Source organism: Parashewanella curva, assembly GCF_003675895.1.
GTDB lineage: Bacteria > Pseudomonadota > Gammaproteobacteria > Enterobacterales > Shewanellaceae > Parashewanella > Parashewanella curva.
Genome location: NZ_ML014768.1, coordinates 1 through 57,671 on the forward strand (window position 1 = coordinate 1; position 57,671 = coordinate 57,671).

General features: G+C 40.7%; 51 protein-coding genes (1 of these 51 running past the window's edge). 29 read left to right on the forward strand and 22 right to left on the reverse strand.

All coding sequences use genetic code 11. The features are described 5' to 3' along the window. Positions 1-208: 208 nt before the first annotated feature. The 7 genes from D5018_RS07895 to mdh all read right to left on the reverse strand — a co-directional run bounded on the left by D5018_RS07895 (position 209) and on the right by mdh (position 13,044). Complete coding sequence (locus D5018_RS07895; protein ID WP_121838468.1) at positions 209-5,350, reverse strand: SidE phosphodiesterase domain-containing protein; 5,142 nt, start codon at positions 5,348-5,350, stop codon at positions 209-211. A gap of 115 nt (positions 5,351-5,465) precedes the next feature. Next, complete coding sequence (gene carB, locus D5018_RS07900) at positions 5,466-8,681, reverse strand: carbamoyl-phosphate synthase large subunit (RefSeq protein WP_121838469.1); 3,216 nt, start codon at positions 8,679-8,681, stop codon at positions 5,466-5,468. An 18-nt stretch (positions 8,682-8,699) separates the two neighbouring features. Then, positions 8,700-9,842 carry a glutamine-hydrolyzing carbamoyl-phosphate synthase small subunit gene (carA, locus tag D5018_RS07905; RefSeq protein ID WP_121838531.1) on the reverse strand — a complete coding sequence of 381 codons (1,143 nt, stop codon included), beginning with the start codon at positions 9,840-9,842 and terminating at the stop codon, positions 8,700-8,702. Between the two features lie 264 nt (positions 9,843-10,106). Beyond that, on the reverse strand, positions 10,107-10,547 hold the full coding sequence (locus tag D5018_RS07910; RefSeq protein ID WP_121838470.1) for a hypothetical protein: 441 nt from the start codon (positions 10,545-10,547) through the stop codon (positions 10,107-10,109). Between the two features lie 255 nt (positions 10,548-10,802). Beyond that, on the reverse strand, positions 10,803-11,219 hold the full coding sequence (locus D5018_RS07915) for a hypothetical protein (protein WP_121838471.1): 417 nt from the start codon (positions 11,217-11,219) through the stop codon (positions 10,803-10,805). Between the two features lie 228 nt (positions 11,220-11,447). Next, positions 11,448-11,882: a hypothetical protein gene (locus D5018_RS07920; protein WP_121838472.1), complete on the reverse strand. Its 435-nt coding sequence runs from the start codon at positions 11,880-11,882 to the stop codon at positions 11,448-11,450. 226 nt (positions 11,883-12,108) lie between these two features. Beyond that, on the reverse strand, positions 12,109-13,044 hold the full coding sequence (gene mdh, locus D5018_RS07925; protein ID WP_121838473.1) for a malate dehydrogenase: 936 nt from the start codon (positions 13,042-13,044) through the stop codon (positions 12,109-12,111). 317 nt (positions 13,045-13,361) lie between these two features. On the opposite strand from mdh, the gene argR reads away from it, so the two are divergent. The 3 genes from argR (at position 13,362) to D5018_RS07940 (ending at position 16,135) form a co-directional block, all read left to right on the forward strand. Further along, positions 13,362-13,832 (forward strand): transcriptional regulator ArgR, encoded by a 471-nt coding sequence (gene argR / locus D5018_RS07930; protein WP_121838474.1) that lies wholly within the window; start codon positions 13,362-13,364, stop codon positions 13,830-13,832. Positions 13,833-13,981: 149 nt separating this feature from the next. Further along, entirely contained in the window at positions 13,982-14,527 is a 546-nt protein-coding gene (locus D5018_RS07935; protein WP_121838475.1) for a hypothetical protein, read from the forward strand. A 108-nt stretch (positions 14,528-14,635) separates the two neighbouring features. After that, positions 14,636-16,135, forward strand: coding sequence for a hypothetical protein (locus tag D5018_RS07940; RefSeq protein WP_121838476.1), 1,500 nt, complete (start codon positions 14,636-14,638; stop codon positions 16,133-16,135). Positions 16,136-16,152: 17 nt separating this feature from the next. Here the strand turns inward: D5018_RS07940 and D5018_RS07945 are convergent, their stop codons facing one another. Next, positions 16,153-17,094, reverse strand: coding sequence for a Dyp-type peroxidase (locus D5018_RS07945; RefSeq protein ID WP_121838477.1), 942 nt, complete (start codon positions 17,092-17,094; stop codon positions 16,153-16,155). Between the two features lie 150 nt (positions 17,095-17,244). Between D5018_RS07945 and D5018_RS07950 the strand changes: the two genes are divergently transcribed. Both D5018_RS07950 and D5018_RS07955 read left to right on the forward strand, forming a co-directional pair. Then, entirely contained in the window at positions 17,245-19,329 is a 2,085-nt protein-coding gene (locus D5018_RS07950; RefSeq protein WP_121838478.1) for a M13 family metallopeptidase, read from the forward strand. A gap of 119 nt (positions 19,330-19,448) precedes the next feature. Next, on the forward strand, positions 19,449-19,847 hold the full coding sequence (locus D5018_RS07955) for an SMI1/KNR4 family protein (RefSeq protein ID WP_121838479.1): 399 nt from the start codon (positions 19,449-19,451) through the stop codon (positions 19,845-19,847). Positions 19,848-19,889: 42 nt separating this feature from the next. Here the strand turns inward: D5018_RS07955 and D5018_RS07960 are convergent, their stop codons facing one another. From D5018_RS07960 to D5018_RS07970, 3 genes are all read right to left on the reverse strand, one after another. Continuing rightward, positions 19,890-20,555 (reverse strand): hypothetical protein, encoded by a 666-nt coding sequence (locus D5018_RS07960; RefSeq protein WP_121838480.1) that lies wholly within the window; start codon positions 20,553-20,555, stop codon positions 19,890-19,892. Between the two features lie 70 nt (positions 20,556-20,625). Beyond that, the gene (locus D5018_RS07965; RefSeq protein ID WP_121838481.1) at positions 20,626-22,446 is read right to left on the reverse strand and encodes an alkaline phosphatase; all 1,821 of its coding nucleotides are present in this window, start codon (positions 22,444-22,446) and stop codon (positions 20,626-20,628) included. A 14-nt stretch (positions 22,447-22,460) separates the two neighbouring features. Then, a complete protein-coding gene (locus D5018_RS07970; RefSeq protein WP_121838482.1) occupies positions 22,461-24,038 on the reverse strand; it encodes an alkaline phosphatase in 1,578 nt (525 codons plus the stop codon). A 269-nt stretch (positions 24,039-24,307) separates the two neighbouring features. Here D5018_RS07970 and D5018_RS07975 point away from each other — a divergent pair, with 269 nt between their 5' ends. From D5018_RS07975 to D5018_RS07990, 4 genes are all read left to right on the forward strand, one after another. Continuing rightward, positions 24,308-24,763 (forward strand): hypothetical protein, encoded by a 456-nt coding sequence (locus tag D5018_RS07975; protein WP_121838483.1) that lies wholly within the window; start codon positions 24,308-24,310, stop codon positions 24,761-24,763. 104 nt (positions 24,764-24,867) lie between these two features. Continuing rightward, entirely contained in the window at positions 24,868-25,332 is a 465-nt protein-coding gene (locus tag D5018_RS07980) for a hypothetical protein (RefSeq protein ID WP_121838484.1), read from the forward strand. Positions 25,333-25,703: 371 nt separating this feature from the next. Next, complete coding sequence (locus tag D5018_RS07985; RefSeq protein ID WP_121838485.1) at positions 25,704-26,201, forward strand: DUF4447 family protein; 498 nt, start codon at positions 25,704-25,706, stop codon at positions 26,199-26,201. A gap of 193 nt (positions 26,202-26,394) precedes the next feature. Then, positions 26,395-29,676, forward strand: a complete 3,282-nt coding sequence (locus D5018_RS07990; RefSeq protein ID WP_133309253.1) for an AAA family ATPase — start codon at positions 26,395-26,397, stop codon at positions 29,674-29,676. A gap of 95 nt (positions 29,677-29,771) precedes the next feature. On the opposite strand, the gene D5018_RS07995 is transcribed toward D5018_RS07990, so the two are convergent. After that, entirely contained in the window at positions 29,772-30,404 is a 633-nt protein-coding gene (locus D5018_RS07995) for a glutathione S-transferase family protein (RefSeq protein WP_121838532.1), read from the reverse strand. A gap of 10 nt (positions 30,405-30,414) precedes the next feature. Between D5018_RS07995 and rsuA the strand changes: the two genes are divergently transcribed. After that, a complete protein-coding gene (rsuA, locus tag D5018_RS08000; protein ID WP_121838487.1) occupies positions 30,415-31,149 on the forward strand; it encodes a 16S rRNA pseudouridine(516) synthase RsuA in 735 nt (244 codons plus the stop codon). 170 nt (positions 31,150-31,319) lie between these two features. Here the strand turns inward: rsuA and D5018_RS08005 are convergent, their stop codons facing one another. The 7 genes from D5018_RS08005 to D5018_RS08035 form a co-directional block, all read right to left on the reverse strand. Further along, entirely contained in the window at positions 31,320-32,264 is a 945-nt protein-coding gene (locus D5018_RS08005; protein WP_121838488.1) for a DUF4097 family beta strand repeat-containing protein, read from the reverse strand. 12 nt (positions 32,265-32,276) lie between these two features. Continuing rightward, on the reverse strand, positions 32,277-32,795 hold the full coding sequence (locus D5018_RS08010) for a hypothetical protein (RefSeq protein WP_121838489.1): 519 nt from the start codon (positions 32,793-32,795) through the stop codon (positions 32,277-32,279). Next, positions 32,792-33,325 carry an RNA polymerase sigma factor gene (locus D5018_RS08015; RefSeq protein ID WP_121838490.1) on the reverse strand — a complete coding sequence of 178 codons (534 nt, stop codon included), beginning with the start codon at positions 33,323-33,325 and terminating at the stop codon, positions 32,792-32,794. The genes D5018_RS08010 and D5018_RS08015 overlap by 4 nt, the downstream gene beginning before the upstream one ends. Before the next feature lie 81 nt (positions 33,326-33,406). Next, a complete protein-coding gene (gene lhpI / locus D5018_RS08020) occupies positions 33,407-34,339 on the reverse strand; it encodes a bifunctional Delta(1)-pyrroline-2-carboxylate/Delta(1)-piperideine-2-carboxylate reductase (RefSeq protein ID WP_121838491.1) in 933 nt (310 codons plus the stop codon). A gap of 94 nt (positions 34,340-34,433) precedes the next feature. Then, positions 34,434-34,652 (reverse strand): YgjV family protein, encoded by a 219-nt coding sequence (locus tag D5018_RS08025; protein ID WP_121838533.1) that lies wholly within the window; start codon positions 34,650-34,652, stop codon positions 34,434-34,436. A 46-nt stretch (positions 34,653-34,698) separates the two neighbouring features. Next, the gene (locus tag D5018_RS08030; RefSeq protein ID WP_121838492.1) at positions 34,699-35,301 is read right to left on the reverse strand and encodes a glutathione S-transferase N-terminal domain-containing protein; all 603 of its coding nucleotides are present in this window, start codon (positions 35,299-35,301) and stop codon (positions 34,699-34,701) included. A gap of 11 nt (positions 35,302-35,312) precedes the next feature. Next, a complete protein-coding gene (locus tag D5018_RS08035; RefSeq protein ID WP_121838493.1) occupies positions 35,313-36,062 on the reverse strand; it encodes a ferredoxin--NADP reductase in 750 nt (249 codons plus the stop codon). Positions 36,063-36,223: 161 nt separating this feature from the next. Here D5018_RS08035 and D5018_RS08040 point away from each other — a divergent pair, with 161 nt between their 5' ends. The 3 genes from D5018_RS08040 (at position 36,224) to D5018_RS08050 (ending at position 39,602) form a co-directional block, all read left to right on the forward strand. Then, the gene (locus tag D5018_RS08040; RefSeq protein WP_121838534.1) at positions 36,224-37,714 is read left to right on the forward strand and encodes an FMN-binding glutamate synthase family protein; all 1,491 of its coding nucleotides are present in this window, start codon (positions 36,224-36,226) and stop codon (positions 37,712-37,714) included. A 1,249-nt stretch (positions 37,715-38,963) separates the two neighbouring features. Next, a complete protein-coding gene (locus D5018_RS21660; RefSeq protein ID WP_165905019.1) occupies positions 38,964-39,116 on the forward strand; it encodes a hypothetical protein in 153 nt (50 codons plus the stop codon). A 228-nt stretch (positions 39,117-39,344) separates the two neighbouring features. Then, a complete protein-coding gene (locus tag D5018_RS08050; protein ID WP_121838495.1) occupies positions 39,345-39,602 on the forward strand; it encodes a hypothetical protein in 258 nt (85 codons plus the stop codon). A 48-nt stretch (positions 39,603-39,650) separates the two neighbouring features. Here D5018_RS08050 and D5018_RS08055 read toward each other — a convergent pair whose 3' ends face one another. Continuing rightward, positions 39,651-40,136: a YajQ family cyclic di-GMP-binding protein gene (locus D5018_RS08055; protein ID WP_121838496.1), complete on the reverse strand. Its 486-nt coding sequence runs from the start codon at positions 40,134-40,136 to the stop codon at positions 39,651-39,653. 182 nt (positions 40,137-40,318) lie between these two features. On the opposite strand from D5018_RS08055, the gene D5018_RS08060 reads away from it, so the two are divergent. From D5018_RS08060 to prmC, 5 genes are all read left to right on the forward strand, one after another. Next, positions 40,319-40,678, forward strand: a complete 360-nt coding sequence (locus D5018_RS08060; protein WP_165905020.1) for a VanZ family protein — start codon at positions 40,319-40,321, stop codon at positions 40,676-40,678. A 4-nt stretch (positions 40,679-40,682) separates the two neighbouring features. After that, positions 40,683-41,594 (forward strand): ketopantoate reductase family protein, encoded by a 912-nt coding sequence (locus tag D5018_RS08065; protein WP_165905021.1) that lies wholly within the window; start codon positions 40,683-40,685, stop codon positions 41,592-41,594. Between the two features lie 101 nt (positions 41,595-41,695). Further along, the gene (gene hemA, locus D5018_RS08070; RefSeq protein ID WP_121838498.1) at positions 41,696-42,946 is read left to right on the forward strand and encodes a glutamyl-tRNA reductase; all 1,251 of its coding nucleotides are present in this window, start codon (positions 41,696-41,698) and stop codon (positions 42,944-42,946) included. Positions 42,947-42,960: 14 nt separating this feature from the next. After that, positions 42,961-44,043 carry a peptide chain release factor 1 gene (prfA, locus tag D5018_RS08075; RefSeq protein ID WP_121838499.1) on the forward strand — a complete coding sequence of 361 codons (1,083 nt, stop codon included), beginning with the start codon at positions 42,961-42,963 and terminating at the stop codon, positions 44,041-44,043. 5 nt (positions 44,044-44,048) lie between these two features. Continuing rightward, entirely contained in the window at positions 44,049-44,888 is an 840-nt protein-coding gene (gene prmC, locus D5018_RS08080) for a peptide chain release factor N(5)-glutamine methyltransferase (protein ID WP_121838500.1), read from the forward strand. On the opposite strand, the gene D5018_RS08085 is transcribed toward prmC, so the two are convergent. After that, complete coding sequence (locus D5018_RS08085; RefSeq protein ID WP_121838501.1) at positions 44,881-46,704, reverse strand: ankyrin repeat domain-containing protein; 1,824 nt, start codon at positions 46,702-46,704, stop codon at positions 44,881-44,883. The genes prmC and D5018_RS08085 overlap by 8 nt on opposite strands. 171 nt (positions 46,705-46,875) lie before the next feature. On the opposite strand from D5018_RS08085, the gene D5018_RS08090 reads away from it, so the two are divergent. The 9 genes from D5018_RS08090 (at position 46,876) to D5018_RS08130 (ending at position 53,957) form a co-directional block, all read left to right on the forward strand. Then, a complete protein-coding gene (locus D5018_RS08090) occupies positions 46,876-47,892 on the forward strand; it encodes a hypothetical protein (RefSeq protein ID WP_121838502.1) in 1,017 nt (338 codons plus the stop codon). 60 nt (positions 47,893-47,952) lie between these two features. Further along, positions 47,953-48,198, forward strand: a complete 246-nt coding sequence (locus tag D5018_RS08095) for a hypothetical protein (protein ID WP_121838503.1) — start codon at positions 47,953-47,955, stop codon at positions 48,196-48,198. A 32-nt stretch (positions 48,199-48,230) separates the two neighbouring features. After that, positions 48,231-49,007, forward strand: a complete 777-nt coding sequence (locus tag D5018_RS08100; protein ID WP_121838504.1) for a hypothetical protein — start codon at positions 48,231-48,233, stop codon at positions 49,005-49,007. Between the two features lie 95 nt (positions 49,008-49,102). Continuing rightward, positions 49,103-49,501, forward strand: a complete 399-nt coding sequence (locus D5018_RS08105) for a SirB2 family protein (protein WP_121838505.1) — start codon at positions 49,103-49,105, stop codon at positions 49,499-49,501. Next, positions 49,498-50,286: a transglutaminase family protein gene (locus tag D5018_RS08110; protein ID WP_121838506.1), complete on the forward strand. Its 789-nt coding sequence runs from the start codon at positions 49,498-49,500 to the stop codon at positions 50,284-50,286. Before D5018_RS08105 ends, D5018_RS08110 begins: the two co-directional genes overlap by 4 nt. A 35-nt stretch (positions 50,287-50,321) precedes the next feature. After that, positions 50,322-51,170 (forward strand): 3-deoxy-8-phosphooctulonate synthase, encoded by an 849-nt coding sequence (gene kdsA / locus D5018_RS08115; RefSeq protein WP_121838507.1) that lies wholly within the window; start codon positions 50,322-50,324, stop codon positions 51,168-51,170. A gap of 308 nt (positions 51,171-51,478) precedes the next feature. Then, the gene (lolB, locus tag D5018_RS08120) at positions 51,479-52,081 is read left to right on the forward strand and encodes a lipoprotein insertase outer membrane protein LolB (RefSeq protein WP_243637401.1); all 603 of its coding nucleotides are present in this window, start codon (positions 51,479-51,481) and stop codon (positions 52,079-52,081) included. After that, positions 52,081-52,932, forward strand: a complete 852-nt coding sequence (gene ispE, locus D5018_RS08125) for a 4-(cytidine 5'-diphospho)-2-C-methyl-D-erythritol kinase (RefSeq protein WP_121838508.1) — start codon at positions 52,081-52,083, stop codon at positions 52,930-52,932. Before lolB ends, ispE begins: the two co-directional genes overlap by 1 nt. A 77-nt stretch (positions 52,933-53,009) precedes the next feature. Continuing rightward, positions 53,010-53,957 carry a ribose-phosphate pyrophosphokinase gene (locus tag D5018_RS08130; protein ID WP_121838509.1) on the forward strand — a complete coding sequence of 316 codons (948 nt, stop codon included), beginning with the start codon at positions 53,010-53,012 and terminating at the stop codon, positions 53,955-53,957. 71 nt (positions 53,958-54,028) lie between these two features. Here the strand turns inward: D5018_RS08130 and D5018_RS08135 are convergent, their stop codons facing one another. Further along, positions 54,029-55,480: a hypothetical protein gene (locus D5018_RS08135; RefSeq protein WP_133309254.1), complete on the reverse strand. Its 1,452-nt coding sequence runs from the start codon at positions 55,478-55,480 to the stop codon at positions 54,029-54,031. A 340-nt stretch (positions 55,481-55,820) separates the two neighbouring features. Here D5018_RS08135 and serA point away from each other — a divergent pair, with 340 nt between their 5' ends. Both serA and D5018_RS08145 read left to right on the forward strand, forming a co-directional pair. Continuing rightward, on the forward strand, positions 55,821-57,053 hold the full coding sequence (gene serA, locus D5018_RS08140; RefSeq protein ID WP_121838511.1) for a phosphoglycerate dehydrogenase: 1,233 nt from the start codon (positions 55,821-55,823) through the stop codon (positions 57,051-57,053). A 163-nt stretch (positions 57,054-57,216) separates the two neighbouring features. Continuing rightward, on the forward strand, positions 57,217-57,671 hold the 5' portion of the coding sequence (locus D5018_RS08145; RefSeq protein WP_121838512.1) for a hypothetical protein. 76 nt of this gene lie beyond the right edge of the window; only the first 455 of its 531 coding nucleotides appear in the window; the start codon lies at positions 57,217-57,219; the stop codon falls past the right edge of the window.

Below are 57,671 nucleotides of genomic sequence, written 5' to 3' on the forward strand. Positions count from 1 at the left end.
GCTCAAGCAACTGATGGTTTTCCGTCAAGACTCGTCCTTCTTTCTACGCCTGATACGCTTGTCACTCTTCATTCTTTTCAGTTCCACTTACGGCTTCACCGATTAGACGGAGCGATGAGTTTCATCAACTAAATTTCATTCTTCGTGTCTTAATTTTGCAAATTTTAAGCAGTAACAAATCAAAAATCCTTTAATCGGGAACGACCCACTATGAAGACAAAGAAAAAAATTCTAGCTCACTGTGAGGATAACTCTCTTTAAAAAGAGTCATCCATTCAAGTTTCTGTTGTTCACTTAAAGGCAACCCTTGATTACAAGCATTTATAAATTGCTGCTTATCTAATTCTTTGTTTACAAGTACTTTCGCTAAGAACGCGATACGTACATGCTCATCATATTTAATGGGTTCTGCAATGAATGTTTCAGCAAGCTGAAACCATATGGCATCACGAAAATTAAAGCGACTCATTTCATGTGTCATTTCAAAAAGTCGATCCAGCTTTTTCTTTTGGTTGCTTTCCTGAAATTCAAACTCCCTAGCCAAGTATCTAATAAATCGCTCATTATGCACCTTGTCATCAAAGTCGGCTTTAGGACTAAACCTATGAGCTTGTGAACAAGAAAAATTTAAAATTTCACTAAATGAATATTCGATATCGTCCCAACATACTTCCATTCCATCTTTTAATATCAATGGATTAGCGCGCAGAAATGATGTCCATGTAGACTCAGCGTTAACATTGTCAGCAAAAGCCCTCATCAAGAGTAAGTCATTTACATTTGCATTGAGATGTAGAGAGTATCCAGAAAAAGACCTTTTAAGCATACTGACTAATACTTTAGGCACCTGATAAGATCGGTTGACTCTTAATTCATGCATGATCGACGATACCAGTGCGCTATCTTTTATTACTGAAGGCCTTATCTCAAGCCCCCCAACTCTTTCTAACGCTTCTATTGTGTCGATGGTTAATCTAGCTTCTTCTAAACTTCCATTATCATTGCCGCTCTTTATAACGCCTTCAACATTTAGAGGGTCAAACGGAGCTCCTAACTTAAAAACGGATGATGGTACTGCTATGCCTTTATTGAATTTAGATATTATTAATGAAAGCAGCCAATATAGTGAATAGTAATATTCTTCAGAGTATTCATTTTCTATTCTATCAAATCTTGATTGACAGATTGCTTCATATTCAAACCCAACATTTCCCCCAATTTGATTCTTAGAAAATACGCAATCAATAAATTGAATATGTTTCATGCCACAGGGGTTAAATATACATTGTTCAAACCTGCAGTTAGTGATGGAAACTACTTGGGTTATTTTTTGTTCCGCGTTGGATTTTGTTGAAAAGAAAGTACACCTATGAAACCTGCACCCGACTGCAGCTCCCAAGGCTAAGAATTCATAAGAGACACTACATGAGGAAAAAGAGATATTACTAAGGGAAGACACATGACTTAGGTTATCTAAGCGTACTGATTTGACTTCAAAATTTGTGCTATTACTTTGCTTTGGGTTATTAAATATTGCTCGGCTTTCGTTACCGTCATACCAAACCGATAATGATTGCTGTAGTTTTTCCTTTCCCAATATAGGATCTAGAGAATTTTCGGTGATGTCTGCTCTAAGCTTTTCACCAATACCTTCAACTTCCATGAAGGGGATGCAAGGCAAGGTAAGCTCATTATTGTTATTACTCTGAAGTATTTCCCATGCCTTATCTCTAAACCACATAGCATAATATTCTTCATAAAATGGAGTGTTCTTATTTGTTAGTACATTGTGGAATAATCTTAAATCTGTTCGTCGCAACAATTCCGGTTTTAATTTTACCCCATAAGAGCCAAGCTCACTTTTTAGTGCAAAATATACTCGCCTCCCATCCTCAGATGTAGTACATGAAAGCCCTCTATCTTTTACTTCAGAAATCCCGCCTATTCTCAACTTTTCAATAAATGGCAACAAGAACCCACCAGAATGAAAAATATTTTGCAAAGCCGCTTCAGACAATAGACCGTTGTAATTTAGATCATGAGTCACTATCGATGATGCTGTTTCGACAGGATGTTTATCATCTGGTCGATAAAATACCAATTGTCCGTTTACAATTTGGTGATGTGAGCGCCAGCATGGATGCTCTTCCCACTCTAATCGTTTACGAAGAAAATCTTCTTTATCAGTTAATTTACCCTCCCGTTCCAAAGTAACTTTGAGCTCAGTTTGCAAACCGTAACAACCTAAAAGTGAGTCCACATATTGATTTTGTATGTCATTATATTGTGGCCTTTGAATGTTAACGCCTATTCTGCTTAACTCATCAAGTAAAACCTGCGTATGATGTCGACTCCCTCCTTCAACTCTTAAATGTACGACTCCACTTAACGATGAAAACTGGTTGGCATCGCCATCTAAAAATTTCCCCTCTATCCTAAAGGTGCTGTTATTTTTTCTATGCAGGCTCACCCAGAATTCATTAGGAACATCAGAACAGAAGTTATCTTTTTTCTGCATCGCCCGGCCATAGCGATAAGTGCATGTTGGAAAATCATTTTTTTCTGAACGCCCTATTTCATTTACGGTAGATGGAGACAGGGTGGGTAATTGAAGAAGTAACTTATCATTCACTCTATTTATTATTTGTTCTTCAACAGCAACAGAAGCTTGTTTTCTCAACACTGTTTGTATCGATTCAAGTAACTTAACGGCTTCAATTATTGTTAATTTATTAGCCCCAGAACACTCTACATAACGCTCATTCTCACAATAAGCTTGCTTTTGTCGCTCACATTTTTGATAAAGATCACTCTCAATATTAGAGAGCCTACTTTCGAGCGCGGATTGCTCACACTCAATATCATCGAGCCTACTTTCGAGAGCGGATTGCTCACACACAATATCAGTAATTCTCTCAATACCAATAGGCTCCAAAATATCGCTATATTCTCTTTCTGTTTTATTTTCTGAAAGCTGCTTTCGATACTTAAAATAGGCAATCAGTTGAAACCATAACTCATTCGTTTGACAAGTTAACCCCAAATTTTCAACAACTAATTCTTGAGCTTCAGGCGTTAATGTAATCCAGCATTCTGTATGAAGTCGATGGTTTTCATCATAGGTTTGATAAATACGTAAGTCAGCATCGGTAATTTGCTGGTGCTTGGCTGGCATGGCATAACCCATTACCCCGCTGGCTTCTATTGCCCCTTGCTCCGCTTCCGTCACTGTAGAAGAACAAGCCTTAGGAAAACGCCGAGCAATATAAGCTCGCCTTTGCTCGATAATCTTCATCAACCTCACTCGGTCAAACGGCTTATCTGGTCCATAGCATTCCACAAGATAAGCTATTTCGTGTCTTGGGATATCAAGCAGTTCTCTTGTGGCTTGATGAATTTGTGATTGTGTTAAATCACTAAACCATTGGGTATGTTGAGTTTGCAAAGCTTCCGTTGAAGCTTTACCTAACGGTGTTGCAGCGTTAGAATCTGGTGTTAGAAAAGCCTCTAATTCATAAACTGTGGCATCAAAAGCATCCACTTTTCGTTCTGTCTTAGTCAGAAAACCGTATTCGCCCGCATGCGCCCAATTGAGTGCCATTAACTTGCCTTCTTGGGTTTTGGTTAAATGGCAACCATCAACACCTATGCTGTTATTATTTCCTAATAAGGCAGTCACAACGTAGAACTTAGCCCTTTCTTCTGGTGAAAACTCTTTTACTTTGGGTGAAGGTTTAGGTTCAATAGTTTCAGTCGCAATAACAAAACCTTCATCAGTGGCAATCAGCTCACTCTCGGGTACCGATACTCCCATTAACTTGGCAAGTTTAGTCATTAACATTTGATTACGAGCAGAATCATAATGCAAAACGACTTGATGAGTTACAGCTTGGGATGTAGAGGCCACACTTGGTAAAGTTGTAGGTAAGGCACCCACTTCTTTTTCAAATAGTTGATATAACTCAGGAGAATGCTGCTTCAGCCAGTTAATCTGAAACCAAAGACAATTCGGCGCAAATTCAACGTCTTTATGTTTAAACGGTTCAGTGATTAGTATCAGCTTATGTGGCTGCGCCGGTATAGCGACACTGCCTGTATTAATAATAGGAATTGGTTTCTGACGCTGCTGTAAGGCAATGACGACATTGACCTGCTGCGTCATTTGATATATTAATTCAGTCCCTTGCTGTGTTCCTCCCAAATCTTGCACGATGTCTAGTCGGTCAAACTCAAAAGAGCCTCGACAACGCATCACATCAAGACAGTCTGCATCGTGTACCAATTTAGCAAACAATGATTTTGTTTTATCATTTTTGGCATCTTTATTAATAATCGCATCTTTGCAAACCGCAGCCAGTTGAGAGTCTCGCCCTAACATCAATAAATGTTGCTGGCAGTTTTCTCCGCTTTGGGCTTCCCATTCAGGCCGATCATCACCATCCCCCTTTCGCCCCGAGTCATGGAGTAATGCTGCTTTCATTAAATAAGGCAATTGTTCACTTGGAAAAGCCAAGGCTTCTTTGTCACGCAATTGCTTCCGAATCGAAAGTAAAACAACTACCCACAGCGCCACACGCGTTGCGTGCATAGCGCCATGGAAATCTCGTGCAATCTTATCTTTCGGAACACGTACACCAGAATAATCCGTCAATAAGTAACGTTCAGTAACAGCCTGACACTCTTCAAAAAAGCGTTCACTTAAAGGGCTAGTATTCTCCCCCCCAGCTTCATTTTTACTTATTTTTGTTACTGGTGAGCGTGAAGTTGCAGCATACCCTCTAACACTATGGGTTCGTTTCGGTGGATTATCTTGTTTAAGTGTTTTTGAGTGAAAAAATGCTGAATGTCGAAGTCGTTTTCGCACATCATTCTTAACTCTAAGAGGACCTAAACTAGAATGTTCACGCAGCCCGCTTCGCTCCATATTACTTAATGACACTAATTCTGAAATCAGTTCTTGATCTCTAACTGTTGGTAAGGCATTTACAAAATCATCTTTTATTGGAAATTCTTGCTCATCGTGACAAAATGTTATAGCTATCTTTTTACCACCATATGACAGGGTCTCATCACTCATAATGTCTGTCATTTTAACCTTAAACTTAGGCCTATCGGCAGGGGACACTCCCCAAAAAACACGTCGAAAATGCAATACTATACCTTCAATGCTTTCAGCCTGATTAAGCTTGAGTAAGCTATCTCTAAGTTTTGATTTGTCATTGCACGTCACGTGTTGGCATACCTGCGTGATCTCATCCAAATCATGGTCGGAAAGAATTGAAATATTAGTGAGTAATGAAGGAAGGCTAAACAAAGAAATACCATTAATCTGGTTTAGAGTAATTTGCATTTTATTTTATACGGTGTAATTGCCTCCAATTAATCATTGTTAATTTTCTCTCTTATAAAAAAACAAAAAAGCCGCATTTTTGCGACTTTTTTAACATTTGTTAGGTTTTTCTAATTTAGATATTTTTGTGAATTTCTTGTACCGAACGAACCGTCTCGCGCTCATTAACTGCATGTGAAATACATGCTGCAAACGCGGCATTCAGAGTTGTGGTGTAGTTCACTTTATGGCGAAGTGCTGCACGGCGTAACTGACGAGAATCTTCAATCGCTTGACGACCTTCTGTGGTGTTTACCATGTAGCTGTACTCACCATTCTTAATACGGTCAAGAATGTGCGGACGACCTTCATGTACTTTGTTCACTAGGCGAGGGTTAATACCAGCTTCACCCAGTACTACGGCTGTTCCGTGAGTCGCATCTAGCTCGTACCCCAGTTTAATAAGCTGAGCTGCAAGCTCAACGACACGCTCTTTATCACTGTTACGAACAGACAGCAGCGCACGACCAGACTTAGGGACATCAGACGTCGCCCCTAAACAGGCTTTTGCATAAGCTTCAGCAAAGGTTTCGCCCGTCCCCATCACTTCACCGGTTGAGCGCATCTCTGGCCCTAGCAGCGGGTCAACACCTGGGAACTTGTTAAATGGCAGCACGACTTCTTTCACCGAGTACATGCTTGGGATCACTTCCTTAGTAAAACCTTGCGATTCTAAAGATTGACCAGCCATCACTCGTGCAGCGATTTTCGCTAACGGAACACCCGTTGCTTTAGACACAAACGGCACAGTACGAGCAGCACGCGGGTTAACTTCAATCATGTAGATTTCGTTATCTTTAACCGCAAACTGTACGTTCATAAGACCCACTACGCCTAGTTCCAATGCAAGTTTACGAACATACTCGCGCATTTGCGCTTGGATTTCTTGACTCAAGCTGTACGGCGGTAATGAACAACCTGAGTCACCAGAGTGAACACCTGCTTGTTCGATGTGCTCCATTATAGCGCCAACAACCACATCTTTACCGTCTGATACAGCGTCGATATCCACTTCAATCGCGTTATCTAAGAAGTAATCTAACAGTACTGGCGAGTCATTGGATACACGCACCGCTTCGTTAAAATAACGAAGTAAATCGTCTTGGTCGTATACGATTTCCATTGCACGACCACCCAAAACATAAGATGGACGAACCACTAGCGGATAACCGATACGCTCAGCGGCATGAACTGCGGCTTCAACTGTGGTTACCGTGTCATTTTCAGGCTGCTTAAGACCTAGATTTTTAATGGTTTCTTGGAAACGCTCACGGTCTTCAGCGCGGTCAATCGCATCAGGGCTAGTACCAATGATGGGTACGCCTGCTTCTTCTAACGCTTTCGCCAATTTAAGTGGCGTTTGGCCACCGTACTGAACAATCACCCCTTTTGGATTTTCAACACGCACGATTTCCAATACGTCTTCCAGCGTTACTGGCTCGAAGTACAAACGATCAGATGTGTCATAGTCCGTTGATACGGTTTCAGGGTTACAGTTCACCATAATGGTTTCGTAACCGTCTTCGCGCATGGCAAGTGCTGCATGAACACAGCAGTAATCGAACTCGATACCTTGACCAATACGGTTCGGACCACCACCTAATACCATGATCTTTTCACGATCAGATGGATTCGCTTCACACTCTTCTTCATAGGTTGAGTACATGTAAGCGGTATCAGTTGCAAACTCAGCCGCACAAGTATCAACACGTTTGTAAACTGGCAGTACACCTAAACGATTACGTAGCACGCGAATATCGTTATCAGAAACTCTTAGCAACTCAGCAATGCGCGCATCAGCAAAACCTTTACGCTTTAATTTACGCAAGAAGGTTTCATCCAGCTCAGTCACTGACATGTCTTGAAGTTCAGATTCAAGCTTGATCAGTTCTTCAATTTGCACCAAGAACCAGTGGTCAATACCTGTAAGTTTATAGATAGCATCAACTGATAAACCAATACGGAACGCATCAGCCACATACCAGATACGCTCAGCGCCCGGCTCTTGCAATTCGTGACGAATTTTAGAAATGGCGTTTTTATCATCTAAATCAATAATTGGATCGAAGCCATTTTTACCCACTTCTAACCCACGTAGCGCTTTTTGCATCGACTCTTGCAGCGTACGACCAATCGCCATCACTTCACCGACAGACTTCATCTGAGTTGTAAGGCGGTCATTCGCTCCAGCAAATTTTTCAAAGTTGAAACGAGGGATCTTAGTCACAACGTAATCAATTGATGGCTCAAATGACGCTGGTGTGCGACCACCGGTAATGTCGTTTGAAAGCTCATCTAACGTAAAGCCTACGGCTAACTTAGCGGCGATTTTAGCAATCGGGAAACCTGTGGCTTTAGAGGCTAGCGCTGATGAACGAGATACACGAGGGTTCATCTCGATGATCACCATACGACCGTCTTTCGGATTGATACCAAACTGTACGTTTGAACCGCCGGTTTCAACGCCAATTTCACGAAGTACTGCAAGTGATGCATTACGCATCAATTGGTATTCTTTATCCGTCAGCGTTTGAGCTGGTGCAACCGTGATAGAATCACCCGTGTGAACCCCCATTGGATCGAAGTTTTCAATCGCACAAACGATAATACAGTTATCGTTGCGGTCACGAACCACTTCCATTTCGTACTCTTTCCAGCCGATGAGTGATTCATCGATCAGTAGTTCATTGGTTGGTGACAGTTCGAAACCTTTTGAGCAGATCTCTTCAAATTCTTCACGGTTATAAGCAATACCGCCACCCGTGCCGCCCATAGTAAATGAAGGACGGATGATACAAGGAAAGCCCACTTGCTCAAGCACTTGATAGGCTTCATCCATGGTATGAGCGATATCTGCACGAGGACATTCTAAACCAATGCTCTTCATGGCTTTGTCGAAACGGCTGCGATCTTCTGCCTTATCGATCGCATCAGCGGTAGCGCCGATCATTTCAACGTTAAATTCTTCAAGTACGCCCTTTGCTTCTAACTCAAGCGCACAGTTCAGAGCCGTTTGACCACCCATGGTTGGTAAAACGGCATCAGGTCTTTCTTTGGCAATAATATTGCGAACCACTTCCCAGTGGATTGGCTCGATGTACGTCGCATCGGCCATTTCAGGATCGGTCATAATGGTGGCTGGATTAGAGTTCACCAGAATGACTCGGTAGCCTTCTTCTCGTAATGCTTTACAAGCTTGTGCGCCTGAATAATCAAATTCACACGCCTGACCGATGACGATCGGTCCCGCACCCAAAATTAAGATACTTTTTATGTCTGTACGTTTTGGCATTTCTCGGCTACCCCAGAGTTACAGCTTTTGTTGAAGGTGGTTTTCAATCAGTTCGATAAAGTGATCGAACAAAGGTGCGCAATCATGCGGTCCTGGACTGGCTTCAGGGTGACCTTGGAAGCTAAATGCAGGTTTATCCGTTAAGTGAATGCCTTGCAGTGAACCATCAAATAATGATTTGTGAGTCACTTTAATATTGCTTGGCAAACTGGCTTCATCAGCAGCAAACCCGTGGTTTTGACTGGTGATCATTACTGTGCCTTTCTCGGTATCACCCACTGGATGGTTAGCACCGTGATGGCCAAACTTCATTTTTGAAGTTTTCGCGCCAGAGGCTAACGCCAATAATTGATGGCCTAAGCAAATTCCGAATACTGGGATTTCGGTTTTTAAGATTTCTTGAATCGCTTCAATGGCGTAATCGCATGGCTCAGGATCGCCCGGACCATTTGATAGGAACACACCATCAGGATTCATGGCTAATACTTCACTGGCCGGTGTTTTTGCAGGTACAACGGTTACATCACAGCCACGATCAACCAACATTCTCAAAATGTTGCGCTTTACACCGTAGTCGTAGGCAACGACTTTATATTTGAGATCTGATTCAGGGGTATCACTTGGTAATCCTCCCACCAAGCGCCAACTTCCACTGCGCCATTGATAAGTTGAATCAGTAGTTACTTCTTTGGCTAAATCCATGCCTTTTAACCCTGGGAACGCTTTCGCTTCCGCTAGAGCTTTTTCACTATCATCACCCACTAGAATACAACCTGCTTGTGAACCTTTTTTTCGAAGAATACGAGTTAGCTTGCGCGTATCAATATCGGCTATGCCTACGACGTTATTGCTTTTAAGGTAATCACTGAGAGATTGTTGGTTACGGAAGTTACTGGCTACAAGAGGAAGGTCACGAATGATTAGGCCAGTGGCGTGAATGCTATCGGATTCTGTATCTTCTGAATTAGTGCCGGTATTTCCAATGTGGGGGTAAGTAAGAGTGACGATTTGACGAGAATAAGAGGGGTCAGTTAATATTTCTTGGTATCCTGTCATCGAAGTATTAAAAACAACTTCTCCGACGGCTGAACCAGTGGCACCAATTGCGGTACCTTTAAAAACCGTCCCATCTTCGAGTACGAGTAAGGCAGACTGTGTCAACACGACCTCCGAAAGAGCCAAGCTATTGAAAGTTATGATTTTTTAATTATCAACTCCTTGCACAAAATTCACATTTCATGAAATTTTGGCAAATTGCGCAGATTTTACATGAGAAACGTGATCTCGTCTACAAAAATGGAATTAAAGGAAAGAACCTTGAAAAACAACAAAAGCTTTAATTATCATACAGATAAAAGCGAGAAGATATTTTACAAACGCTAGTTTCTTTTTAGAGAACAAAGAGTAACGACCTAGTTTAAAAAATTATTCCCGAGCTAACCTTAGCTGTGTTGGAGAACTAAAATAGTTACGACATCTATTACTTCGACATTTATCGTAAACCATCACACAAGTATATGCCCCCAACACTCCACCAAGAATGCCCCCTCCAACTCCACCACCACAGCTTAAACATAAGCCAGTTATTGACTGATGGCTTGAGAGAACGGCTAACGTAGCCGCCGCATCGCTCGGCAAACCAAAACATACCATTCCCGTAGCAGCTGCATAGCCTGTACGCTCATCACATTTAGGTATGAAAAAACGCCCCGCTTTTACTACTACTTCATATACACATTTACCGACTCTAAGTTGTCCTTGGCCATTTCCTTGAGCATCAAGCTTTCTAAGTAACAAAGATTGTTCTGTCGAAGTTCGGAATTCTCGACTGTCCGAACTTACTGAATTTATTGTCCCGCCAGCCATTCTACTACCTTAACTATCGATTAAATGAGAACAGTAATGTTAGTGATTGAAAGGTAAAAAAACTGCTAAAGATCATTAAACATTGATTAACAAAAGTTTAGTTTTGGAAAGATGAGATAAAATCCTAAACAGAGCTATGAGGCGCGAAACTAATCAATTATTTTCGACGATGAATGCAGTTGTAAGCTCAACCTATAAGGTAATGGGTATTTTGAACGGCATCCACGTGACGTAGAGAATCAAACCAAAAAGAAGTTATTTATGAAGCATTTTTTGTGGCTTAGGTGCTTGCCCTTCAGAATTTGCATTTTCAAAGTTTGGAACAATGCTAACAATATAACCAGCAAGGACACCTCCAGCCGCTCCAACAACTCCTCCTCCAGCAATCTCCGCAACAGCTTCAATAAGCGCAGGACAAACAGGATAACTGTTTGGCAACTGTGTTGCACATATTGGGGCAGCTATAGCCACAGTGCATACAAAAAAAGTGATAACTCCTGTGATACAAGCACACTTTCCAACGCCTTGCTTTTCACATCGAGGAGTTAACAAGTATGTGATTCCATTACAACTAAAAAGTTGACTTGGCGAAGAGGTTTGAGGTTTCTTTTCTTCTAGAGTTTGGTATGTTTTTTGTGGTGAACCAACGGTAATCGATTTATCAGCTCCCATACAACCTCTTCATCTTTATCATTACTTCAAATAATCCTAATAACTCTATAAATTGTTCAGAGTTAGTTTTGGAGTTTTATTTAAGCTATTAATTATAGATACTTAGCCTTTATAGTCATATCCTTATTCAATTAATATGACGTTAAACAAAGTTTACTTAACAAATTCCATCCACAAAAAACAAAGCTCTTGGCTTCGCTTTAAATAATTTTAACCAGAAGAGTAAAATTACTTTTTGATTAAACGCTGTGCTTCGACATCATCTGGTGCTTTAGTGCAACAGTTACCAGCAACGACCCCTGTGCCATAGCCTGTACCCGCACCTACTGCTGCACCACCTGCAGCACCTAGAGCGCCATAATATAATACAGCTCCAGTGGCCATAGTCGGAACCGCAGTCCACACTCCACTTACTACGGCAACCCCGCCAGCTATTGCTCCTAAAACAGCTCCACAACCAGCTCCGAACCCTTGAAAGTATTGGGCATTTTCATAGCACCTAGGAACAAAAAGGCAGGCTCCTTTTTTCACAAGGTAACAAAACGAGGTACCAAGATTTAACGTTTGAGGGGCATCTTTCTGATTCAAAGTGCTTTCATAAGTTCTAGATACTCGCTCATTCAATGGTGATAGATTGCTCTCTGCTGGGTTACCTACTGGCATAATGTTAAATTCCAGAAATGACTTTAATGACAGTTTAATTTTTGAACACAAAAAAACCAGCCTAACCCAATGAAAGTTAAATTAAAGTTACTTTAACCTCACAAAACACTTTAACCTTGTTTGCTTAGTAGCAGTGCAGTGACATGGGAATGACAAACAAAATTGTGAATTGTGGGATAAAAAAAGCGAAGCACTTGGCTTCGCTTTAGTAAATCCTAACAGGAAATTACTTTACGAATTCAACACCGATTTTGATGTCACCTTTTAAGGTTTCAAGCATAGAGTCACGAGCTTCTGCTTCAAATGCACTAACTTCACCATAAGGAAGCACTTCTTCTACACCATTCTTACCTAAACGAACGGGTTGAGCGAAGAACTCAGCATGTTCACTGCCACCGTCAACATAAGCACACTCGATAACGTTTTCTTCACCTTGAAGACCACGTACTAGAGATAGACCGAAACGACATGCCGCTTGACCCATAGATAGAGTCGCACTGCCACCACCTGCTTTTGCTTCTACAACTTCAGTACCTGCATTTTGGATACGCTTAGTTAGAGCTGCCACTTCTTCATCAGAAAAGCTTACACCTTCAATTTGAGAAAGTAGTGGAAGGATAGTCACACCACTATGGCCACCAATCACGTTGATGTATACATCTTCAGGCTTAAGACCTTTCGCTTCAGCAACAAAAGTTTCTGAACGGATAACATCAAGGGTAGTAACACCGAACAAACGGTTTTTATCGTATACACCAGCTTTCTTAAGAACTTCAGCAGCAATCGCAACTGTAGTATTTACAGGGTTAGTGATCACACCAACAAGTGCTTTAGGGCAAGTAACTGCTACTTTTTCAATTAAGCTACGAACAATACCTGCGTTGATGTTGAATAGATCAGAACGATCCATGCCTGGCTTACGTGCTACACCCGCAGAGATCAATACCACATCAGCACCTTCTAGTGCCGGAGTAGGATCTTCACCCGCGAAACCTTTTACTTCAACGTCCGTTGGAATGTGGCTTAAATCAACTGCAACCCCAGGTGTTACTGGCGCGATATCATATAAAGATAGCTTTGAGCCAGAAGGTAATTGAGTTTTTAATAGTAGGGCAAGAGCTTGGCCGATACCGCCAGCCGCGCCTAGTACAGCAACTTTCATAATTGTCTCCGATGATTCGCAGGATTTGTGATCTTGGTCAAATTTGTGCGGCAACCATACTGTAATGTGACTCAAATTTCAATAAATCTGTGAAACAGTCAGCTAGATATATTTACGACAACTGGCAATTCAAAACGCTACTTCTAAAGGGGTTTAAGCCAAGTTGTAAACTTGTGTTTCCTCTTTTCACAAATGCATTTTTATGCAGCTTTATGCAGTTTGTTTGACACTATAATTGGCAGTGTGCAAAAATTCGTTTACTTCGAATGTATCAATAGCAGGATGTTGGTGATACCTTCACGGATAATAAAGACATCATTATGACTATTAAAAATCAAAACGAATTAGTAAAAGCGTTCAAAAATTTATTAAAAGAAGAACGCTTTGGTTCTCAAGGCGAAATTGTTAATGCCCTTCAAGCTGAAGGCTTTACCAATATTAACCAATCTAAAGTATCTAGAATGCTTAGCAAGTTTGGAGCAGTGAGAACCCGAAATGCCAAACAAGAAATGGTTTACTGCCTTCCAGCTGAATTAGGCGTACCTACCGCTGGTAGCCCACTTAAAAACTTAGTGCTAGACGTTGACCATAATGCGGCTATGATCGTAGTTAGAACTAGCCCCGGAGCAGCACAGCTAATCGCTCGTTTACTTGACTCCATCGGCAAACCTGAAGGTATTTTAGGTACTATTGCGGGTGATGATACTATCTTCATTTGCCCTGCAAACCTTGAAGATATGGACACTATTCTCGAAACGGTGAAATCTTTGTTTAATTACTCAGAGTAATTTAACCTCAGCACTATATAGCAGAGCTCCATGCTCTGCTTTTTTATATTCAATCCTGACTCTAATCTAAACAGAACAGCAATTTAATTTGCTGCACAGACTCTCTATTTATATTGTGAACGGTGTAACTTCTATAGAGATCTAAGCAAATGAAAGCACCGATTAAATATCTAATTGCATCCATTTCATTACTTGCAAGCTACTCCTGCTTGGCTGAGCAACTTATTCCAATTACGTTACCGGGTAAAATTGAAACGGTGAATTCGATTGTTATTGATAATGATACGGCATCACCTATGGGAATTTGGCTCGACCAAAGCACCAACGTTTACATGACCAGCGCATCGAATGATATCAAAAATGATACTAATGGTGGCAATTACCGCATTAACTTTAATATCCCCAACGACGATGCTCAAGCGACTAAAGCCAGCAGTCATTTAAACTTCTTTTTTGGGGTAGGGGTCAACGGGCAAGCCCGTATGTTAGGTCATACTCAATGCACTGCAGATTTAAACATTGATCTTGCTACCCGCTCTCTCATTATATCAAATGGCCGTTGCGATAACGGGCCTGGGTTAGAAGACTATCAACTAAAAATGACCTTTGATGGCAATGAAAGCGCAAGTATTGATGATATTACTCTTGATTCAGCTCGAATGCCTGATGTTCAAGTTACTTTATCGCAAAAATAAAACTAGCAGGCGTCATGAAGTTGAAAGCTTTGCTATCAGAGGCTTTAAGCAGTTTATATAAATGCGCAAGCTGTTATAAACCTTAAAAATGAGTTCACTAAATAACTTATGGCATTCATCCCAGCTCAAGCAGGTGCTTTCTCAACATCTTTAGAGATGTGTAGTCCGCCAGTTTTTTATCCTGCTCATGCACCGGCCCACTTTAACTATGGTCATTTATATTATAATGTCTGCTTGCAATCTACAGCGAATGACACACGAGTGGCAGCCAATCAACAGGCTCGTCAAGTACTTTACTTTAATAATGTTCAGCCACCTAATGTTTATCCTCAAAATTACTTTACATACTCGTTTTCGCCTCCCTATCCTTACCATGAAAGGCATCAAGCATTAACCTCTGTTCACTTACTGACGGCTTCTATTTATCAAGGGGAAGTCGTTAATGAGCGAACAGAGCGGCGACTAAGTGGACTAGTTAATCAATGCGAAACATTAGCACAATTGAAAGAGATCATTATTGCGGTAAAAAACATAGGACAAGCACCAGGTTGGAACGTTTTACTGATCGAGAAAATGCTTAAAAAATGCATTAAATTAGGCAAAAATGATAAAGAGATCAATCGCACTGAAATACAGGTAGTGATTAATTTAATCATGAGCTTGCCTTCTCAATTCATAACTGAGAAAGGCGATCGCCTTAGATACTCACCTAAAACGATTACTTTATTCCTCAAAGCATGCGCACTCACCCAAGATTTAGAAAGAGCAAAACAAATACTCATTGACAGAAACGGTGAAGAAAGTTTGCTTACCAGCTGGGGGATTTCTGTCAATATCAAACATATCAACACTTTTATTTTGGTTTGTGTAGCCACTAAAGAGTGGAGATTTGTATGGGAAGCAATTACAAACAATAGCCTAATGATAACGCTCGGAAACCACACACCTAATACCGAAACTTGTTTAAACCTATTGAGACTATGCGCTAAAACAAAACATTTTTCAGAAGCCAAGTGGCTTTTATTTGGTGATAAAGAGCATGAGAGCTTTGTTTCAGAACACAACATAACTCCAAAATACAAAGTGGTTCGGGAATTTGTCATCACTTGCTTCGCTGCACAAAGAGCTCTTGCGTCTATAGATGAGTTAATCGATGCAATAAATCAGTGGAAAATCCCAATGAAGCCGCTGATACGAGCCTATACAGCGACACTCGAACCGGACAAGTTTGATAAAGCTATTAGCACTGGGCTAGCAGAAAATGTCTTTCTTCCTAATTTAGGGTTGAATGATAATTGCCTTGAGTTTAATTTCCAGACAATATTTGCTAACAGCTCAAAGGACGATATCGACTCCCTTGGGATACCTTTTGAATTTGCCAAACTTTTATTTGAATACCATGTCATGACGAGGGGTCATAATGTTTTACAATTTATAGCAGATCCAAATTGGGGGAGTCACTTAAGACTCAAATTGGCAAAATTCTCCATGGAGAAATTCAACAAAACCTTTGTTAATACTTTGACCAGCCCAAATAGGTTTCGATATCTACCTGAAGACACGAGTAGCAGTTTAAATTCCTCCAATTCAAAGAATACTTCATCTTAAAAACAGGAGCAACAAACTTACCTTTCTCCTGCAGCACCTAACAAAAAATCTAACGATGGGGCAAAAAATGATGACCCTGTCAGCGCTTGAGTAAATTGCATTAGCCTATCACTTTGACCATGCTCGTCTCCTTTAACCATGCTATGAAGCATGGCTTCAAAGTGAGTTGGTGTTTTACATACTGAAATGAACATCAAGCCTTGTTGACGCAATGAACCATAAGGCATACTTTGTCTCAGGATTTCCTTACTATTGCCATGCTCATCTTTTAAATTCACCCGCTTTATATGACTACTCGGTAGCTTTTCGTGTGCAGCATACTCAACATCATCTTGTTTAGTACGGCCGATAATGTCTTCTTGTTCTTTTTGGGCTAAGCCGTGCCATGTTTTGAGCTTATGGGCGTATTTTTGAACATGCACATAACTGCCTGATTGAAATAAAGGCTCTTTTTCATCGACTAACGCCACCTTTTGACGTTGACGCCCTTTCGGGTTCTCAGTGCCATCAACAAAGCCTGTTAAGTCGCGACTATCCATATAGCGGAAGCCACGCTCTTCATCCACCAGCTCAACTAATCCTTCTAGCATTTGATTAATTTCATTGGCCACCAAATGTAAGACATCGTAACGGTCACAACGAATATGGAAAAATAAATCGAACTCAATAGCCGGAGCATAAAGATCATGGTGTTGAACAGCTGGGAAAGGACGTAAAAGTGCTGGTCTTTCATCAGGGTAAAGCGTATCCCAATAATTTGCGCCTATAGCTAAAAACCCATTAAAAGCACTATCGGCATATTGATCAGTGAGCTCATATAAATACTGGGCAACCGACGCTAAGCATGGTCTAAGTTGAGCTTCTACATTATCTTCTGCGTTATACATCAAATAAATGCTATGCAGGTTTCCTTCAGCACAAATACCTAGTTGCTCCCTTGGCATTATGTCTATTTCCATTCGTTGCTCCCCGATGCAGTCATGGTAAACAAATCTGTAAATTAGTTCACGATTTATCTACAAAAAATAGAAATTTAGGATCATTGTATGTTGTTTAAAAATTCGCTAGCGTAGCGAGTGCAATTTTAATCAGCTCTTAGGGATCACTCAATGAAAAATCTCCTACTAAGCAGCATCACCCTTTCGATTATATTAGGCCTAACGGCTTGTGCAAATGATAAGACTATAAACACTCAATCGCCATCTCCGTCATCTAATAACTTGCTCAACAATAATCAAGTTTTGACCTCGGGGATCGATTTTAAAAACTTTGACCGAAGCGTTCGTCCTCAGGATAACTTTTATCTTTATGTCAACGGTACTTGGCTCAAAGACGCCAAAATCCCAAGTGACCGAACCAGCATAGGCGCTTTTTATGATTTAAGAGAGCATGCCAGAGATGATGTAAAAGCCATCATAGAAAATACAGCCAAGCAACCAAACCTTAAACCCGGATCTGATGAGCAAAAAATGGCAGACTTATATCGCTCCTTTATGGATACTCAGCGACTAAACGCCCTTGGTCTTAGTCCCATTTTTCCTGAATTTCATAGCGCTAATGCCATCAAGAGTAAAAATCAATTAGTGAACTATTTTGCCCAAAGTCAAATCCACGGTGGCAATAGTCCTATGGCATTTTACATTGATGTCGATGCCAAAAATTCCAACCGTTATGCCACGCACATTTGGCAATCAGGTCTAAGCCTTCCAAATAGAGACTATTATCTCGATAAAACCAAACGCTTTGTTGAGCTACGCCATGCCTACCTCAAACATATTCAAACCATGTTTGAACTCGCTAAACTGCCTAACCCTCGCCACAGTGCTCAAACGGTATTATCGCTAGAGACAGCCATCGCTAAGTTGCATTGGGATAAGGTGAAAACTCGTGACAGCTCCAAAACCTACAACTTGTATCAAACTAAAAACTTAAATGAGCTTGCACCACAAATTCCATGGAAGCGTTACCTCAAAACATTGGGCGCTGATAAACAAAAAGACATCATTATCAATCAACCGAGCTTTATTTCAGGCCTTGGAAAATTAATCCAATCTCGAAGCCTCAGTGATTGGAAAACTTATTTAACTTGGCATAGTCTATCAGATTCAGCCAACCTGCTATCTGAACCGTTTGTAAAAGAAAACTTTAACTTTTTCTCTAAAGCCCTAAACGGTCAAGAAGCTCAGGAGCCTCGCTGGAAACGTGGTGTTTCAGCGGTAAATGGCCTGTTAGGAGAGATCGTGGGTAAAGTCTATGTCAAGCAACACTTTAAGCCTGAGGCCAAAACCAGAATGGAACAGTTGGTTGAAAATCTTCGTGATGCTTATGGAAGTAGTATTGATGAACTTACGTGGATGAGCGCCACGACGAAGGCAGCAGCACGTGACAAACTGGCGAAATTCACTCCGAAAATTGGTTATCCGAATAAGTGGAAAGACTACAGCAAACTGGTTATAAAACCGGACGACTTGGTTGGCAATGTTCGACGTTCAGCGGTACTCCGTCACCAAAAAGCCCTCGCTAAATTAAACAAACCCGTCGATCGTAGTGAGTGGTTTATGACACCACAAACCGTCAATGCTTATTACAATCCCACCATGAATGAAATCGTCTTCCCTGCTGCGATTCTGCAGCCACCGTTTTTCAATATGGCTGCTGACGATGCGGTAAATTATGGCGGCATTGGCGCGGTTATCGGTCATGAAATGGGGCATGGCTTTGATGATCAAGGCTCTAAGTACGATGGCGACGGTAATTTGAAAAACTGGTGGACACCGAACGATTTGAGTGAGTTTCATAAGCGCACTAAGGAACTGGTTGATCAATTTAATGGCTACTATGTCTTTAAAGACTTGCATGTGAACGGCAAATTAACCTTAGGAGAAAACATCGGGGATTTATCAGGAATTACTATCGCATATAAAGCTTACAAAAAATCCTTGAATGGCAAGCCTGCGCCTATCATTGATGGACTTACTGGAGATCAACGTTTCTTTATTGGATTTACTCAAATATGGCGAGCCAAACTTAAAGAGAAAGCGGCAAGAAATCGTGTTGCTACCGATCCTCATTCTCCACCTGAGTTTCGTTCATTAGGGGCACTGTCCAACTCCCCTGCTTTCTATAAAGCCTTTAACGTGAAGCCGGGTGATAAAATGTATCTTCCACCCGATAAGCGAGTCAAAATTTGGTAATAATTCTCGCAGAACCTGTATCAAAGCCGTACATGTTGCGGCTTTTTTTGCTAAACCGTTATCGGAATGATAGCTTTGCTGCCAATATGCAAAATCAATAACACCGATATTCGCAACTTATGAATGATATTTTAGAAAAACTGCAACAACGCAACCAGCAAACTACGTTCCCACTTGAGTTACCAACCTTTGAACAGTTGGTTGAAATTGAAGAACAAATCTTAATCCCGCTTCCTCAAGATTTAAAAACCTACTTGCTTGAAGGAAGTGATGTTTTATTTGGTCATCTCGAACCAGTAACCGCTGCCGATCCGTCTACTCATACATACTTACCTGAAGTCACCAGTTATGCGTGGTCTATCGGGTTACCAAGAGAAATGATTGCCATTTGTCAGCAAGGGGACGATTTTTACTGTATCGACCAAGTGGGGCAAGTCCATTTTTGGCGAGATGGCAGAATGACCGCTCAATGGGAAACACTTTGGGACTGGATTGAAGAAGTGTGGTTAGGAGAATAATCCTATTCAGAGAGCGATGTTCGCTCTCTTTCAGCTGAAAAACTAAAACCCTTGATTGATCATCTGAGATAAAAACTCATCGGATTCATTATCGCCGACATCGGCATAATCAGTGGTTTTAAATTCCCCCCTTTTACTAAAACGGCTTAGCACTTGTTTCTGCTCTGAAACCAGCTCAATTAACGTCCATTGATAAGTACTGCCTTTTTGCCCTAAGGTGAAAGACTTTGGCAATTGGTAGTGCTCTAACCATTCAACTTGCTTAACTGTATTAGGAATATGGTAGTGGCTCACTTGTGTACAAGTTTGACCTTTAGTCATTGATTTTTGATATTTTGCTAATCGTTTGGGCGTAAACACATGGTACAAACGATTCCAATGCTGCTGTTTATTATTGCTGCGAATTTCTTTACTTTGATATTCAATGCCGCGTTTGAATTCATCAAAGTAACGGGTTAGTTGAAGAAACTCTTTCGAAGCATTAGGGGTTTTATACCAATATTCAGCAATTCGAGTTTGTGGATATTCATATAACACAGCATTTTTATTCCGCCATACATTCACTTGCTTGGATGTTTGCTTGCCGTTCTTTATCTCTGAGACTTGATACTTTACGCCAACAATTTCATGGTTACTGCATACTTCAATGGCTTGAGCTGAGCTAAAAGTCATACCTGCTAGCAACAATAATGTTTGTATCTTTTTCATTGTTTTTCATCCATAAAAACGCCCACATGTCGTGGGCGTTAACATACTATCTGCAATACAACTTATCAATTTAAGGTTTCAGTTTCGTTTCAGCCTTGTTAATAAGATCGATAGCATGCTCCATCACATGGAAGATGATGCTTTGCTCGTTTGTCCCAGACACCAACTGCGCTGATGGGCCCTTTGCATAGATACCAACATCTTCACCAGCATGGGTTTCGCTGCTTCTTGGTACTGCAGCTTCTTGGTGGAAACCCGGTGTTGTAGTATCAACATCCGTCAAATCAGCACGACCAGCATGAATGTCTTGATCATAACCAGCATCAGCATCCGTTTCAGCACCTAAGTCCATAAAGCCACGACCATTGGTGTAGCCTAAAGTGGTGTATGGCTTGTCATCAGCGGCTTTCTCAGGTTCAGTTTTACCAATTGCAACTACTTTGCCTAAGATTGGGTTACCACGCTTAGGATAGCCTGCAATAGTAAATACATGGCTATGATCTGCGGTAACAATGATCAAGGTTTCTTCAGGATTAGTCATGCGCACCGCCTTTTCAATCGCTTCCGAAAACTCAATCGTGTCTTCTAATGCATTGTAAGCATTACCTGCGTGGTGGCCATGATCGATACGGCCTGATTCAACCACCAGCATATAACCTTTGTCATTGTTATCTAACAGCTTGATAGCCTTTTCTGTCATGTCAGTTAATGAAGGTTCACCAGCAACATCGTTCGAGCGATCGGCTTCATATTGCATGTGGCTTTCATTGAACAAACCAAAGATGCGCTCAGCAGTTTCAGGGTTAATAGCGCGGAAACCGTCATCTTCAAACACATAATCACCGTTTGGATATTTGGCTTTCCATTCGTTGACTAGGTTACGACCGTCTGTGCGATCACCTTCAATATCACTTCGTGCATCAGGCGAGTTTGCTGCAGCATCTTTTGGTAAGAAGTGACGGCGACCACCACCCATAACCACTTCTAAACCATCAACATCTAAACCGTCATAGCGGGCTTCTAGGTTAGTTTCAAAGTTAACTAACTGATCGGCAATATCTTTACAGCCAGCTGTTTTAGCCGCATCTGGCATATCAGAAATATCTTCCCAGTTACGGTCAGCCGATTTGGCATAAGTGGCTGCTGGCGTAGCATGAGTGATACGCGCGGTTGAGATAACACCAGTAGAAAGACCTGCGATTTCAGCCAACTCAATTGCAGACACTAACTCGTTCCCAGAAACGGTTGTACAGTTTCCACGCTCAATGTCTTCGTCTACCCCAAGTACACCCACATCTGTTTTCACACCAGAAATCATAGCCGTCATTGTGCCTGCTGAATCAGGCGTTTGTGCATCAACATTATAAGTTTTAGCCAAACCCGCGAATGGGAACTTGTCAAAACTAAGGTTATTTTCTTCGCCTTTCATGCCCTTGTTTTGACCATCACGAATACGCGCAGCTGTTACGGTAGAGACCCCCATGCCATCACCAACAAATAAGATGACATTTTTTGCTCCACCACGTTCATTGTTAGCCTTCAGTGCCATTTGCTTCGCGTCTTCTACACTTTTCGCACTTTGCACATACCAATTGTTATTGGCGTTAGTTAATAAATCACTCTGGCTTAATGAGGTTTTTGTAGGCTTACATTGATGAGTGGTAGAGGTAATTTCACCAGCATCTAACTTGCCATTACCGTCTTTATCCAAGCCCGAATCGATTTGAATACCACCATTTGCACAAACAGCATGACCCGGTTGCACAACTGTTTGCAGTACAAATGAACTTTGACCATTCTTACCATCGGTACCATTTTGACCATCATCGCCATTACACGCAGCCAAGGCTACTGAGGTCGCAAGAATGGATATTTTCGTTAATAATTTCATCTTGATATCCTCGATTATTTATCTAAGCCAAGCGCTTTGTTGATGATGTGATATACGTCGCTTTGTTCAACCACACCTTGTACTAGCTGAGCACCTGGGCCTGTGGCGTGCAGAGTGATATCTTCACCCGCATGAGTTTCGCTGCTCTTTGGTACCGTAGCTTCTTGGTGGAATCCCGGTGTCGTTGTATCAATGTTAGAAAGATCAACACGTCCATCTTTATGAATGTCTTGTCCATAACCAGCATCGGCATCGGTTTCTGTACCTAAATCCATAAAGCCTCGGCCGTTTGCGTAACCAAGCGTTGTGTATGGTTTTCCATCTGCTGCTTTTGTAGGCTCAGTTTCACCTACGGCAACCACTTTTCCTAAAATTGGATTACCACGCTTTGGATAACCAGCAATAGTGAATACATGGCTGTGGTCGGCTGTAACTAAGATAAGCGTTTCTTCTGGGTTAGTATTGTCGACGGCTTTTTGAACCGCTTTCGCAAACTCAACGGTATCGTTTAGGGCGTTGTAGGCGTTACCCGCATGATGACCATGGTCGATACGACCAGACTCAACCACTAATAAGAAACCGTCTTTATCTTTTTTAAGAAAGTTAACAGCGGTTTCCGTCATTTCAGATAATGAAGGCTCACCGGCTTTATCGTTCTTGCGATCCGCTTCGTATTGCATATGGCTTTCGTTAAATAAACCGAAAACTTTGCTGGCTTTAGCTACATCAATAGCATCGAACCCTTTCTGATCCATTACATAAGTGCCTTGTGGATACTTCTCTTGCCATTCCGTCACTAAGTTACGGTTATCGGTACGGTCACCTTCTACTTCACTACGGGCATCAGCTGAATTCGCTGCTGCATCTTTTGGTAAGAAATGGCGACGACCGCCACCCATGACAAAATCGATACCATCGACATCAATACCTAGGTAACGTTTTTCTAAGTTCTTTTCAAAATTAACCAACTGAGAAGCAATGTCCTCACACTTATCTTTGGCCATTTCATCTTTAATATCTGAAACGTCTTCCCAGTTACGATCTACAGATTTTGCGTAAGTGGCCGCCGGAGTAGCATGAGTGATACGAGCAGTAGAAATCACCCCTGTTGATAAGCCTTTAATTTCAGCCAGTTCTACGGCTGTCGCTACTTGGTTGCCTTTGACAGTGTCACATTGGCCACGAACCACATCTTCATCGACACCAATCACACCCGCATCAGTCTTTAAACCTGAAATCATTGCCGTCATAGTGCCAGCAGAATCAGGTGTTTGTGCATCTACGTTATAAGTTTTTACAAGCGCCGTGTAAGGGAATTTTTCAAAGCTTAAATAACCTTCTTCGCCCGGCTTATCATTCATTTGCCCTTCAAAAATACGAGCCGCAGTGAGAGTCGACACTCCCATACCATCACCAACAAACAAGATCACATTTTTCGCTTTTAATCCTGTTTTTAAGTTCAGCTTTTTAACCAATTGGTCTTGTCCATCTTTGTACCAATTGTTTTCCATTTGATGCTTTGGCAATACAGCAGCATGAGCTGAAGCAGCAAAAGCCAATGCTGCGGGAACCGTTACCCATTTCGCATTCATAATTTCATCCTATTACTGGTGAGCTTTAGATCTAACGGGCAATAAGTTAAGGAGACTATGTTGCATTTATGAGAATGAAATATGAGTTTTTAATAACAGAAAAATGTATGAGTTCTTACACCCAAATGATAAATGCCATTTCTTCAACAATGGAATCCAAAGATAAGATAATGAGTTTAAACAAAATTAATGAAAAATTTTTAATTGGTAAATTCGATAAATGAAAGAGTAGAATTTTATTAACATTTATCAACAGCACGGTGTTTAATATGGCAGCACCAGTTAATGGCGAACTTATTGCTGCGGCAGATAACTCTGCTTTTCCCCCTCTAAATAAGGGTAAACTAGAGCAACAACCGCTACTCGGTCATACGATTCAACAGCCTACCAAACAAACTTATAATTGTAACAACTCTGATCTAGCTGAACAAAAAGTTGTAGTGAAGGGGTTTCTCCAACAAAAGCCGAAAACTCCGGATAGTAACTGCAGCCATTATACTAAGAAATTTAGCTTAGTAGCTGCTCCTATAACTATAAGTACAGGAGTTGGTGGTGCTGGCTGTGCTCTGATTAAACACTTTAGCACCCAACTTGGTCTAAACGATTTCGAGAGCACTCTTGCAGGAGTAGCACTTATTTTTGCCGCTTTTATCATCGGCGTAACTTTAACCGTGCTCTTATGTAAAATGACAAGTAGAAACAATTTCCCTGGTAGTAATGCTTAAAAACATAACTTCCCATTTGTTTCATCTCTACTCGTGCACTTATCTTAAGTGCGAATAAATACTGATTAACAATTCTTAACACTTTTAAATTTCCAGAGTTTATTATGTCGTCTGAAATTCAAAGCCTGCTTAAGCCTAACTGCACATGTATCAACGGAGAGAAACTTCTCTTTTTAAGTAATCAAGGTATAGAGGAGGCGTCTTATCAAGCCATCGATGGCAATAACTATAAGATAAATAAAGGTAGATCAGATAATAAGGCACCACGCAGTGCTTTTCATATAACCTCCTCAATCCCAACAACTCCAACAAGAAGTAAAAATGCCAAACTTACATTATGTGGCTTTGCGGCAGGTTCATGGGCAGTATGTACAGTATTAGGAGGTGTTGGTGGCGTTGTAGCACAAATTTATGGCCCTAAATTAGGTCTCACCCAAACTGAATCTGATACCTTGGCAGCGGCTATTTTTTTAATTGGTTTTCTTTTTGGCACAGCTCTGGCCATCATTTTTTGCAAAGCAAGGAATAACCGTTTAACTTCGAGCACCCATTCAAAAATACCAAGTTAGAGCCTGTTGATCTTTCGAGCTTATTTTTGCAGCGATAAATTGGTTATCTTATGCAAGGCAGAGTTTGTGAAGTGTAGTTACTACCGACATACGCAACTGTCGTTACTTCGTTTCAACATAAACAAACGATAACGCAGCAGAAGTAGCCAATTTACGCTGTATTCGATGCTTTTGAGCACTTCCTGTTCTGTGTTGTGATCAGCTTACTTAGATTACTAAGCTTCACTGCTCACGCCTTGAACGGAAAGCGCTCAAATAGCACAAAATTTAAGCCTGAAAGAGCAACAGGCTCTAATATCTTTTGCATATACTTGTGCATATTTTTTTAGCACAAGTATATAATGCCTCAGTTTTCATAAGGGGTTATAACAATGGCAAAATTCGCTGCGTTAAATGCAATTGAAGTTCAAACACTGCGTCTATCTTTAGGCTTATCTCAACAACAAGTGGCTGATTTAACCAAGCAATCACTTGAGCTAGTGCAAGCATGGGAAACCGGTGAATCAGCCATCGATGCAAAAGCGGAAAAAACCTTACTCGACATCGACGATGTGATTGAAATGCAAGTGTTTAACACCTGTGAAGGCATTGAAGAATTATTTAAGAAAGAACCCAAGCGTCGTTTGGCCTTTGTGGTTTACCCAACCCAAGCGGTTTATACCCAGTATAATCCGGAGTTTTTAAGTTCATTACCTTTAACCGAGCTTTATAACACCGCTGCTTGGCGTATAAAGCAAGAATGTCGACTGCAAGAAGTGGATGTGGCACTGGTTGCATTAGATCCTGAAGCTTATAAAGCGTACCGTGCTGAGAATGGCTTATCTGAAAGCCGAGAAAGCCGTGCTAAATGGGCGGCGACTCAACTGTAATCTAATATCATTAATAGGGCCTTCTTAAGCGCCCTATTTCATATAATCATTCCCTCATTTCGAGCAAAAATCAGTTCTTCCCTCGTAAAAAAATTCGAAAAATCTTAATTTAAGCTTAATAAACAATCTGTTGCCAAAGACAAGCAGGCTTTAAACGTATAAAGTTCCTTTTATCAACTTAGAGGGTATCGAATTGGCAACAAGCTCACCTATTACATCTCCCACTTTACCGAGTGACACAACATCAGCGCCATTTTCGTCAGTTCAATCATCAGAGTTTAACCATTGCTCTCGTGCTAGAACGTCTTCTCTATATAGGTTAAAAATAAATTCAAAAAAGAAAAACACCGATAGAAACGCTTTGCCTATTCGCCTCTTTCACAGCCATCCTCAAAAAAAGTTGCCTAAGCAAAAGATAAAACTCACCTGCCGCCAACCTGATAATAAAAAAAACTCACATATTAGCGAAAAACACACTCAACAAACACATTCAAATTCCGCTCAAGCTCATCAAATAGCACAGTCAGATAAATCAGCTCCTTCTCATAAAACAATACGTGCGACATTGGTAACGAGAGATGAGATTTCTGAAAATGTGTTCTCAGAAACAGAATACGCACTTTGTTCAATTATCAGCCAAGTAGATGCCGCATTATTAAATCCATCTGAGACGTTTAGCTCTTCTGGAAATAAATTCAGGATAAATATCAATGGCGTGTGCCTGCTAGTCATTGCAAATCCATATTTAGCGAGCTCAGAAATAATCATTAATCCAAATACAAAAGGGTTACTTAAAATACAAAACAACGAAGTGCTTTTATCTGAGAGTCAACAGAGAATTATTGAGTACGACAAAGTTCTTGTTAGAGCTGAAGTGTTAAACCCTGATGATGTAAATTCGGGCGTTATTTATGAGGGAAGCAACAATAATCGAGCGTTTACTGAGTTATTTGAGATTATGGTTGAGGGCGCCCCTATTTTTGAATCACACCCTGTACGGATTACAGCGCCTACAATTTTAAAACATCCAGATACAACAATGCCTGTTAAAACTGCATGGCTTGAACTGCAGGTAACACTATCCTCGCCCATTTTTGAACAAAAACCTATACAGACTCCTGAAAATAAACAAGAAAACGACACCAGTAACAGTCAAGATACCGTTAAAGTATTCGCAAGGCTCAAACATGACAACATACAGGTATCTCCGACACCTGAGCAACGCCATTTATGGTATCAACCATCACATGACAGCACTGACTTATTTATAAGTGCGACGACAGAAAACAAATCCAGTAACGACAACCAATTAAGGCTTCCCCAGTCCTCATATAGAAAACTTCTCATGAGAGAAAAGCAGGCTTCAACGAAGCAGCAGCTTGTAGTCCAAGACACAAAAACAGGCTATATCTTTCAAGCAGCACCAATTTATAACATTGATACAAAGAAAATAGGATGTTCGCGCTGTATTCTGCCAAGAGAATCTATGATGCTACACTTGAAAGCACACACACAAGAACTGCCTGTAGCTGGCTACATTCAAGTTGAAGTAAGTTGGCACAAGGTGTATCAAATTCAACCACAGCAAAACAGGCTAGAAATCGAAGCCCTTATTAAAGAACAGCTGTCTCAAGTTCCAATACAAGTAGGCATGCCGTATCTCGTCCCCCTTGATTCCTTCCATAAATATACCCATGGCATGCTAGAGATAAAAATTCTAAAAATAGATGAAACAACTTCGGAACATAATGATGTAGGCAAATGTGACAAAATCGCATACTGGATGAAAGAGCAAACTCGACTGGAATGTACCAGTAGTGATGCATCTATTTTGGAAGGCGCCCCACTGTCTCAAAGTATTCTCCCAAAATTATCGGCATCTTTAATTAAGGGACTGATAGGGTTTGATGAACTGGCAAGCCGAGTGGCAAAAGACTGCCTATCACCACATTTTTCACTAAAAGAGTTAGCGCCTAAAAACTTTATTATTATCTGGGGTGAACCGGGGAATGGTAAATCGCACTTTGCAAATAACATCGCGAAATGCATTGCAAAATCAAATGATAATATTGTGAGGTTACAGGCTACAAGTTTACTTGGTTCAACGGCTAAAGAAACAACAGAACTTTTAGAAAAGGCTTTCAGAAGAGGTACCCAAGCATCTGATTGCAAAGCCGAAGATGAATTTTCAAGGAACGATATGATTGTCTACCTTATAGATGAAGCTGATAGGTTAGTTGTTCCTCAAGGAAGAGAATACACAGATTCCCAAGTAGCGTGCGAAACTTTTTTTCATAACCTCACCCAACCATTAAAGGCAGATAGTAAACCTTCAGAACATTTGACGTTAAAATCACCAACGGATTTTATGGTGATCTTTACCACCAATAAAACACCCGATCATTTTTCTGATTCATTAACTAGAGATGGTCGATTTGATTACTTTTTAAATGTTGGAAATCCTGAAGTAAAATCTGTAGAAGCCATAATACGAGCAAAGTTAGAAATTCTTACCAACGAGTCCCCTAATTTAGATATTTCCCAAGTTAATATTGAACTGTTGTCATGCATAATGGCAGGACGCAGCACGGCAAAAATCATCAGTACAATCGAAAACGCAATTAAGCATGCTCAACATAATCAGCCCTTATCTCAATCAAATACAAAGATTCGTTTAACAAACATGAGCTTAGTTTGCGGTGATCACCAGCCTGAAAAAGTACAACAGCAAAGAAGGGACTTATTACAAAAACATTTTTGCGCTCTAAAACACAGTGAATTTATGACTGCTAAAGAGATATCCTGTGTTACTGAAATGAGGTTTATCATCGAGGACTTTAAAGATACTATTGGAAAGTGTGGCGTCGTATTTATCGAAGCTCCGGCTGGGGCAAGAAAAAAAGTAATTGCTAGACACTTATTTAAAGAGAGCACAGGCTTTGTACACTGTGATTTTATGCCTCAGGGGCTATATCGTCCTGAGATAACATTTGATCATACTCTCAAAGAATGTGGGGATTACCCCTCTAACTTAGTAATTATTGAAGATTTGGGAGAGATTATCAGAAACACCAGCGAAGCCGATTTACCCAATTTGTTTATCCATTTTTTAAATCTTGCCTCTCAGCTATCCAATAATACTTTGCTTGTTATTTTTAAAGATGAAAGTTGTCGTTTAGATAAATTACCTGACTACGACTTACCTGTTGTTTCTATAGTTCAACTCAGCCGAACGATAGAAGAAGATGATATAATCAGCTTCCTGGATAACAAATATAAAGACTCCGACACTCCTTCTTCTACTATTTTGGATATTGTTAACAAAGGACCTATGAAAATAAGCCAAACACTCACTGTACTTAGCAACCATGTAAAGGCCGATAACGCTCGCTATAAATGGGATATTATTGGACTTGAACGAGCCATTCAAAGTTGCAATCAAGTTGGGGAAAAACCTTCTAATATTTATAGTTAACCTCAATCCTGTAGAAACCATAATGTTCTTGGTTGCGTTATACAGAGCTAAGGTTAGTTAACCTTGATATGAGTTATATTTGCCTCAAGTGGGCGCTAAGTTTCTTCCGGAATGCTAGCTTTGGCTTTATCAATCGCTCTAGCTAAACTTGGTAGCTGCTGCATCCGTTCAAAATAGGCCGTCAATTTAGGCGGCAGGGTTTGCTCAAACACCTGTGCCCATAATAGAGTTTGTGCCAGTAAAATATCCGCTACTGTTAACTCATCACCCAATAAATACAGGCTATCTGGTAACTTATTTTCGGCAAGTTCTGCCGCTTTATTAAATTCCCATATCGCTGTATTTCTCATATCAGCAATCCTCACTTCAGCAGGTAAAGCAAACTTGTGCTTGCCCATGCTCCATAATGGCTGCTCAAATTCAGTAATGATGAAACTGATCCATTCATGGTGTCTGGCTGATTCTAGCGTTCCTGCTTTGGGTAACAGTTTACCGTGACCGTACTTTTCAGCAAGATACATACAAATAGCCGCTGATTCGGTTATCACCAAATCACCATCTTGCAGGACGGGCATTTTGCCACTCGGATTTAGCGCAAGATATTCAGGGGAACGATTGGCTCCCTTTGAAAAGTCTAAATAGGAAAACGTCCAATCAAGGTTTAGTTCTTCAAGCAACCAAGAAACTCGTAACGCACGACTTTTTGGTGTTCCGTGTAATGTAATCAAAGCCAGCCCCATGTTAAAATGCAATAAATTCAGACTACCTTATCGAATTACTGTGCGATTAGACAAATTTATCTGCGAAGCCACCGACCTTACCCGAAGCCAAGCCAAAAAAGCCCTGAAAACTGGCGATATTACCGTTGACGATAGGGTGGTAAAAGATCCAAGCTTTAAAGTCACTGAAGATATGGAAGTGTGCTTTGATGATCAGCCTCTGAGGGTGGTTGCCGTCCGTTATATCATGATGAACAAGCCAATGGACACGCTTTGCTCCAATGTGGATGAAGTCTATCCATCTGTATTAAATTACCTTGATGTACCCAAAATCGACAAACTGCATATCGCAGGCCGATTGGACGCTGATACTACAGGATTAATTTTGATCACCGACGATGGTCAATGGTCACATAAAATCACTTCACCTAAAAAAGACTGCGGTAAACGTTATTGGGTAGAAGTCGCTGATCCTTTAACAGAAGATTTAATCGATACTTTTGCCAAAGGCATAGAACTCAGAAACGAAGATGGACTGACGAAACCTGCTCAGTTAGAAATATTGGATGAAACGACCTGCTTACTGACGATCACTGAAGGCAAATATCATCAAGTAAAACGCATGTTTGCTGCCGTGGGTAATAAAGTCATCGCCCTGCACCGTGAAGCCATTGGACATATTGAATTAGATGAAGCATTAGAAGTCGGTGAATGGCGTTATTTGTCAGATGAAGAAATTGCTTCTGTGGTGTAATAATCCTTAATCCGTATAACTTTTTTATCTGAATGCTTGAAGCTGTGTTCATTCTGCCAGAGACAATAGTGCAAACGCCAACAGAAGCACACATCCTTGTGCTGACGACCGTAACATCCTGTCAAGGACGGTTGTCTTATTGCACTATTGCCTCTATTTCTGCATCTACTTTATTTCTTGCTAAGGCTTAAATCGCCACTGATAGTACTCATTCTCACGCTGCCATCACCGCTTCCAGTAACGAACTCGATGGACTCAGAGTTGGTGTAACGACTGCGCTTCGGCTTATCATCGGTAAGGTGATTATTAATATTACCGCCTGGTCCACCATTAATGGAAAAGCTTAAGTTAGGCATTGCACCAAAGTGCAAATCAATATCGCCACTTACGCTTTTTCCTCTAACTTTTTCTACCTTACTTGATAATTGAATGTTCGCATCACCACTGACCGTTTTTATGTCTAATTTGGTTACTTTAGGGAAAGTGGCATCAATATCACCTGATACGGTTTGCACCTCAATCGCTTGACCTTGACTGTGCGCTTTTAAATTACCACTCACAAGGTTGTAAATAGTTTTAGCTTTGCTATCTGTATCTTTAATATCCCCTGATACTGAATTTACCTTAGCTTTGCCTTGCAATCCCTTTAACTTCATCTCACCAGAGACACTATTGATTTCAATGTCTCCCGTTAATTTACTCGCATCAATATTGCCACTGACACTGCCAACACTAATCTCACCTTGCAAGCCGGTTACTTGATAATCTGCGCTAACACCTTCAGCATCTAGAGTTAATTTTGTAGGAACCATGATCACTAGCTGACTGCCATCTTTATCGCGTCCATTAAAGCGATCTGGGATCTTGTCTTCTATTTGAATATGCTTACCATCTCGCTTAAAAATTAAGCCTTCACTTTTTTCATCCAGTGATCCTTTCACCCTCACTTGGTTTTTATTCCACGTATTAATTTCTACATTCCCTCGCTTCACATTGATATCAATATGAGGATTTGATGAAGCATCCAAAGTTTTATTTACTTCCTGTCCTGCTATTGCTGACAGAGGAGCTAAAATGGTAGTTAAGGTTAATATCCCTGCTTTTATCAGTTTCATAATGACAAATCCTCATATTGATTCAATCTGTTGTACTCGTTGCTCCTGACCGAGCAAATTTAATTCCTGCTGTTGCATCCAAAGCCATAAGTCCCATAGTTGCTTATCTTGTGGTTGCAACTTTAATTGATTAATCACTTCTTGCATGGCTTGTCTTAACTCCTTTAAGCCTTTTTTAAAAGGTGAAAATTCTGGTACTTGTTGCCATGCCACCCGCTTAATGGTTTGCTGTAATTGACTCACTTGTTGTTGATGGTTTTGTTCCACATTGTCGATCAAAGCAAGCATCGCAGTATTAGTGTTATGCTCCGGAACTGAAAGCAATGATTGATGATCAAATAACTTCCAGCTCAATACTGCCGTAAGTAACAAGCTAGCTACTAGTGTCATAGGTACCCATTTGGAACTATTTGGCTTAGGTTGATGACTGATCTCACCTTGTACCTTTTGCCATACATTCGGACTTACCGACATTTCTTCTGGTAAGCCGTTAATCAAGTCATCTAATTGCTTGTCTGTCAGTTGGCTCATGCAAGTTTTTCCTTCAATAATGCTCTGGCTCTGTGGTATTGAGCCTTGCTGGTTCCCTCAGAAATCTTCAAAATTTCGGCAATTTCGTTATGTTGATAGCCCTCCACCGCATGCAGAACAAATACCCACCGTGCTCGCTCGGGTAAGGTTAAAATCACCTTATCCAATGCTTGATATTCATCGAAATAGCTTTGTTCTGGTGCTGAATCAATATTGAAAAAGCGTGCCCACAAGCTCTTTTGTGTTTTAAGCATATTCAATGCGTGATTGACGCATAATCGATGTAACCAAGTTGAGAACTGGCTGTCACCTTTAAAACTTGGCAACTTATGCCACAGACGAACAAAGCATTCTTGAGTGATCTCTTCAGCTTGGCGAGGATCACCAGCTAGCCTCATTGCCAATGCCATGATTTTTTGATGATGGATCAAATACAATTGATGGAACGCCTGTTGATCGCCCCGTTGAGCGAGGGCTATCCACTGGTTTTCTTTGTCCAATAATTCGATGTCTTCTGGCAGTGCAAGCACTGGCGTTCCTTGAATGCTTTCGTTATTTGATAATTAGACAGGTACTAAACCATAAAAGGTTTAAAGGGTTTGAAAATTTTTTTAGTTTTTTTGATAAACGAGGTGAGCACAGCTTAAATCAGCGATAGCTGTACCTACTGATTTAAACAGTGTAATGTTCGAGTCTGAAGCTCTACCGTCAATTTCTGTTTTGCACAATTGACTTAACTCTCCTTTCACCTGAGCTAAATTAAATTTTTTTTCAGCCAAAGGGATCAGCAACTCTCCCGCTTCAGCAAAGGTATTGATTTTGGCATCGACATAAACCTCTGAGCGTAACATCAACTCAGTATCACATTCTCTAGCATTCTTTAAATGATTACCGACTAAATCGACGTGAGTACCTTCACTGACCCAACCCCCATCAAAGAGCGGCTTAGGTGAACGAGTGGCGCAGCTGACAATATCTGCCCAACTGACCGTTTGTTGTGTTAATTCTGTTTCGGAAGAAACATGTAAATCAGGTCTTTCAGCTTTGATTTGTTCAACCACGATTTGGATTTTACTGGCGTTACGCCCCCATACTTTCACTTCTTTAATTGGTCTAACACTGGCATGAGCTAACGCCATATACGAGGCTAAATTTCCGGTACCACACAGTAACAATCGTTCAGCTTTAGCAGGGGCAAGAAAGGTTGCGGCTAATGCCGATACTGCCGCTGTGCGCCAATAGGTGGCTTCTGTACCATCGACGACCGCCAGCGGCTCGCCTGTTGTTCGAGAAAATAACAAAATTTGTGCATAAATAGATTTCAAATGAGCAGGATTATCAGGCAAATAAGTAAATGACTTTACCCCCATCACTTCTTCATTCCATGCTGGCAGCACAGCAAAGGCGTCATGATTTTTATCCGATAACTCAAATACTTGACGTTGCGGCATACCAAAGGAAGAAGAAAAGGTTTGTCTAAGCGCACCAACGAGTTCAGGAAAAGTCAGCGCTTGTTTTACTTGAGAGGAATTGATGAGCTTCATCTGATGACCTATTGGTTAACCTTTAGCCTTAGATTAACCAGATAAACTCAAATTGTATACAATTAACCTCTTATACCAATTACAGTAATTAATATTAGGTTTCTTTATATAGCTTCACTAAATGATAAACATTGATGCAACATACAAAAGCATTCATTCCAGCCACTGGCCAAGCTTGAATTTCAATGCCGTAAATGACAAATAAGAGACACCCTATAAAATTTAAAGTCCTCAGCCAGACAATGTTCTTCATCATCAGCGATACCGCTACCATGACTGATGCAGAATAACCAATAAACTCAACTAACGACATTGAAGTGAGTAACTCCACATCTACCCCCTACTAAATATTGAAAGTACTAACAAGGACGAGTTTGTTCAAAACAAGCGAGATTTCGAATCGATTTAAACCAATTATCCAATTTTGGGCAATGGCTGACCCAATCTAAATCTGGAAAACGAAATTCAATATAATCTAAAGCCGTCACCAGTAATATTTGCTGAATGGTTAAGCTGTTACTTTGAGTAATAACCATGGCTTCTTTTTCAATATAAAGGGTTGTACGTAAAATGGCTTTTTCAAACCGTTCGGTCCAAAATGGAGAACGAACGCCTTCTTCTTCGCGCATCTGCTCTTGCCTTAAACCAACCGTGCTATCAATCAAGCCTTTAAGCATCGAAACCTGAGTATGTTGAGACCAATTACTCAATTGAGAAAATAACTGTTTGCCTCCATAAGTTGCATCCAAATAGCGACAAATGACTTCACTGTCATAGATCCCCGTTTCGTCATCAAACACTAAACACGGGATCTTAGCTAAGGGATTGGCACAAATTAAAATATCTTGGTTTTCAAATGGGTTAGAAATAACGGCTTGAATATCGGTGATATCAAAGTGATGCAATAAAATTCGAGGTAAGCGTGCATAAGGTGAAGCGTTAGAGTACAAAAGAGTTGCCATGATTGTCTCCTCTACCAGTATTTTTCTACGGTAATATTCCCCGGTGCCCTACGCAAGTTCTTTTTTAAACCTTTATCAAACAAATATTGCTGGGCATCCTTCACCATATCAGGGTTACCGCAAATCATCACTTGAGAATCTTGGGAAGAAAATTCAATTCCAGCTAATTGCTCTAACTCACCAGAAACAATCGCTTGAGGGATACGACTCGAAATCGCACCAGCATATGTCTCACGCGTAACCGATAAAATGAGTTTGAATTGATCTGGGTATTTCGTTTGAAGCGACTTAAGTTGTTCTAAATAAGCCAAGTCTTCGACAGCTCTCACTCCATAAACGAGTACGACTTTTTCAAACCTCTGCCAAGGTTCATCGGTTTCCATCATAGAAATAAATGGCCCAACGGCTGTGCCTGTTGCTAAAAACCAAAGGTGTTTGCCTTGCAACTCATCACTTGGGATTTCATTTAACACCATAAAGCCAGCAGCGGTAGCTGAGACTTCAATATCATCGCCCACTTTAAGGCTTTGCAATACTGGTGACAGTTGCCCTTCTTCCACCTCAACCGCTAACACTTCTAAGTAACGACTTTGAGGGGGATTGACCAAAGAGTAAGCTCTTGCCACCCGTTTTCCATCATGTATTTCACTTAGCTTAATAAATTGTCCTGCTATGAATGGTGCCAGCTCTGCGTCAATTTTTAACGAGAACAACTTACTGTTCCAATCGATTCGCTCAACCACTTTACCTGTTATCCACATAGGCTTCTCCTTATATCACTAGGGCAGGCTCTAATACATAAAATAAAGTAAATGGTGCAAAAAATACACAAACTTCAATCCAAGGATTATAGTTAATGAAACTTCTTTAATTAGAATTACCTTTACTTCATTCCAGTATCCGCATTTTGGAGGCAAATATGATGGAACATGTTGATTGGATAGCTCGCGGGCTCGATCTTTTAGGAAGCTTGTTTTTACTTGCTGTCGGCCTTGGGGTTCTCGTTATTATTTACATGTACATTGTCGATAAAACCCAAACCACACATGCCATTCGCCGTAACTACCCTGTCATCGGCCGCTTTCGTTATCTTTTCGAGCGCCAAGGGGAGTTTTTCAGGCAATACTTTTTCTCCCAAGATCGTGAAGAAATGCCTTTTAACCGTGCTGAGCGCAGTTGGGTATATCGAGCCGCTAAAAAAGTGGATCGTTCATTGGCCTTTGGTTCTACAAGGTTATTAGAAACCGAAGGTAGCATCATGTTTATGAACACGGCTTTCCCCACGTTGGAATCAGACTTAGCCACCAGCCAGCCCTTAACCATAGGTGAAGGATGCAGGCACCCATATACCACTGCTAAAATTTGCCACATATCAGGAATGAGTTTTGGTGCGTTATCTAAGCCAGCAGTATTAGCCCTTTCAAATGGTGCCGCGAAAGCTGGATGTTGGATGAATACAGGTGAAGGCGGTTTATCGGATTATCACCTTGACGGAGGTTGCGACGTTGTCTTTCAAATTGGTACAGCCAAATATGGCGTGAGAAACCTCGACGGGCACCTCGATGATGAGAAATTAGCAGGTGTTGCCGCTCACCATGAAGTAAAAATGTTTGAGATCAAACTCAGCCAAGGCGCTAAGCCCGGTAAAGGCGGTATTTTACCCGGTAGAAAAGTAACTGAAGAAATTGCCCGTATTCGTGGTATCAAGGTCGGAGAAGATTCAATTAGCCCCAACGGCCACATAGAGTTTAAAAATGTGGGTGATATTTTAGATATGATCCAACATGTTCGAGAAGTTACTGGTAAACCTACAGGCGTAAAAGCAGTGATAGGTGATGTTAATTGGCTTACTGACTTTTGTGAAGAAATCATGCGACGAGGCATTGAGAGTGCGCCTGACTTTTTCACTGTAGATAGTGCCGATGGCGGAACAGGTGCAGCACCGCAACCCTTGATTGACTATGTTGGATTACCATTGAAAGAAGGTCTGCCGATTTTGGTAGATACCCTCGACGAATATCAATTACGCCCTCGTATAAAAGTGATAGCATCGGGTAAATTAATTATCCCATCAAAAGTGGCTTGGGCATTAGCAATCGGTGCTGATTTCATCGCTTCTGCTCGAGGGAATATGTTTGCCCTTGGCTGTATTCAAGCCCTACACTGTAATAAGGATACTTGCCCAACGGGGATCACCACTCATAACCCGAAACTTCAAGCTGGCCTTGATCCCAAAAATAAAGCTGAGCGAGTTGCTAACTACAATGACAACTTACACCATGACATCGAACTGATTGCACATTCTTGCGGAGTCTCAAGCCCAAGAGAGTTAAACAGGAAGCACGTAAGAGTTGTGATGGAAAACGGTTTATCAGTTCAACTGGATAAATATTATGCTGGTTTAAACCGCTAACATTTGATGAATCATGTAATTATTTAGCAAATCAACCTCATATCACCAACGCCTGACTTTCATAAGCAACTGAAAATCAGGCGTTTTTATTTAGGCATCAATATTGCTATGTTATTCAATGTCAATCTAATACCAGTTGCTGTAATTGGTATAACACTTATAAGGGAATAATATGGATATTAGGGCGTGTTGATCTTTCGTGATTATTTGGCTCCCAAACAGTAGAAGCTGCAATTCCAGCTGCGATCAGCGACGAAAAGGTATTAACGGCAAAGCAGGCCTCAAAAAAGTTCAGGAAGCTCTTAAAAGTTCAGCAAATTAGATTTATTACAATGTTAGGTAAGCAACCCGATCAAACCATTGCGAGTGAGTATATACTCGTGATACCTGAAGATGCAGGATTTCAGCGAGAATTAATTGCCATTTAGGCAAGGCACTTTCCTGTAGTAACAGTTATTCTATTACAAGGGAAAGTAACGCAGTATAAATGACAATTAAACTCGCACTACGTGGGCTTTTCAGCATTGATTCTTCTTTGTTGTGAAAGCTTAAATTAGCCCGCTAGTTCTTCACTTTCACGCCTAGAATAATGCAACGCTGAACAAGCCCTGAAAGTTGCATCTTCAAGTATCACGAGTATAGTATCAGTGATACAACAGTCGCCAATATTCGAAGAACTCTCAATATTCCTTCCTTTAAAAAACAAGGCAAAAAATCCAAAAGGGATCGTCAGTTGACCACCGATGACAAAAGCAAGATTCAAACTCGCCTTGGCTACGAGTCAGACCAAACCATTGCAAAAGACTATGATGTGGATAGGTCAACCATATCCACATACAGAAGGAATATTAAGCGAGAGTCATTCAAAGCCTTTAAAAAGCGTTCAAAATGCTCAAATGAAGTGAAATTGAAACACCTAAAGGCAGATATCAATCCCTGAAATTATTCAGCTTGTGCATAGGTAATAACACCAAGCCCATCCGATGAACAATGGTAAAAATCACTAATTAGTGATGAAAAAGCCAAGTATTAACGTTTATTATTCAATGCGATGGAGACGAAAGCCAATAAAAACCAGCACTTAAAGGGTTTTCATTTTCTAGCTCAATTTTTGCTTAATGCTTTTGATAAATCAATTTACAATGATTAAAGGGAATAATATGAATATTAGTGATATTAGTAACATCATCATTGTCACCATCGTCTTTTTCGCCATCTTCGGGGCTGACTTTTCAAGTACCGCTTACGAATGAAACAGCTTGAAGCAAAAATAGATAGCAGCGATAAAATGAAGCTCATTGATGAAGTTGAAAGCATCAAACATCGGTTAGTGGTATTAGAGAAAATCATCACAGATAAAGGCTATGAAGTGAACGAAGAGATAAACAAACTAAAGGGTTAATAACTTCATACAATAAAGCTCAAGTAATCATAAGCCGAATATTCTCTGAGGATTCGGCTTATGTTTTAGTACCCCTTCCAAATTCTAATTTTCCCTCTAAATAGCCTATTGCTATCATTGATAAAAGCCGATAGCTTAATAAATATTCAAAATTAATACTCAAGATGTAGTAAGAAAACATATCCCTAAAACAACACACACTAAACGATTCAAAATTAAGGATGATTTATGAGTGAAGATGATTTCAAAACTGAAGTGAGAAAATTAAGTAACCAAGCAAGATACGGTTTTATCATTATCGGGCTATTACTTCTCGGAGTGAACTATTTGATTGACTCTAATTATGGCTTTCAATCTGGGTCCTCATCCAATGCTACAGCCATTGCTTTTACTGTTATCGCCTTGGTTTTGGTACTCAACTTTATTGAGAAAGGGTTACTTTTAGTATTTAAATCAAACTCCTCAAGCGCCAAAGAAAATGAGTAGATCACTAAATAAATCAATAGGCACCAGCGTTCGCTGGTGCGTTATAGACTAGTCTCTAAAATTATTAAACTGAAACGGTTGCCCTAAATTAGATTCTTTTGCTAAACGCATTACCGCTTGTAAGTCATCGCGTTTTTTACCTGTCACTCGAAGGCTATCGCCTTGTATTTGCGCTTGAACTTTCAACTTAGAGGCTTTAATCAGTTTTACTAACTTTTTAGCGATATCGGTTTCAATGCCCTCTTTAAAGCGTGCCTTTAGCGAAAACGTCTTACCTAAGTGAACAGCAGTCTCATCAACATCCATAGCCGCAGGATCTAGATTGCGCTTACTCATTTGCATACGGAAAATATCGACCAATTGCTTGCATTGAAAATCATCTTCAGCGGTTAGGGTTACCACAAAATCATTCAACTCAATATTCGCTTCTTTACCACGAAAATCAAAACGATTGGATAGCTCACGTTTAGCATTATCGACCGCATTACGAAGTTCTACTTTATCTACTTCCGACACAATATCCATAGATGGCATAATGGTTTCTCACTAAGAATATAATTGTTGAAAAGTATAAAAGCTTGCTGCTTGAGAATCGAGTATTTCCATTAAACAATCGTAATTTTGAAAGGATTTATTCACAATAAAAATCAATTCATTGCCTTTTGGCCGCTGCAAAATATAATAAATGCCGACACTTTCCTACATGAGAGACTTAGTTGAAGTATTCACTGATTTTTAAATGCTTACTTGTTATCTGCTTTGTGGTGATTAGCTATTTAGTTTTTTCGCGTCCAACATACAGCCAAAGTAGTTTTGAGCACATGGATAAAGTTGGCCATTTCGGTAGTTTCTTTGCTTTAGCTTGGTTAACTTATGGTGCATTTAAGCCAAAATGGTATTGGCTCACCTCTGCATTGGCCGCCTATGCTTTATTGATCGAAGTGATTCAGGGCTTCCTTCCCTACCGTAGCGCATCTCTTGCCGATTTCATTGCTGATTTAGCAGGCGTTGCCGCATTTTATATAGCATTAATGAGTTACCATAAACTAAAATCTCAGCTTGCTAGACAAGGTTGAACAGGTGACAGGAAGAAAACCAAAACTTGGTATTGTGGGAGCAGGTAATATTGGTCAGCTATTAGCCTTTCAGCTAGCTGAAAAATTCGATGTTTGCTTGATCAGTCATCGTTACAGTGCCCCCACAGAAAAACAGATGTCACTCACCAGCCTGTCACAAGACATCAGCGAACAGACGTTTAAGATCCTGCCATCAAATCACGCCGCAATATCAGAGTTAGATATAGTATTAGTGTGCGTAAAAGCTTACCAAGTTATCGAGGCGATTGAGCCACTACTTCTGCACTTACCATCACATGCTCATTTGATTTTGATGCATAATGGCATGGGACCATATTTATCCATTGTTCCACGTTTAAAAGTAACTCAAGGTTTATCATTAGCCACAACATCGCAAGGCGCATATCGCGACAATCAATGGCATGTTACCCATTCAGGTAATGGGTTAACACAGTTTGGTCATATAGATGGAACCCCATTGTCTCCCCAAGCTAAACATCTGATGCTTCAATCCATTCCAAACAGTGAATGGGTATCAGAAATTTTACCTGCGCTCTGGCAAAAGTTAGCCATTAATGCCGTTATAAATCCCCTCACAGCTTTGCATCAATGTCTCAATGGTGACATAGCGTTACCCAAGTTTCAGCCCACGGTTCAGGCCATTCTTACCGAGCTTTTTGATGTGGCTAAAGCCGAGGGAATTACGCTCGACCAGACAGAAACCGAACGAAGAGTTTTCGAGGTGATAAAGTTAACGGCAAGCAACCGCTCCTCAATGCAACAAGATGTAAATTCAGGTCGTCAAACCGAGATTGAATATATTAATGGCTTTATTGAGAAACAAGCGAAAAAACATAGTATTGACTGCCCAGTAAACCATAGCTTGTGTGCCGAAATTACTGCTTTACATCAATAAAGGCACATAAAACGTCAGGAATTCTGTTTTTAAGTGCTATTTTTCAGTAGAATAGCGCTCCACAAATGAAACTGCTTAATGATTATTTAGTACGAGTGTAGATGAGTCTTGTAGCCATAGGGATCAACCACAAAACCGCCTCAGTAGATTTGCGTGAGAAAGTCGCCTTTTCTCCTGATGTGATCCATACCGCCATGCAAGAGTTGGCTCAATGCGCTCCCGCTGGCGAAGCGGTGATCCTGTCAACGTGCAATAGAACCGAACTCTACTGTAATCACATTAGTGCTGAAGTTGCGATTGCTTGGCTACATCGCTTCCATGACATCCCTGAAGAGCAACTAACTGAACACAGTTACGCACTAGAGAATCAAGAAGCCATTAATCATTTAATGCGCGTATCAGCAGGCTTAGACTCGTTAGTGCTTGGTGAGCCGCAAATCCTTGGACAAGTTAAGCAGTCATTTACCAAAGCCAAAGAAGCCGGAACCGTTGGTGCAACACTTGACCGTCTGTTTCAGACCACGTTTTCAGTAGCTAAACGCATTCGTACAGAAACTGAAATCGGCAGTGCTGCTGTTTCAGTGGCCTTTGCTGCCGTGAGTATGGCAAAGCACATTTTCTCATCCTTGAGTAATACCAATGTGCTGCTCATTGGCGCAGGTGAAACCATCGAATTAGTGGCCAGACACCTTAAAGATAATGGCGTAAAGTCAATTACTGTTGCCAACCGCACTCTTACACGTGCAGAATCCATGTGCGAAGAATTTGATGCTAAAGCTGTAACCTTAGAGCACATCCCAGAGCACTTGCCTCATGCTGATATTGTGATTTCTTCTACCGCTAGCCCATTGCCGATTTTGGGTAAAGGCCTTGTGGAAACCGCGCTCAAACAACGCCGTCATCAACCTATGCTATTGGTGGATATTGCCGTTCCTCGTGATATCGAAGCCGAAGTCGGTGAGCTTGATGATGCATTTTTATACACAGTGGATGATCTGCAAAATATCATTGAGCAGAACATGGCATCTCGCCAACAAGCGGCAGAGCAAGCGGAGTTGATTGCTAAAGACGAATCAGCTCAATTCAGTGCCTTGTTGCGTTCTTTGCGTAATGTCGATAGCATTCGCCAATATCGTGAGCAAAGCCTTGCCGTTAAAGATGAATTGGTCGCTAAAGCGCTCAATAAAATGGAACAAGGCGGCGATCAACAACAAATTATTCTAGAATTAGCCAATAAGTTAACCAATCGGCTGATTCATGCCCCAACTCAAGCCTTAACGAAAGCCAGTCGTCAAGGTGATGTAAATACATTAGAAACGTTAAAGTCCATACTTGGGCTCGACAAACACTAAGGTCTACCATTCCCATGAAGGATTCCGTGATCCGCAAGCTTGAAGGCTTGCTAGAACGTAATGATGAAGTTACCGCGCTGTTAGGCGATCCTGACACCATTTCCGATCAAGACAAGTTTCGTGCACTTTCAAAAGAATTTGCCCAACTAGAAGAAGTAGTCAAAACCTTTAAAGCCTATCAGCAAGCACAAAGTGATCTTGAAACTGCCCAAGAGATGATGGAAGAAGATGATCCAGATCTCAAAGAAATGGCACAAGAAGAACTGTCTGCGGCCAAAGAAACCATTGAAACCTTAGAGCACGATTTACAAATCCTGTTGCTACCGAAAGATCCAAACGATGACACCAATGCCTTTGTTGAAATTCGTGCCGGTGCTGGCGGTGACGAAGCCGCTATTTTTGCTGGCGATTTGTTTCGTATGTACAGCCGCTTCGCGGAAGCTAATAAGTGGCAAGTAGAGATCATGAGCCAAAACGAAGGCGAACATGGTGGCTTTAAAGAAATCATTTTGAAGATGAGCGGTGAAAGCGTCTACGGCAAAATGAAATTTGAATCCGGTGGTCACCGAGTTCAGCGTGTACCAGAAACTGAATCTCAAGGTCGTGTTCATACTTCTGCTGTTACAGTCGTTGTTATGCATGAAGTGCCTGAAGCGGAAGCCATTGAAATCAACCCAGCCGACTTAAAAGTGGATACTTTCCGTGCGTCTGGCGCCGGTGGTCAGCACGTCAACAAAACTGATTCTGCGATTCGAATCACCCACATTCCAACGGGCTTAGTGGTTGAATGCCAAGACCAGCGCTCACAGCACAAAAACCGTGCCCAAGCCATGAGTGTGCTTTCTGCTCGTTTGCAATCGATGGAAGATGAAAAACGTCGCAGCGAAGAAGAGTCAACGCGCCGTAGCCTTGTAGCCAGCGGAGACCGTTCAGAACGAATCCGTACTTATAACTTCCCACAAGGCCGTGTCAGTGATCACCGCATCAACCTAACGCTATATCGTTTGGGTGAAGTAATGGAAGGTGATTTAAACGCCATCCTAGATCCAATCATGCAAGAGTACCAAGCCGATCAATTAGCGGCACTTGGAGTATAAACTGAGTGACAAAAACCATAGCACAAGCACTCTCATGGGCAAGTGAACAACTTGCCCATACTTCTGAATCGGCTTCACTGGATGCCGAAGTGTGCTTGATGCATGTGCTCAATAAAAATCGCACCTACTTATATACATGGCCAGATAAAACGCTTTCAGATACAGAGCAAACGAGCTTTCATGAGATAATCGTCAAGCGTGAGCAAGGTCACCCTGTTGCTCACATTGTAGGTGAACGCGAATTTTGGTCACTGCCATTATTGGTCAATGCCACCACGCTTATTCCAAGACCAGACACTGAAATTCTGGTTGAAACGGCGTTAACGCTTCCTTTACCAGAACAGGCTAAAGTGCTCGATTTAGGCACAGGCACTGGTGCGATTGCTTTGGCGTTAGCCTCTGAAAAACCAAACTGGCATGTGATGGCAGTCGATAAAGTTGAAGACGCTGTTAAGCTTGCGCAAACAAACCAAGGTCGTTTGCAACTTAACAATGTCACTATTAAGCAAAGTGATTGGTTTTCAGCAGTAGAAGCCCAAACCTTTGATCTAATTGTATCCAACCCACCATACATTGATGAGCAAGACGAGCACTTAACGCAAGGCGATGTGCGTTTTGAGCCACTTAGTGCATTAACTGCACCAAATGAAGGCTTTGCCGATTTATTCCATATTGCCGACATTGCTAAAAACTGCCTTAACCCTAATGGTTTTTTATTAATGGAACACGGCTACCAGCAAGGGGAAAAACTCAGACATCAATTAACCAAACTGGGGTACTCTCAAGTAAAAACCATTAAAGATTTTGGTAATAATGAACGCTGTACTTTGGGAAAACTCAAGTAGTGAGTAAAGAAGCAAACTGACTTTTTATATGAAGCGGTTTATCAGAAATGTTCTCGCGAATAAGCGTAAACATCTCAAAAAGTTGAGACTGATGTTGTTGATGAGATTTATAAAACTCTAAGAAAACTTTAACAACATTAAGATGGTTCTTTAACCCTCGCTCAAAAGATTCACTCTTAATTGCTGCAATCAACGGAAATTCCCATGTAGATCGAGAAGAGTGAAAGATAAATTCATTAATCACAGCAAGCTTTTCATAGTATTCAAGAAAAACCAAAATGACTTCTGCAGAACCGTAAATGCAAGCACTATAAAAAGGCGTATTGCCATCTGCTGGATTTGGCAAAAATAACAAATCCATTATTTTTGGATGCCTTTGGTACCCCTCCAGAAACTCCCGAACAACACCAGAGTGATTAAAGACACATGCAATATAAAACGCTGTGTTTTGTTCAATTGGATGATAGTTAAAAAATGCATTCTTGGTTCGCGGATTCCTTACAAGGTAGCTAAGAAATGCACGAACCACATCAGGATTGTTGCCAAAGCAAGCATCATAAAACGGCGTATTGTGGTTTAACTCATGGGGTTTAAAAATTAACTGTTCGAGTTCAGGGTGCTTTTCAGAAAATTGGAGAAACTCATTCACCACCTGCCCTTTTAAATTTAGAAGTACCGAATAACAAGGCATGTTTCGCTTTACATCAAAGCGCGTAAATTTAAAGGGCTTTAACATTGATTCTTTAATTTGGTGGTGATAACCAGAAAGCAGGAGAAACTCACTCACGTCTCGGCCATTTAAGTGAAAGCATGCTGAATGAAAGGGGGTGTCTTTGTTTAATGGGTGCGATTGAAAAAGAGCTTCTCTGATCTGTGGTAACCTTTCGTAAAACTCTAAGAAGACTTTAACAACGCCAATGTTTCCCGAAGAAAACACATCATAAAGTGGCGTAGTATGATCCCAACTTGAATACTCAAATACTTCAGGCAATAGAGCTGAGTGCTTTTCGTAAAATTCAAGCAACACACGAACAACATCAACACTTCTGTTAAGACATGCAAGATAAAAACAACTTCTTTCAAATACTCTGTATGTATAAAAAAGGGGCTGCATTGCTTCTGGATGCTTTAAGTAAAAACCAAGAAATAATCTCACTACATCCGCATGATTTTCAGCACAGGCAGCAGCAAGAGGTGTGAGACAATTAGCCTCACAGGGCTGAAAAATATAAAACGCCAACTCAGGATGTCTTTCAACAAATGTGAGAGCAGTATCGACAGCACTCGTACAACCATTTAAACAAGCTAAATGAAAAGCCGTGTACCCTATCGTCTTTTGAGCCTGAAAAAGCTGTGTTTTGATTTCTGGGTGGCTTTCATAAAGCTTAAGAAATGAAGAAACAATTTCTGTTTGATTATTAATATTCGCTGCAATAAATGGTGTTATGTTTAATTCACCATATGGCTGAAAAATTGTCTTTCTGATTTCAGGACTATCTTCATAGCGTTCAAAAAAAACATTGGCGATATCCAATTTACCGTTAACACAAGCCTCAAAAAATATTGAGACTCCAACACTCTCAAAACAAGCACTCTTGATAACATTATCTTGAGGTAACCGTTCTGCATGATGGGCTGTTTGCGGTTCAACAAAATTCATCATCCCCATTGCTGTTGTCAAGACGGTCAACTCATAATCATGCTGAGTGCCGCTGAAGCAATGTGTTGAAGTGTTTACTTTATTTGCTCGTTCGTTTTCATAAGCAATATCCATTGGTAATTCAACTTGATTGCTACCGCTGATTGCATCAGTCATACTTCATTCAATCTGTTAATTTCCTAACGATTATTCACGGATTTAGGAGGTTAATACAATTAAAAAATGTTAATTGATTAACGGTCTCTGTACTGATGTCTATACAGCTTCCTTCAAGGTAAACAAAGTTAAAATAAATGATTAAATTTATTGATATGTTGTTGAAGTATTATGGCAGAAGCAATTACATCAGTTCCTCTTGTAATTGAACTTGATCTAGGCTGGAGAGGCAAAAGCCAAATTCCTTGCAAGCTTTTATCAGCGCCGAGTAGTGTATGTGAGCAAAGCGACACTCAAATTATTCCTGTCATTTTTAAGTACTCACAAGAGCATATAAAATATGCCTGCCGCTACTGTTGTGAAGACCTAAAATTAAAAGCCTTTCTAGATAAAGAAGGAATCGTTCGGCTATCCCCTGTTGATTCAACCCATCACTTTTACTCAACAACAAAACAGTCCATAACCCTTTTATCTGACTTCCTAGAAAGCAAACAAACAAAAAAGCAAACGGTAGCAACTGTAGGCTCTCCCCAAAAACCACTCGGCGTAGACATTCAAATCGAAGACTTTAGAGAGTTGCAACCTATGCTCAAACTCAAAGCTTCTGAACCTCATTTTGCTTTTGTTGTTGATATTGATGATGTAATTGTTTCTCCTGTTTATGAGCCGAAAAGTAGGTTTCGACCTAGCTATACCGTGATCCCCAACCACCTTAATGAAATAGTGGCATTTATTCAGTCGACCATCCCAAATACCCAGTTTCTGTTACTCACCCACGCACCAAGTGAATGCATTGAAACCAAACAAATGGATATGCAACTTGCAGGTGCCGATATTGCTTGGGCTGAGTACATCATTTCGGCTGATAATATAGAAAACAACCCACCCAAAGGAGGCATGCTTCGAGATTATTTTCAACAGAACACAGAGGCTCAATTTCCCTCTCATATCGTCATGGTGGATAATGACTCAGCTAATTTAAGAAGCCTTAAAGACCATTTTGGTGACAACGTCACTACCGTACAGTTTATGTCAGGAATAATGCCAGGAATGCAGTATCGTGCAAAAAAAGATGGTTATCATTCTGTTGAGGAGTTTAGTAAACATGCCAGCGATAATGAGAAACGACAAATAGCCGAATACCATCGCTTCATACAACACAGAAATGAGAGTAGTACTACTGTCTAGAAGACATGGTTACCTTTCATGATATACACGTACCCTAGTATCTAAAATAACGGTGCTTTTATGACCTTAACAGTAACGCCTAGCCCAAGTGAACTCGTCATATCGCTCGATTATGATGATAAGGCTCAAGACTTAACCCGTTGCATGCTTGTTTCAGCTCCAGATGCCGTCTCGCAAGATTCTCCACAAATTATCTCTGTTCAATTTAAATATACGCATGAATCTAAAGCTTATACTGCGGTCATTCCTTCTCAAAATATGCAAATTAAAGCTTTTATTGAAGAAGGTAAGGTTAGGTTAGGTTAGAAGCAGAATGCAAGGAGGATACATATCAACATTTGACCCAACAAGTTATTGAACTTTTTTCTAAACACCTAGACACAAAAAAAGCTGCAAGACTAAAAAGAGTTACTCAAGCCAAACTTGAAGCTCAAGCAGTAGTTTGTACTCATCAACGACCCACAGGCGTTGACCTTCAAGTTTCTGACTTGCTTGAAGTCGTAGAGTTTCTAAAAAGTAAAACGGAAGAATCCGACTTGTTTTTAATCACAAGTATCGATGGAGTCATTGCAAACCATCGTCACGAGCCACTTCTGCCCACTAATAAACCCAGACTTTACTTAATGCAAAGTCACTTTGCTGAATTGGTTCAATTTGTTAAAACGCATATACCTAGCGCTAAAATTTTTTTCGTTTCTCAAGTTTCCCATGAAAAAATACAGACAAAACTTAACGAAATGGAATCACTCGGACTTGATAACACTTTGATTAACGGTACCCTGTCTATGAAAGAAGGTTTTATAGGATCTAAAAGCGGAATTATTGAACGCTTCTTAAAGCAGACTAAACAAACCCCTTCACACCTTGTCTTTATTGATATTCAATCAGATAGCCTAAAGAAAACTAAAGATCGCTTAAGTATGAAAACTACTTGTATTCAGTTTATGGAAGGGATCGAAGACAAGCTTGAGTGCAATGCATTCCACCAAGGATATTCATCCGTAGATAAATATGCAGCATCCGACGGCCAAGAGCGCATTCTAAAACAACTTGATGAATATCGACGATATAAGTACTACCAAACAGCAAAAGCGTTATTAGCAAGTGATCTGTAATGATTAAAATTAAACAAGAAAAAACCTTACGCATACCATTCTTACTTTGCTTGCGGTAAAATGGCATCCTTTATCCCTTTACTTTTGAACATACGATGGAATTTTTGCAAAGCATCTACCCAGCCGTTAAGCACCTTCACCTAACATTGATCGCTTTAAGTGTCAGTTTTTTTACTTTTCGCTTTGTCATGCACTTACGTGAATCAGCCATCTTAGAAAAGAAGTTTTTGAAAATCGCACCTCATGTCATTGACACTTTCTTGCTGCTGTCAGGTCTAACACTGTGCGTTATCATCAATCAGTATCCATTTGAAGCTCAATGGTTAACTGAAAAGCTGGCAGCCGTAGTGGCTTATATCATTTTAGGCATCATCGCCATGAAAGCGCCACGCGGTAAACTTTTTAAAATCTTTGCGTATGTTGGCGCGATTAGCTGGTTAGTGTATGCCGCTCGCATCGCCATGGTGAAACATTCTGTAGCGTTATTTTCATGAGCAATTTTTGTGTAACTGATGAAATCACCTTGCCTGGCTCACTACTGCGTTTAAGTGAGCACTTAGGCTCTAGCTCTTACCAAGCCAGTCATTGGGCTTGGTTGGAGCTATCGGGTGGTGTAATGAGTCATTATTTAATGGATCAACAACACCGCTTCGACTCTTTGCTGTCTTGGTTTTACAATGATTTAAGATTTTGTCAGCGTCAAAATTACTTTGGGGCTGAAGCCGCTGATCTAGCTTTAACTCTTACCTCCAAACAAGGTAACTCCACAACGCTGGGGTGTTTGTTAATGTTGTTGTGTCAGAAACTGGATCTCGATGCCTCTTTACTGTTTCTTCCCGGAAACGCTATTTTACGAGTCAAATTGAATAATAAAGTGCACTTTATTAATCCACTCTCGGGAAAAGCAGTAGACCGAAAATATATGCACTCGCTAGTAAGGGGTGAGCTAGGCAACCATGCTAAATTAAGTGCTAAATATTTTAAACCTGTCAAAGCTAAAGACCTCATGTCACGACAACTCCATGAGTTAAAAGCAGGAAGCATCGTTTCTCAAAAATTTGAGCAAGCCCTAGAATGTTGCAATTTATTGTTGAAATGGCATCCCGATGATGTTCAATTAAATCGAGAACGCGCTTTCGTTGCAGAGCAGTTAGGCTGCATCAAAATGGCCGCAGAAGATTTACAGCACTTTGTTGAAAATAGCCCACACGATCCCTTGATCGAACTGGTGAAAATTCAAATAAAAGAACTGAATCAACACGCCGAGACTTATCATTAGTTTTCCTTACGGATGAAATAAAAGAGGCTTTGATCATGGATCAAAAAACCATTCAAATTGGCGATATTTCTGTCGCTAACGACAAACCATTTGTGCTTTTTGGTGGCATGAATGTCTTGGAATCGCGTGACTTAGCTATGCAGATAGCCGAGCACTATGTAGAAGTCACATCTAAACTCGGCATTCCTTATGTATTCAAAGCATCTTTTGATAAAGCCAACCGCAGTTCTGTTCATTCATTCCGTGGTCCAGGCATGGAAGAAGGCCTAAAGATTTTTGAAGAGATAAAATCAACATTTAATGTTCCGTTGATCACTGATGTTCATGAACCACACCAATGTCAGCCTGTCGCTGATGTAGTTGATGTGATCCAATTGCCAGCGTTCTTAGCCCGACAAACCGATCTTGTTGTTGCCATGGCTCAAACGGGTGCCATCATCAATGTGAAAAAGCCGCAGTTTTTAGCACCACACGAAATGCGCCATATCATTAAAAAGTTTAATGAAGCTGGTAACGATAACATCATGTTGTGTGAACGTGGCAGCAGCTTTGGCTACAACAATCTTGTCGTTGATATGCTCGGTATGGACGAGATGAAGCAATCTGGTTATCCAGTAATATTTGATGCGACCCACGCCCTACAACGCCCTGGTGGACGTGCAGATTCTGCTGGCGGACGCCGTGCACAAGCAACTGAACTTGCTAGAAGTGGTATGGCATTAGGCTTGGGTGGTTTGTTTATCGAAGCTCATCCAGATCCTGATAATGCTAAATGCGACGGCCCTTGTGCATTACCACTGCATCAACTTGAAGGCTATCTATCGCAAATGAACGCTCTGGATGAATTAGTAAAATCATTCCCAGCGTTAGATACAAGTAAGTAATCTTTCGAACAAACAGTATCTAAGGGCACACAGTTGCCCTTTTTTAATATCGAAACCTAAAAACATCAATTGAACGCTTGTTAATTTATTAACTTGTGAGCCAGCCTAAAAGTGAAACGCTCTACGATCACAAACTTGCCAAAATGCCTGATAGCTGCGTTGTAACTTTTGCAAGTAGAATAGCTACTTGCTGTAAGCTACGCCTTGCTAGCAAACATTTTTTCTGCAGCTGTGAACGTATCCAATTAATGTTTTTAGGTTTAATCATTTGCTATTATGTCTACAAACCTATGTTTAACGGTATCACTTTGAAAGCATTTAATATCTTTTGCTGCTGTTGCGCCTTATTCTTGCTCAGTGCCTGTAACACGCTGCCTAAAACTGAATTAGTTCCTGTGCATGTTAACCAAATTACCGATGCTAAAGCATGGGAGGTGCGTGGCAAGATTTTGATCAAAACCGCTGATGATAAGCATTCGACTAACTTATATTGGCGCCATACCGCTACCTCAGAGCAACTAGCATTAACCACTATGCTTGGTACCTCAGTGCTGAATCTCGAAAGCACACCCTTTGGCGCAAAACTCACCATGGACGGCAAAGATTATCAAAGTAAAAATCCCGAGGCGTTATTGCTTAGAATGACTGGCTGGAGCATACCTGTTTCTTTGTTGCCAAGCTGGATCACAGGGCAAACTCAGCAAGCCGAACATTTAACCCGTGATGGCCAAGGGCGACCAAGACAGCTAACTAAAATCATTGATGGCGTAAAATGGCAGTTAACATATTCTCGTTGGCAAACGTTGAACGGTATTGAATTGCCTAAGTTATTAACGTTAAGCCGTCCTAACCTATCGTTAAAGATTCAATTAAACCAATGGCAAGCGCTTGCTGTACAAGGTTCTAAATAATGCAGTATCCCAATCGCTGGCCTGCGCCAGCAAAGCTTAATCTATTTCTTCATATCAACGGCCGTCGCCCTGATGGCTATCACGAATTACAAACGCTATTTCAATTTATTGATGCTTGTGATTATTTAACCTTTAAACTCACTGATGCTCCAAACTTGGTTTTACATTCGGAGCTGAATTCTGTTGTCGATCCTAGCGATAACTTAATTCTAAAAGCTGCAAAATTGTTAAAACAACATGCTAATTATTCAGGTGGCGCTGAAATTTTTTTAGAAAAAAACCTCCCTATGGGCGGTGGAATTGGTGGTGGTTCTTCAAACGCAGCAACGACATTAGTTGCTTTAAATGCACTATGGAAAACAGGACTTTCAGTGGATGAATTAGCCAAACTTGGTGTTAAGCTTGGCGCTGATGTCCCTGTATTCATTAGGGGTTTAGCGGCATTTGCCGAAGGAGTAGGTGAACAACTCACACCTGTAGATTTGCCTGAAAAATATTATTTAGTCATCACTCCAGAAGTGCATGTTTCTACCGCCAAAGTATTTTCTCACCCAGATTTACCTCGTAATACACCTAAGCTAACACTAGCAACATTGATGAAAAATTCATGGCAGAATGACTGCCAATCTTTGGTTGCAGAGCAACACCCTCAAGTTGCCAAGGCATTGGACTGGCTGGTAGAATATGCGCCGTCCAGAATGACCGGAACAGGCGCATGCGTGTTTGGGGAATTCGAAGATAAGCAGCAAGCTCTCAAGGTGTTATCTCAGTTACCTACTGATTTATCTGGTTTTGTCGCTCAAGGACTGAACCAATCACCGTTGATTGAGCTAATTGCAAAACAAAATTAATTTCATGCTGAGTTTATTGTCCTCAAAATCCGATAAACTTAGATAACACTCAAAAGCCAACGCCTGAGGTTCATACAGTGCCCGACATCAAGCTTTTTGCTGGGAACGCCACTCCCAGTCTTGCTGAGAAGATTGCCGACCGTCTATTCTGTAAACTTGGAGATGCTGAAGTAGGTCGTTTTAGTGACGGCGAAATCAGTGTCCAAATCAACGAAAACGTACGTGGTGCCGATGTATTCATCATCCAATCTACTTGCGCGCCAACCAATGATAACTTAATGGAATTAATCGTAATGGTAGATGCGCTTCGTCGTGCTTCTGCTGGCCGCATTACTGCCGTTATTCCTTATTTTGGTTATGCTCGCCAAGACCGTCGTGTTCGTAGTGCTCGTGTACCTATCACGGCAAAAGTTGTTGCAGACTTCTTATCAAGCGTTGGTGTAGACCGCGTCTTGACTTGTGACTTACACGCTGAGCAAATCCAAGGATTCTTTGACGTACCAGTTGATAACGTTTTCGGTAGCCCAGTGCTGCTTGAAGACATGCTTGCTAAAGAACTTGATAACCCTGTTGTGGTTTCACCTGATATTGGTGGTGTAGTTCGTGCCCGTGCCGTTGCCAAGCTACTTAATGATTCAGACTTAGCCATCATCGACAAGCGTCGTCCTAAAGCGAACGTTTCTCAAGTAATGCATATTATTGGTGACGTTGAAGGTCGTGACTGTATCATCGTTGACGATATGATCGATACTGGCGGTACTTTATGTAAAGCGGCTGAAGCTTTGAAACAAAGCGGAGCCAACCGCGTATTTGCTTATGCGACTCACCCTGTATTCTCAGGTGACGCTGCCAAAAACATTGCGAATTCAATGATTGATGAAGTGATTGTTACTGACACAGTGCCACTAAGTTCAGAAATGGAAAAAGTGAGTAATGTGAGTCAAAGAACCATGTCGGGTGTATTGGCTGAAGCGATTCGCCGTGTAAGCAACGAAGAGTCTATCTCTGCGATGTTTAAGCATTAATAAGTGATCTTTGTTAACTAGTTTATGAAAGGTGAAGCAAAATGGTTCACCTTTTTTGTTAGGTATGCTCCTTATTTTATATAAGGCTTTAGCAGCGCAAAACCTTCTGGGCTAACTTTATATAACACCTTTTGAACCGGTGTATTCAGCACCCACTCAAATACTTCTATAGTCTCGTCAGTGCAATTTTGACTGGATGAACTATCTGTTGCATCAAAACTTTCTTTCAAAGTTACGATTATTTGCTCATTACTTTCTCTCTTCGCCGCGATGTTAACTTGTTCATTTGGTTCACTTGATTCTTCAGAGGCAGGTGAATTTCGAAGAAAAGTTCGTGTTGAATCACTTTCTTGTTCTGCATTTATCCATCTACCAATAACTGAGAGTAGCAGTCTTAATTTATCAGTCATTAATCCATTTGATGACTGCCTAACAAGATAATCAACTAAGTTTACAATTCGACAAATTCCTTCATTAGTCAGTGCGAATTTTTCAATAGCTTGATGTTGAAAAGGCTGTGATTTTGAAGTCAAGAATTCAACGGTGAATTTATCACTAGTATTAGCTTTGGCTAATGCGCCAGTTAAACTGCCATACATGTATTTCGATCCACAAAAAAAATCAAGGTAAGGCAAAAAATCTGAGGTTTGTAATATCAGTTTTAAAATATCTTCGTAACTTTCAGTATAGTTATACCATATACAATCAAGCAGCAATCGGCCATTGAATTCTACTGCCTTTGCAGGCAGTCTTAATTGTTTTAATCGTTCAACCAAGCTGTGCCTTTGATCTTTAAACTCTTGCTGAATGCTGGTTAAAATACCCTCGGCTTGTTCTTCTGTAAGCTCTGAATGAACTCGATATTTACCCAATCTTTCTAAGGTACGTTCATCCTCTGATAGCATTAGTAAATAGGCCACATTGCTTTCTGCTCTGTTTGGCGCATCTGGAATTTGATTCAAGCGGGTAGTACGATTTCTCTGCTTTTGATCAGAAGGTCTTCGCCTTTTAGATAAAGCTTCTGCAAATTCATTTCTGCACTGAGCGAGTTGTGATTCAGCTTCAACACCGACCATGTTTTTTAATTTCCTTTTAATTTCTTGATAGCAAGAGAACTCAGCATCAATTTTATCCAGTGTGTCTTCTAACTCCCTTCTTTCCTGATCCATTGCAACATTATCACTTATTTGCAATTCCCCGCTTCCAGAAACAGTGTTCCCTGCCAGTTGAAACATCGCTATGAAAGTTCTAATCATTTCCCTTTTAGACAACCGAATAACGTACGCTTGCGCTTTACGTATAGGCATTCCTGCTAATTCAATGGCTCGATTACGAGGAGTTAATCTTGAATCAAAAAAAATAACCTTATAAAGAGTAAACTTTGTGCTTTTATCATCTCCCATTGAACTCGAATTTATGGCTTTACCTTGAGTTTTTATTTCAACAAAAAAAGTCTTTATGCTGATTTCTTGAATACTCAACTGATCATGTACTGAAACAGATACCTTAAAACATGAATCCACTATACCTCCTTCTACATGAAGCGTTATTGCCCTACTTTCATTGCTGGGAGATGCAGCAACGTTATTGTATAACTTGAACACTTCTTCCAAATCAGGAGTTGTTTTAATACGGGGAAAGTCAAACACTCAAAATCCTATCAAAATATAAGGATAAGCAGATTACATATTTATAGCCCAAATGAAGTGTTTTCACAGGAATCTAAACCAACATTAATTTAGTGGACACTTTCCTATATTTACTTATGAAATCACTTTTCTGTTTATGGCTGTTTGTCAATGGTTATAAAATTGATATAACTGTAAAATAATTACTTACCGCTACAAATCAATTGAGGTTTCCATGTCTGCCAAGCATTCGCTTGATAAAAACAAAATTAACATCTTACTTCTTGAGGGGCTTCACCCTTCTGCGGAAGAGGTTCTAAGACAAGAAGGCTATACCAACATTCAGTCTTATAAGTCGTCCTTGGTAGGTGATGATCTCAAAAAAGCGATAAAAGATGCTCATTTTATTGGCATTCGTTCTCGTACTCAGTTAACCAAAGAAGTCATTAGTAAAGCGAATAAACTCGCGGCGATTGGTTGTTTTTGTATCGGTACTAATCAAGTAGATTTAGACGCAGCGGCAGAGGCAGGCATTCCTGTATTTAATGCCCCTTTTTCTAACACTCGCAGTGTGGCTGAGTTAGTGCTCGGCGAAATCATCATGTTGATGCGTGGGATCCCTGAAAAAAATGCCAAGGCTCACCGTGGACAATGGCTAAAGTCAGCGGCAGGTAGCCATGAAGTACGTGGAAAAACCTTGGGCATCGTTGGTTATGGTCACATTGGTACTCAGTTAGGCATTCTGGCTGAAACCCTTGGCATGCAGGTCATATTCTATGATATTGAAAAAAAGCTGCCTTTGGGAAATGCCAAACAAGTAGCAACGCTGAATAAGTTATTAGCTCAGTCAGACATTGTGAGCTTGCATGTGCCACAAACCAACACCACTAAAAACATGATTGGCTCTGCTCAACTTGAAAAAATGAAAGCAGGCAGCCACCTGATCAATGCTTCACGTGGCACAGTGGTAGATATTGAGGCGTTAGCTTTAGCTGTAAGTGCAGGTCATATTGCTGGTGCCGCTGTCGATGTATTTCCTGTTGAGCCTAAGTCTAATCAAGATGAATTTAACAGCCCACTTCGTGGCTTAGACAACGTCATATTGACCCCTCACGTAGGTGGCAGCACTGCAGAGGCACAAGCCAATATTGGTATTGAGGTTGCCGGTAAATTAGCTAAATACTCTGATAATGGTTCAACCCTCAGTGCGGTCAACTTCCCTGAGGTATCACTTTCATCTCATGAGGGTCGCTCTCGCTTACTGCATATTCACCAAAACAAACCTGGGGTTTTGATTCAAATTAACCAAGCCTTTTCAGAAAAAGGCATCAACATTTCTGCACAACACCTACAAACTAAAGGTGATATTGGTTATGTCGTTATGGAGGTCGAATCAAACCAAGCGGAATCGGCACTTGCAGAATTAAATACGATCAAAGAAACCATTCGAGTACGAGTATTGTTTTAAAGAGCTTGAGATAACGATTGAGAGCTACAGCTTTCAATCGTTATCAAAGAACATATTCTTTCAATTTATAAATTATTGCTCTAATAACTAACATTCTTGCTTTGCTTTTTGTAGCTCAATCGTGATTACTGTACTTTGCTCTAAAAGGTTTTATGAGGCAAAGATGTCGTCTGCTTTGCAATGTGTGTGCATTAACCCTATTTACACTCGTGGTAATACTCCTGACTCTTATAATGTTCAAGACATATCAGCGGAAGAACTGAGTGGACTCCAAAGCGGTATCAAAAAGGTAATGATACGCCTGCCTAATACCGATGATAGGTACGAAGAATATGAAGTTAAATTATCTGCTTATAGAAAGGCATTCTCTACTGACAATGTTAATTGTACGTTTCATTCTAGCAGTGACAGCCAAACCACACTTAAAGGCAACCAAACACTGACCGAACCACTGTTGACAAAAATAAGTAAACGAGCAAACAATAAGATAAATCATAATGCTCGACTTAGAGCAGCTCTATTGAAGCGGTGCACATCTTGGAAAGTTATTGCCCCTGAAGAACAACAAAGATCCATTCCTGCGCCGATAAATGCAGGAGGCACAAGCATACAATACTT

Coding starts and splice junctions, on each gene's coding strand:
- ispE (WP_121838508.1), top strand. CDS start 52,081: ATGCAGTATCCCAATCGCTGGCCTGCGCCAGCAAAGCTTAATCTATTT.
- D5018_RS08085 (WP_121838501.1), bottom strand. CDS start 46,704: ATGACTGATGCAATCAGCGGTAGCAATCAAGTTGAATTACCAATGGAT.
- D5018_RS07935 (WP_121838475.1), top strand. CDS start 13,982: ATGAAAGCACCGATTAAATATCTAATTGCATCCATTTCATTACTTGCA.
- D5018_RS07975 (WP_121838483.1), top strand. CDS start 24,308: ATGGCAGCACCAGTTAATGGCGAACTTATTGCTGCGGCAGATAACTCT.
- D5018_RS08025 (WP_121838533.1), bottom strand. CDS start 34,652: ATGTCGTTAGTTGAGTTTATTGGTTATTCTGCATCAGTCATGGTAGCG.
- mdh (WP_121838473.1), bottom strand. CDS start 13,044: ATGAAAGTTGCTGTACTAGGCGCGGCTGGCGGTATCGGCCAAGCTCTT.
- D5018_RS07955 (WP_121838479.1), top strand. CDS start 19,449: ATGAATGATATTTTAGAAAAACTGCAACAACGCAACCAGCAAACTACG.
- D5018_RS08050 (WP_121838495.1), top strand. CDS start 39,345: ATGAGTGAAGATGATTTCAAAACTGAAGTGAGAAAATTAAGTAACCAA.
- D5018_RS07965 (WP_121838481.1), bottom strand. CDS start 22,446: ATGAAATTATTAACGAAAATATCCATTCTTGCGACCTCAGTAGCCTTG.
- D5018_RS07895 (WP_121838468.1), bottom strand. CDS start 5,350: ATGCAAATTACTCTAAACCAGATTAATGGTATTTCTTTGTTTAGCCTT.
- D5018_RS07910 (WP_121838470.1), bottom strand. CDS start 10,547: ATGGCTGGCGGGACAATAAATTCAGTAAGTTCGGACAGTCGAGAATTC.
- D5018_RS07985 (WP_121838485.1), top strand. CDS start 25,704: ATGGCAAAATTCGCTGCGTTAAATGCAATTGAAGTTCAAACACTGCGT.
- D5018_RS07950 (WP_121838478.1), top strand. CDS start 17,245: ATGAAAAATCTCCTACTAAGCAGCATCACCCTTTCGATTATATTAGGC.
- D5018_RS08010 (WP_121838489.1), bottom strand. CDS start 32,795: ATGAGCCAACTGACAGACAAGCAATTAGATGACTTGATTAACGGCTTA.
- carB (WP_121838469.1), bottom strand. CDS start 8,681: ATGCCAAAACGTACAGACATAAAAAGTATCTTAATTTTGGGTGCGGGA.
- D5018_RS08095 (WP_121838503.1), top strand. CDS start 47,953: ATGACCTTAACAGTAACGCCTAGCCCAAGTGAACTCGTCATATCGCTC.
- D5018_RS08110 (WP_121838506.1), top strand. CDS start 49,498: ATGAGCAATTTTTGTGTAACTGATGAAATCACCTTGCCTGGCTCACTA.
- D5018_RS08005 (WP_121838488.1), bottom strand. CDS start 32,264: ATGAAACTGATAAAAGCAGGGATATTAACCTTAACTACCATTTTAGCT.
- D5018_RS07915 (WP_121838471.1), bottom strand. CDS start 11,219: ATGGGAGCTGATAAATCGATTACCGTTGGTTCACCACAAAAAACATAC.
- D5018_RS07980 (WP_121838484.1), top strand. CDS start 24,868: ATGTCGTCTGAAATTCAAAGCCTGCTTAAGCCTAACTGCACATGTATC.
- D5018_RS08035 (WP_121838493.1), bottom strand. CDS start 36,062: ATGTGGATAACAGGTAAAGTGGTTGAGCGAATCGATTGGAACAGTAAG.
- D5018_RS07970 (WP_121838482.1), bottom strand. CDS start 24,038: ATGAATGCGAAATGGGTAACGGTTCCCGCAGCATTGGCTTTTGCTGCT.
- kdsA (WP_121838507.1), top strand. CDS start 50,322: ATGGATCAAAAAACCATTCAAATTGGCGATATTTCTGTCGCTAACGAC.
- D5018_RS07940 (WP_121838476.1), top strand. CDS start 14,636: ATGGCATTCATCCCAGCTCAAGCAGGTGCTTTCTCAACATCTTTAGAG.
- lhpI (WP_121838491.1), bottom strand. CDS start 34,339: ATGAAGCTCATCAATTCCTCTCAAGTAAAACAAGCGCTGACTTTTCCT.
- rsuA (WP_121838487.1), top strand. CDS start 30,415: ATGTTAAAATGCAATAAATTCAGACTACCTTATCGAATTACTGTGCGA.
- prfA (WP_121838499.1), top strand. CDS start 42,961: ATGAAGGATTCCGTGATCCGCAAGCTTGAAGGCTTGCTAGAACGTAAT.
- D5018_RS08030 (WP_121838492.1), bottom strand. CDS start 35,301: ATGGCAACTCTTTTGTACTCTAACGCTTCACCTTATGCACGCTTACCT.
- D5018_RS07960 (WP_121838480.1), bottom strand. CDS start 20,555: ATGAAAAAGATACAAACATTATTGTTGCTAGCAGGTATGACTTTTAGC.
- D5018_RS07920 (WP_121838472.1), bottom strand. CDS start 11,882: ATGCCAGTAGGTAACCCAGCAGAGAGCAATCTATCACCATTGAATGAG.
- hemA (WP_121838498.1), top strand. CDS start 41,696: ATGAGTCTTGTAGCCATAGGGATCAACCACAAAACCGCCTCAGTAGAT.
- D5018_RS08090 (WP_121838502.1), top strand. CDS start 46,876: ATGGCAGAAGCAATTACATCAGTTCCTCTTGTAATTGAACTTGATCTA.
- D5018_RS08055 (WP_121838496.1), bottom strand. CDS start 40,136: ATGCCATCTATGGATATTGTGTCGGAAGTAGATAAAGTAGAACTTCGT.
- D5018_RS21660 (WP_165905019.1), top strand. CDS start 38,964: ATGAAACAGCTTGAAGCAAAAATAGATAGCAGCGATAAAATGAAGCTC.
- serA (WP_121838511.1), top strand. CDS start 55,821: ATGTCTGCCAAGCATTCGCTTGATAAAAACAAAATTAACATCTTACTT.
- D5018_RS07945 (WP_121838477.1), bottom strand. CDS start 17,094: ATGGAAATAGACATAATGCCAAGGGAGCAACTAGGTATTTGTGCTGAA.
- D5018_RS08105 (WP_121838505.1), top strand. CDS start 49,103: ATGGAATTTTTGCAAAGCATCTACCCAGCCGTTAAGCACCTTCACCTA.
- D5018_RS08040 (WP_121838534.1), top strand. CDS start 36,224: ATGGAACATGTTGATTGGATAGCTCGCGGGCTCGATCTTTTAGGAAGC.